Below are 57,671 nucleotides of genomic sequence, written 5' to 3'. Positions count from 1 at the left end.
GATGGCGCTGAAGCGCATAGTGGTGCTCATGCCTGAAGCCATGCCAGTGCGCTCCCGTGGCACGCAGGCCATGATGTTCTTTTGCGTATCGCCGTTGAGCAGCCCGGCACCGGCGCCGGTCACGGCAATCGCCAGGGCGAAAGGCAGGTAACCGCCGCTGCTGACCGCCCAGGCGCTGAGCAGATTGCCGCTGCCGACCAGGGTCAAACCGGCGGCCATCAATGTGGCGGGGGCAAACCGACTCGCCAGACGCACGCCGATGCGCGGGCAAATCAGCATGGTCATGGCAAACGGCAACATCCCCAGACCTGAAGCGATGGCCGAGAAGCCCAGGCCGTTTTGCAGGTAGAACGGCAGCAGGGTCATCATCACCTGGGCGCAACCGGCGTAGGCAAACATGCCCAATAGCGCGCCGATGAAACGCGGATGCTTGAACAGTTGCAGGTCAACCATCGGCCGCCGCTGCATCCGTTCAATCACCACGAACGACCCCAGCAACAAGGCGCCGCCGATCAGCCGGGCGTAGGTCAGCGGGTTGCTCCAGCCAATCCGGTTCGCCTCGATCAGGCCCCAGATCAGGCACAGCAAACTCGCACTGAACGCCAGGCTGCCCCAGGGATCGAGGCGTGCAGACTGAGTGTCGCGGGACTCCGGCACGGCGCGCCAGACCATCACCATCAGGAACAGTCCGACGGGCAGGTTAAGGTAGAAAATCCAGCGCCAGCCCATGTACTCGGTGATCAGCCCGCCGACCGTCGGCGCGGCAGTCATCGCCACCCCCATGCACGCGCCCCAGAACGCCCAGGCCTTGGCTCGTTCCACTTCATCGTGAAAGGTGTGGCCGATGGAGGCGAGGGCCGAGGTCAGCAGCAAGGCCGCGCCGACACCCTTGATCGCCCGGGCGATGTCGAGGAACAGCGCGTTGGGCGCGGCACCGCAACCGATGGACGCGAGGATGAAAACGGCCAGCCCGCAGAGCAGGGTTTTCTGCCGGCCGAAGCGGTCGGCGATGCTGCCAGCCGGTAACAAAAGGGCCGCGAAGGCCAGCATGTAGGCACTGACTACCCATTCGATGTCGGCAAAGTTAGCGCCCAGGTCGCGGGCGATCGTGGGCAGCGTCACGGCGACGATGTTGGTGTCGAGGACGATCAGCGAGCAAACGCCTGAGGCTGTGAGTAATGTCAGGCGCGGGCTCACCTTGGGTTTGACGTGCATGGCAACGTTTCTCTACTGTGAAAGTCAGTGCAGCTTATCGTCTGTTGGCGCTTCCCTTGTTAGGCGTGCCTTGTCACTTCATTACCTTTGAGCTAACGCACCCATGGACATACGGCATTTCCGCTATTTTCTGGCCGTTGCCCGGCAAGGCAACTTCACCCGCGCTGCCGAACAACTCGGTATCGCACCGCCGACCTTGACTCGACAGATCCAGGACATGGAGAACGAACTCGGCACGCGATTGTTCGTACGTCAGACACGTGAAGTCAGCCTGACCGAGGCCGGTGCCGCGTTGTTGATCGAGGCAGAGGCGACGGTGCGGCAATTCGAATACGCTCAGTACAACGCCCAGCGTGCCGGGCGCGGGGATATTGGCCATATCGAACTGGGTTACGTGGCTTCGGCGGTGTACTCGGGCTTGCTGCAGAAACAGGTGCAAGCCTTCAGCCGCGAGTGTCCTGACGTCAGCCTGAACGTACGGGAAAGTCCCATGGCGTCATTGCCGATGATGGTGGTCGAGGGGCGTTTCGATATTGGCTATGTCCGCTCACCCATGACCTTGCCCGAAGGCCTCGATGCCATTCGCCTGGACGCAGAAGGATTTGTGCTGGCGCTGTCGGCCGAGTCCTGGTTGTGTCGATTGCCAGAGATTGCCCCGCAACATTTGCAGAACGAGACGTTCATCCTGCCGGAGCAAATCAGCGGCACCTTGCAAGTCGCCGCCGAAGGCGGATTTGCGCCAAAATTGGGGGCGCAACCGGGTGGGTTGGTGGCGGTCATTGCGTTGGTGTCGTTGGGGCAGGGCGTTGCCGTCGTGCCAGAGTCGGTGGTCGGGCATGTGGGTTTGCCCGGCGTGTTGTACCGGGCAATCAAAGGGTGCGAAGCGAGTTCGTGGTTGTCGTTGATTTATCGGCGGTTCGAGAAGTCCGCGGCGGTAACCCGGTATATCGAACAGGTCAAAAATCGCTAAGCGCAAAAGCTTCGCGAGCAGGCTCGCTCCCACAATTGACCGAGTTACCCAAACAGACACGGTCACCTGTGGGAGTGAGCCTGCTCGCGAAAGCGATCTAACAGCAAACCCGCCGATTCAACTGCTGAGTTGCGCGACGCACAGTGCACATCCTTCGCAGGGTCTGGCGCAACCACGCCAGATCGCGAACTGGTTTACGCTTCACCGCTGCCGGTTTCACCTTGCCGATGTACCTGGCGAATTCTTCCTGCAGGGTTTGCTCAGTGCCGATTCCCTTGAGTTTCTTCAGCAGCTTCCCATCCTTGTAAAACAGCACGGTCGGGGTGCCGGTGACGTGCGGGTGGCGGGGGGATTCGGAGGTGTTCAACACATAGATGTTCGCGTGATGACGGTATCGCTCGGCAATCTGGCGAAAGACCGGTTCCGCCCAATCGCAGGCCGGGCAGTGTTCATTGCCGAAATACAGAATCACCGGGCGCCAGGTTTTCAGGGCCTTGCGGTAGACCGGGGCTAGCGCTGCAGGGGTGGTTGTCGAGCTCATTGAAATCTCCGTCTTCAATATGGGCACGTGTTGTAGCGGTGAAGGGGCTGGTAGCCAGATGGCTGGCTACCAGTTGGTCAGACTTCAACGTTGCTCGAGTCGCACATCATCAAAATACGATCCAAAAGTGTCGAACGGACCATCGTTTGCTTGCAGCTTGATCGACACTTTGTTGGTGCCGGCAGGTACAGTGAAGTTTACGAAGTGCGCGCTCCAAGGGGTGCCACCGCCGATATCGAGGCGTCGCATCTCCCATGATGGATGCAACAAAACTTGTGCTGTGCAGGCGGAGCCTCGCTCTGTTTTCATTTTCACGGAAAACCGGAACTCGCCCTCGCTGGCGATCGTCACGTCCTGAGTGATTAGGCCTGGTGCCTGCAAGACACAATAACCGTCTTCATAGCGGGCTTTCTCCGATGTATCAGTCGTCCAGTACTGGCCTTCCTGTGTGAATTCACCATTGCGCAGCAAATTGGCGGTTGAGGATTGTTGAGACATGTGAGAACTCCTGTAAGTGGTTTGTCAAAAAACCGCGACCCCGGCCAATCGCATGGGGGGAAGGTTTGCGCGGTTGTACGGATTGAGCGCTCATAACCTGCGGTCCACAACTGTCAGATCTGACAGGTCAACCCTGAAAACCGATGAACGGTCATAAACTGATAGCCTGGCGCATTAGTGCGAACGGGCAGGCATGCGCCGTGTTTTTATGGTGCGCCACGCACCTTTTGTGGCCTTGCTACTCATGGGTGTAGCCCGCGGTAGCAGCCTCGCCGCGGTCGATGGTGCGCAGTATTCAGGTCAGTTTTTTCTATCCTATTGAATTAATAGCCTTTCCGGATCCACGAAGATTTTCCGTCAATCCTGTGGCACACTTTCTGCTGTCTATTCCGTTGTTACATACCATCTTCCGGTATAGCGGAATAAACATCACTCTGGAGTGCTTGCCATGCATCGCCGACCTTCCTTGTTTAAAGCGTGTGTTTTTGTTCTCGCGGCTTCGGCTGCTGTCATGGGTGTGGCCCAGGCGGCGGACAGTAAGCTCGATAGCGTGCTGGCCCGCGGGAAACTGATTGTGGGCACGGGCAGTACCAATGCGCCGTGGCACTTCCAGGGAGCGGATGGCAAGTTGCAGGGTTTTGATATCGATATCGCGCGGATGGTGGCGAAAGGGTTGTTCAACGATCCGAGCAAAGTCGAGTTCGTGGTGCAGTCGTCCGATGCGCGGATTCCTAACCTGCTGACCGACAAGGTCGACATGAGCTGTCAGTTCATTACCGTCACCGCCAGCCGTGCCCAGCAAGTGGCATTCACACTGCCGTATTACCGCGAAGGTGTGGGCCTGCTGTTGCCGGCCAACAGCAAGTACAAGGAAATCGAAGACCTCAAAGCCGCCGGCGACAGCGTGACCGTGGCGGTGCTGCAGAACGTGTACGCCGAAGAACTGGTGCATCAGGCGTTGCCCAAGGCCAAGGTCGATCAGTACGACAGCGTGGACCTGATGTATCAGGCGGTGAACTCTGGCCGTGCCGACGCCGCGGCCACTGATCAGTCGTCGGTGAAATACCTGATGGTGCAGAACCAGGGGCGCTATCGCAGCCCGGCTTATGCCTGGAGCCCGCAAACCTACGCCTGCGCGGTCAAGCGCGGCGATCAGGACTGGCTGAACTTCGTCAACACCACATTGCATGAAGCCATGACCGGCGTTGAATTCCCGACCTACGCGGCCTCCTTCAAGCAGTGGTTCGGTGTCGATCTGCCGTCGCCAGCCATCGGTTTCCCCGTCGAATTCAAATGATCCCGTGAGAGCGGGGCGGTCATGAATCGCCCCGTTCAAGGTACCGCTGACCATGAACTATCAGTTGAATTTTGCCGCCGTGTGGCGCGATTTCGACACCTTGCTGGCGGGGCTCGGTCTGGGCCTTGAACTGGCGCTGGTGTCGATCGCCATCGGCTGCGTGATCGGCCTGATGATGGCGTTTGCTTTGCTGTCAAAGCACCGCGCTTTGCGGGTGCTGGCGTCGGTGTATGTGACGGTGATCCGTAACACGCCGATTCTGGTGTTGATTCTGTTGATCTACTTCGCCTTGCCCAGTCTGGGCATTCGTCTGGACAAGATCCCGTCGTTCATCATCACCCTGTCGCTGTATGCCGGGGCCTATCTGACCGAGGTGTTCCGCGGCGGGCTGTTGAGCATTCCCAAGGGGCAACGTGAAGCGGGGTTGGCGATTGGTTTGGGCGAGTGGCAGGTCAAGGCGTACGTCACCGTGCCGGTGATGCTGCGCAATGTGCTGCCGGCCCTGTCGAACAACTTCATTTCGCTGTTCAAGGACACTTCGCTGGCCGCGGCGATTGCCGTGCCGGAGCTGACCTATTACGCGCGCAAGATCAATGTCGAGAGCTACCGGGTGATTGAAACCTGGCTGGTGACCACAGCGCTCTATGTGGCGGCCTGTTACCTCATTGCGATGATGCTGCGTTACCTCGAGCAACGTCTGGCGATTCGCCGATAGGAGGCCACATGTACGAATCCCCCAGTTGGTTGCATGAGTTGTGGGTTGCCCGTGAAGTGTTGTGGCAAGGCTTTCTGACGAGTGTGCAGGTCTCGGCCCTGGCGATTTTGTTGGGCACGATGGTCGGCATCGTCGCGGGTCTGGTGCTGACGTACGGCAAGTTCTGGATGCGCGCGCCGTTTCGGTTTTACGTCGACCTGATTCGTGGCACGCCGGTGTTTGTGTTGGTGCTGGCCTGCTTCTATATCGCGCCGGCGCTGGGCTGGCAGATCAGTGCCTTTCAGGCCGGTGCGTTGGGGCTGACGCTGTTTTGCGGCTCCCACGTCGCCGAGATCGTGCGCGGTGCGTTGCAAGCGTTGCCCAGCGGCCAGATGGAAGCGAGCAAGGCCATTGGCCTGACGTTCTATCAATCCCTCGGTTACGTGTTGTTGCCTCAGGCGTTGCGGCAGATCTTGCCGACCTGGGTCAACTCGTCCACCGAGATCGTCAAGGCTTCGACGCTGCTGTCGGTGATCGGCGTGGCTGAGTTGCTGCTCAGCACGCAGCAGATCATCGCCAGGACTTTCATGACCCTCGAGTTTTACCTGTTCGCCGGATTTCTGTTTTTCGTCATCAACTACGCCATCGAATTACTCGGCCGGCACATTGAAAAGCGGGTGGCCTTGCCATGACTCAATCTTCGCTCTCTATCCTAAAAGAAACTCAAAACGGTCAGCCCCTGCTGGACATTCGCGGGTTGCACAAAAAGTACGGCCAGCTCGAAGTGCTCAAGGGCGTCGACCTGACCATGCAGCGCGGCAACGTCGTGACGCTGATCGGTTCCAGCGGCTCGGGCAAGACCACACTGCTGCGTTGCGTGAACATGCTCGAAGAGTTTCAGGGCGGGCAGATCATGCTCGATGGTGAGTCCATCGGTTATGACGAGGTCAACGGCAAGCGCGTGCGTCACCCGGAAAAAGTCATCGCTCGGCATCGGGCCATGACCGGCATGGCGTTCCAGCAGTTCAACCTGTTTCCGCACCTCACAGCGTTGCAGAACGTCACCCTCGGTTTGCTCAAAGTAAAAAAGCTGCACAAGGACGAAGCCGTGGCGCTGGCGGAAAAATGGCTGGAGCGGGTTGGCCTGCTGGAACGGCGCGATCACTTCCCCGGTCAGTTGTCTGGCGGTCAGCAGCAGCGCGTGGCGATTGCCAGGGCGATTGCGATGAACCCGAGCCTGATGCTGTTCGACGAAGTGACCTCGGCCCTCGACCCGGAACTGGTCGGCGAAGTGCTGACCGTGATCAAGGGCCTGGCCGATGAGGGCATGACCATGCTGCTGGTGACCCACGAGATGCGTTTTGCCTTCGAGGTATCGGACAAGATCGTTTTCATGAACCAGGGGCGGATCGAAGAGCAGGGGCCTCCCAAGGAACTTTTTGAACGCCCGCAATCACCGCGTCTGGCTGAATTTCTCAAGAACACGCGGTTTTAAACATCCATTTTCAATCAGGAGAAACACTCATGAGCATTACTCGATACGGCACCGGCAGCACTGCCGCTGGCGGTCAGCCTCGCCCTTTCGCCCGCGCCGTTGAAGCCGAGGGCTGGCTGCACGTTTCCGGGCAGGTGCCGGCGAAGGATGGCGAAATCATTACCGGTGGCATCGTCGAGCAGACCCACCAGACCATGAGGAACCTGATCGCGATTCTCGAAGAGGCCGGTTACGGTCTGGAAGATGTGGTGCGTGCTGGTGTGTGGCTGGAGGACCCAAGGGATTTCACGAGTTTCAACAAGGTATTCTCCGAATACTTCAAACCCGAGCACGCCCCGGCCCGGGCCTGTGTGCAGGCGAACATGATGGTCGATTGCAAGGTCGAGATCGACTGCATCGCGTACAAGAAAAAGGCTTGATCCGAGTCGCGAAGGCGGCCTAACGATTGCCGCTGCACTCTGGTTAAACTCCCGGCACTTTGTATGGGAACCAATGACATGACCGAAGACACCATCAAGCGCCGGGCCCGCGGTCTGGACCGGGCGTTCGATATCCTCGATTTCCTCAAGGAAGTCGGCAAGCCCCTGCGCCCGAACGAAATCGCCAGCGGCATCGGCAGCCCGAAATCCACGGTCTACGAATTGGTTGCCTCCCTGCTGGAGCGACGAATTCTGGAGGCCGTGGGCAAGGACGGTCACGTCTACCTCGGCCGTCAGCTGTACTTCCTCGGGCAGGCGCATTTGCGCCATTTCGACCTGACCCGCGAGGCCGATCACGCCTTGCAGGAGATCGTCAGCCAGACCCGCGAAACCGCGCAGATGTGCCTGCTCAACGGACGCAAATACACCGTGGCCTTGATGAAAGAGGGCGAGCGGCATTTCCGCATTTCCTCGGACATCGGCGAGAACGCGCCGATTCCCTGGACCGCTTCCGGGCGCCTGCTGCTGGCGCACTTGAGCGACCAGGAAATCGTCGACCTGATTGACCACGACGACTTCATCCTGCCCAACGGCGAACGCCTGCCGCTGGAGCAATTTCTCGGTGAAATCCGTCAGGCCGATATTGATGGCTTCTTCTCTTTCGATAGCGTCGCGGACACCTTTACTCACTGCTTTGCCGCCCCGGTGAAAGACCCGAACGGCGTGGCTATTGCGACCCTGTGCATCGTCGCCCCGCGGGCCGATGCCAAGAACAATTACAACGACTACCGCCGGGTGCTGATCGACAGCGCCAACAGCCTGGCCCGTCGCATCAACGAATAACAGCGGCTGCCTGCGGCCGCGAATGTGAGGAGTTCGACCATGTTTTCTGCCAAAAATACCGCCACCGTGGAAAAGGGCTTTGCCCACACAGGTGCCAATCTGGTGCGCGACGTCAGCCTGCCTGCGCTGGTGCTGCACCGCGAAGCGCTGGAACACAACATTCGCTGGATGCAGACCTTTGTCAGCAACAGCGGTGCCGAACTCGCCCCCCACGGCAAAACCAGCATGACCCCGGCGCTGTTTCGCCGCCAACTGGACGCCGGCGCCTGGGGCATCACTCTGGCCAGCGCCACGCAAACCCGTGCGGCTTACGCCCATGGCGTGCATCGGGTGCTGATGGCCAACCAATTGGTCGGTACGCCGAACATGGCGTTGATCGCCGATCTGCTGGCGGACCCGACCTTCGAATTCCATTGCATGGTCGATCACCCGGACAACGTTGCTGACCTCGGAGCGTATTTTGCCTCCCGCGGTGTGCGCTTGAACGTGATGATCGAGTACGGCGTGGTCGGCGGTCGTTGCGGTTGCCGCACGGAAGACGAAGTGGTCACGCTGGCCAAAGCCATTGCTGCACAACCGGCATTGGCGCTGACGGGGATCGAAGGTTACGAAGGGGTGATTCACGGCGATCACGCGGTGAGCGGCATCCGTGCGTTCGCAGATTCTTTGGTGCGCCTGGCCGTGCAGTTGCAGGACAGCGGCGCGTTCGCCATTGCCAAGCCGATCATCACTGCGTCGGGTTCGGCCTGGTATGACCTGATCGCTGAATCCTTCGAAGCGCAGAACGCCGGCGGGCGTTTCCTCAGCGTGCTGCGTCCCGGCAGCTACGTGGCGCACGATCACGGCATCTACAAAGAAGCGCAATGTTGCGTGCTAGACCGCCGCAGCGACCTGCACGAAGGCCTGCGCCCGGCGCTGGAAGTCTGGGCTCACGTGCAGTCGTTGCCGGAGCCGGGTTTCGCGGTGATCGCCCTGGGTAAACGCGACGTGGCCTACGATGCGGGGTTGCCGGTGCCGCTGTTGCGTTACAAGGCGGGCATGGTGCCGGCGACGGGCGATGATGTCAGCGCCTGCAAGGTGACGGCAGTGATGGACCAGCATGCGTTCATGACCGTGGCGCCGGGGGTTGAGTTGCGGGTGGGGGACATTATTTCCTTTGGTACTTCGCACCCGTGCCTCACGTTCGACAAGTGGCGTATCGGGTGTCTGGTCGATGAGCAACTGAACGTCATTGAAACCATGGAAACCTGTTTCTAAGGCTCCAGACCGAGGCGCGGCCATCGCGAGCAAGCTCGCTCCCACAGGGATTGTGTGAACACTGAATATCCCATGTGGGAGCGGGCTTGCTCGCGAAAACGGCCTCCCAGACAACACAGAAACACCAGAGACTACAAAAACAATGAACACCATCAGCACCCTCGGCCCCAACACCCCGCGCATCGCCCTGATCGGCGAATGCATGATCGAGTTGCAGCAACGCGCCGACGGCAGCCTGCAACAGAGTTTCGGCGGCGATACCTTGAACACGGCGGTCTACCTGTCCCGGGAGTTGGGCGAGGGCGGCACGGTGGATTACGTCACTGCCCTGGGCGACGACAGTTTCAGCGATGCGATGTGCCAGAGCTGGGCCGACGAAAACATCGGGCTGGGCATGGTCCAGCGTTTGCCCGGCCGATTGCCTGGCTTGTATTGCATCCAGACTGATGCTGCCGGCGAACGGCGTTTTCTCTACTGGCGCAATGAAGCGGCAGTCCGCGATTGTTTCACCACCCCCGCCGCCGCGCCGATCCTCGCGGCACTGCCGGATTACGATGTGCTGTATTTCAGTGGCATCACCCTGGCGGTGCTCGGCGTGCAAGGACGGGAGATGTTGCTGGAAACCCTGATCGAAGCCCGGCAGCGGGATGCGCGGATCGTGTTCGACAACAATTACCGGCCACGGTTGTGGGCGTCGATCGAGGACGCACGGGCGGCTTATCGCAGCGTTCTGCCCTATGTCGACCTGGCGTTGCTGACCGTTGATGACGAGCAGGCGCTTTTTCATTTTTCCGATTGCGAGGCGGTGTTTGCGGCTTACGAGCAGATTGGCACGCCTGAAGTGGTACTCAAGCGTGGCGCCGAGGCGTGTCTGATTCGGTGTGATGGAGAGTCGTTTGAAGTGCCGGCGCAGGTGGTCGAGCGGGTGGTGGACACCACGGCGGCGGGGGATTCGTTCAGTGCGGCGTATTTGGCCAGTCGCCTGAAAGGAGGCAGCCCGGTTGAGGCTGCTGAAGCGGGCCATCGCTTGGCGAGTCGGGTGATTCAGGTGCCCGGTGCGCTGATCCCCAAAGATTGAAACGCAATCCCCTGTAGGAGCTGCCGAAGGCTGCGATCTTTTGATCTTGCTCCTTTCGGGACAGCTGAAAATCAAGAGCAAAAGATCGCAGCCTTCGGCAGCTCATAGGGCCTTTAAAGCCCCTCAATCCCGGTAAAACACCTGCACCAGGTGATAGCCAAACTTGCTCTTGATCGGCCCATGCACAACCCGCAATGGTTTTTTGAAGATCACGGCATCGATAACACCGACCATCTGCCCGGGCCGCACTTCACCCAAGTCGCCGCCGCGCTTGCCGGACGGGCAGGTGGAATACTTCTTGGCCAGCACATCGAAGGCTTCGCCCTTGGCGATGCGTTGTTTGAGCTGTTCGGCTTCTTCCGAGGTTTTCACCAGAATATGGCGGGCTTGAGCTTTCATGGGCAGTACCTTGCAACGGTGGTGGCTATGTTGGTGCCAGCGGGGGGCGCGATTATGCCTCAACTCAGTCCGGTTGACCGATCATCGCGCGAATCTTGTTGGCCAACAGGTCAATGGAAAAGGGCTTGGCCACCATGTCCATGCCTTCCTCCAGGAAGCCCTGGCGCTCGGCGGCTTTTTCCGCATACCCGGTCATGAACAGCACTTTGAGTTTGGGGCGGTGCTGGCGGGCAATCTCCGCCAGTTGTCGACCGTTCATTCCTGGTAGCCCGACATCGGTGACCAGCAAATCGACCCGCAGGTCGGATTCCAGCAGGGGCAGGGCGGTCTTCGCGTCTTGGGCTTCATGGGCGTGGTAACCCAGCTCGTTGAGCAGGTCGAGCACCAGCATGCGCACCGCCGGATCGTCCTCCACCAACACCACTGTTTCACCGGCGATCGCGGCCGGCGCTTCGCTGGTGACCGGCTTCAGGATGTTTTCGGGCTCTGCGGCGTGCAGCCGCGGCAGGTACAGACGAACGCTGGTGCCCTGGCCTGGCAGGCTGAACAGGCTGACATGCCCACCCGACTGCTGGGCAAAACCATAAATCATCGACAGCCCAAGACCGGTGCCCTGGCCGATAGGTTTGGTGGTGAAGAATGGGTCGAAAGCCTTGGCCAGCACCGACGGTGTCATGCCGGTGCCGTTGTCGCTGACGGCAATCATCAGATAATCCCCGGCCTTGACCGGTTCCAGGGTGTTGATGTCACTGCTGTCGAGGTAAACGTTGGCGGTTTCAATCCGCAACTCGCCGCCATCGGGCATGGCGTCCCGGGCGTTGATCACCAGATTGAGCAGGGCGTTTTCCAGCTGGCTGACGTCGGTGCTGACCGGCCAGACGTCATCGGCCAGTTGCAGTTTGAGGTCGATGTGGTCGCCCTTGGTCCGGCTCAGCAGATCTTCCAGGGAATGGATCAGATCATTGGCGTTCAGTGGCTTGCGGTCCAGGGACTGACGTCGAGAAAACGCCAGCAGGCGATGGGTCAGGGCGGCGGCGCGATTGGCCGAGGACACTGCAGCCTCGGTGAAACGGCTAACCTCGGCGGCGCGCCCGTCGGCGATGTAGCGCTGCATCAAATCGAGGCTGCCGATGATCCCGGTGAGCATGTTGTTGAAGTCATGGGCGATGCCGCCGGTGAGCTGGCCGAGCGCTTCCATCTTCTGCGCATGGCGCAACGCCTCCTCGGCGCGCTCACGTTCGAACATCTCGTTTTGCAGTCGCTGGTTGGCTTCGGCTAATTGCTGGGTGCGGGCGGCGACCCGTTCCTCAAGGGTTTCGTTGAGGTTGCGCAGGGCTTCTTCGGTCTGTTTGCGCTCGGTTTCGTCAATCACAAAGATATAGAAACCATTGACCGCACCATCCGCGCCGTGGCGCGGCAAGTAGTTCATCAGGGCATGGCGGATGCTGCCGTCACGGTGCGGGGTGCTGATGCTGAAACAACAAGGCTTGCCGGACAGGGCCTGGGCGATGTGTTCGGCGCGCAAGGCATAGGCGTCTTCACCCAGTACTTCACGGATGGTTTTGCCAAAGAGCTCCTGAGGCGTCAGCCCGTACCAGTCGAGGTAGGCCGCATTGTTCAGGCGAAAGCGTTCCTCGCTGTCCACGTAGCTGATCAGAATCGGCATGGCGTTGATGATCAGTTGCAGCTCGGTCTGACTTTGGCGCAAGGCTTGTTCTGTGTGTTTACGTTCGGTCAGGTCCAGGGCCGCGCCGAGGAAGCGAATCGGCCGGCCATGGTGGTCCTTGTAGCAACGACCCCGGGCAAACACCCAGCGTAGCTGCCCGTCGGGTTGCAGCAGGCGATACTCTTCGGCGTATTCGGTGCCTTGGGAGATGGAGTGCTTGATGCTGCGGGCGACCATGGCGCGGTCTTCCGGGTGCACGCCCTGGAGGTAGGCGCTGATGGGCAACTGGCTGGCGAGCAGCGGGTCGATACCGTGTAATTGGGCGAAGTGGGTGTCGGCAATGAAGCGGTCCTCGCCGATGTCCCAGTCCCAGGTGCCGACGGCGTCGGTGGCCGCGAGGGCTAGTTGCAGGCGCTCCTCGGTTTCGTGCTGGGCCTTGAGGCTGGCGGCCGAACGCTGCTCGAGTTCGAGGGCGATGCGCCGGCGTTCGTTGGTTTCGATGGCGGTGACCAGAATCCCGGCGACCTGGGCGCTTTCATCGCGGATCGGGCTGTAGGTCAGGTCCAGCCAGAAGTCGGAATCATGGCCATCGCGCTGTAAGGTGAAGCGCTGTTCGCAGTAGGTCCGCACCTGTCCTTGTAGGACGGCGCTGTAAATGGGGTCGGTAAAGTCTTTTAGCTCTGGCCAGATCAGGTGTGTCGGCTGTCCGAATGCGTGTGGATGCTTGCTGCCGGCCAGCAGGGCGAAGCCGTCGTTGTAGATCTGCGTGAGTTGCGGGCCCCACAGCAACAGCATCGGCATCGGCGAATGAATCACGATATCCACGGCGGTTCGCAGGCTTTGCGGCCAGGTACTGGCAGCGCCCAGCGGGCTGCGCCTCCAGTCCAGTCGGGCAATCAAGGCCTGGGCGTCGCTGCCGGTCGGTGATGCGTTCATCAAGATGTCCTGCATTTAAGTCGGTGTAGCGGTGTCGACTATCCTTGTACCGCAGTAGACGCTGGATGACCCAATTTGGGTCATTTTTATTCATTGAATGCTTCGCGGGTGCTTTTTGCCATGGAAATCGATGCACTGTTAAGGCTCCTGGCCAGCCAGAATGGCTCCGATCTTTATCTGTCTACCGGTGCGCCACCCAGCGCACGGTTCGAGGGTGTGCTTAAACCCTTGGCCGATCAGACGTTCAAGCCGGGAGAAGTCGCGGCCATTGCCGCGTCCATCATGGACGCCGAACAGCGTCTGGAGTTCGACCGGGAGCTGGAGATGAACCTGGCGATCTCTTTGACCGGTATCGGGCGCTTTCGGGTCAATATCTTCAAACAACGCAACGATGTGTCGATCGTGGCGCGCAATATCAAACTCGACATTCCGCGTTTCGAAGACCTCAAACTGCCGCTGGTGCTGCTCGAAACGGTGATGCTCAAACAAGGACTGATGCTGTTCGTCGGCGCCACCGACTCGGGCAAGTCGACCTCGCTGGCCGCATTGATCGACTACCGCAATCGCCACAGCAGTGGCCACATCATCACCATCGAAGACCCGGTCGAGTACATCCATCGGCACAAGCTGTCGATCATCAACCAGCGTGAGGTCGGCGTCGATACCCGCAGTTTTCACGCCGCATTGAAAAACACCCTGCGTCAGGCGCCCGACGTGGTGCTGATCGGCGAAATCCGTGACCGCGAGACGATGGAGCACGCGCTGGCGTTTGCCGATACCGGTCATCTGGTTATTTCCACGCTGCATGCCCACAACGCCCATCAGGCGCTGGACCGGATCATCAATTTCTTCCCTGAAGAGCGCCGGCCGCAACTCCTGCATGACCTGGGCAACAACCTCAAGGCGTTCGTGTCTCAACGGTTGGTGCATGCCCGCGACGGTCAGCGACGGGCGGCGGTGGAAGTGATGATCGGCACGCCGACCATCGGCGATCTGATTCGGCGCAATGAGTTTTCAGAACTGAAGGGGATCATGGAGAAGTCTTCAGAGGCGGGGATGCAGACCTTCGATGGGGCGCTGTTCGAGCTGTTTGCCGAGGGTGCGATCGATGAGGCAGAGGCGTTGAAACATGCGGATTCATTGAACAACCTGCGCCTGCGGCTGAAAATGCACGCCGAGGCCACGCCCGGCCCCCATACACCACCGGGTGAATGGGGGCTGGTGGACTGACACCAAAGGAGCTGCCTTCGGCAGCTCCTGTAATAAGTTGGTTGTCGCAGGTGATGTCGGTGAGAAGAATTGCAGCATGCTGATTGTTGACTAATAACCTGAAGTTACATCTGACACATCAGGGAAGTGCCACTTCTGTAAGTTACTTGATTTTCTGGGTGCGGGACTTGATGGGCTGATTTTTGGCTGGCTAGTTGTACTGTGGTTGGTCTGTCGGAAATGTTACTTAATAGATTGGCGCTGGATTGCTCGGCCTGAGTAAGTAAGATCTACCTGGGCTGAATAAGTCAGTCAGTTAATTTATTAAGGGTTGGGCTATGCATTTTGAATTAAGGGATAAGTTCTATAAGTCTCTGGGTAATTTCGGCAGAGAGGAGTCGTTGCGTCAAGACGCGGATGCAGCTGAGCGGAAATTGATTTTGGACAAACTGAAGGATTGTTTGGCAAATTACAGTGGCGACGAAACAATAGACTGGTTTGACTACGAGATGGAGTTGCAGAAGGGCTCATCTTTGTATGATGTCTATGTGCCGGGAAGCGTACTGTTGAACGAACTACTCAGTACGGTTGCAATAAGAAGCGCACTAACCCAAGAAAATTTGAGTGATGCCGAACTTATTCGTGTTACCGATTCTGGCAAGCTGGAAGTGTATGACGGCCATGGTTGGAGAGATCTCGTCGCACTGGGATATTTTGCCCACCGTGAGGCTGTCCGAGCTTCAATGGAGGTCTTGGCGGATATTGCCAAAGAGGCCGGAGGTTGTCTGTGGGCGGACAACATTGTAATTATCGATCAGTGGCTTCAATTTTATGGCTTTGATGTGCCAAAGTCCGTTGCGCAGCTCAGAAACCTGATCGGCTACTTCGAGTTTGACTTTCCTGAAGTTGATAATTTTGGCAGTTATTGGGGGCAGGTCATCACCGATGATCAATCGTTGATCGTATTGTCTGCCGAGCAACTTAATGATATTCGTCAGGCCACTGCAAAACTTATAGCTCCAGACGAAAAGCTGCTGGATAAACTGTACCGCGAAACGGGTGGCACTATTGCAACGCACGATAACGCCGCCGAACGTATCGTTCAGTTGGTCAAGCATCCGGCGGCCCAAGCCTGCGCCAGGAAACTCCTGAAGGAACTGGACTGGTTCGGTGCAAAATCCGGGCAAGACGTCTCTGCACAGGATCTTGGGCAACTATTGATAACGGCTATTTTGCTGGAGCTGTATCCGCACATTGGTAACGCTCAAGCCAGAAAGAGCATCGGCGGGCTCGATTTGTATGCACCGACCAATGTCGAACGATCTTCGTCGGTCGTGCGCAAGGAGCTGGAAACCTTTCTACACAGCAAAGGCTGGGTGAATCCTGTCGTGGCGCCATTGGCATCAAACCTGCTGCTGGCGGAAATCGCGCCAGAATTTCTGGTCAAGGGTGTCCCGTCGTCGCTGATGATGGGTTCGGTTGGCTGGGTGTCCTTCTGCCTTGGAGTTGCCTTGGTGGAAGCGGTCACCAAGGGAGCTTCGCGGGTTTTGACGTATACGCAGATTATGGCGTATGCCGAACTGGAGCCAGTCAGTGATCCACTGGCACGTCTGCGGGGTTTGACAATGATCGATCCAATCGTTGACTGGGCCCTGATTAATGGCGTGGTGACGACAACGGAACTTAAGCAAGCGGAAAAGGAAACGACTGAGCGGGCAATGACAGTGTTCGAGGAGTACGTGGACGGCACGCACCTTGCCCGCGCCTATACCAGCTCCATTCCAAGCAGAGAAGACATCGCACGGGCAGCTGTGACGAAAGCCGCGCCAACTTGTGATTTCCTGGAAGATAAAATTATCTATCAGCAACCCGGCCTATATGCCTCACCTACCGCCATGTCCATGGTCGACCTGCATATGTCCGGTGACCTGGTGGGTGGCCTCTGGGATCTGCGTGCGGTTTTCCCCAACCCCTACTCTAACGCACCCAATTTGCATGGAAATATTACCAATCATAAAAATAACAGTTTCTATGATCCATCCGTACTCAGCATTCACGATCGTTATCCGAGGCTGCGGCGGCTGGCGCCCAATAATGATGAGTATCACCGCCAACTGCGGATTTACCTCGGCAATTTGAATAATGCGGTGGTCAGGAATGTGAAGATGGCCCTTTCACACATGCCTCCCTTCGATCTGGAAACCTTTCTGAAAGGCAAGATCACCTTCTTTACCCTTCGCAGCCCGGCGATAGAGACATCCTCCAACCGTTTTGGGGGGCCGTTGATACTTGAAACAGACTATGAAACTCAACAAGGCAAAGATGCTGTCACGGGGCGTTTTGGTATTGTCATGTGCGCTTCTCTTGGAAACACTGTTACGTGCTATGAACTGTTTACCTTGCGTGGTGAACTACGTAGAAACAACACGCTTGGTGCGCTGATCGCCAACACAGGAAAATTGCAGGGCACGGCCAGAGTAGATTTTAAAGGTGATCTGAAAGCGCAACAGGTGCCGACGAATCCAGAACGATTACCGATTATCCTTAGTGAATACACCCATGGTCTTCTAGAGGCCAGTTCGGCCAGCAGTAGCGTGGCGATAATTGACAAGTTGGGTGAGCTTGCCGCGCCCGCTACGCCGTCGGAGCGGAAGCAGAGCGTTTATCAAAATTTTGATAATTCGCAGATTGTTCGAATTGCTAGGTTCATCGTCAACAATCGTCCGATGATGACGTTTGACGAACTTGAAGCAGTCACCACTGTGCCAACAGTGCTTGAAAGCCAGCGCAAAAAAGGCGAAGAAAACGCGACGTATATTGTCGATCTGGTCGTTCCCTTTAAAAAGTGCATCGAGGATCTATCTTCCGGGGAACACAATAAGATGGTCGATGGGATGTATGGCTGCGTTATGGATGTCATCGCAGTGGGTGGAGCGTTTGTGGGGGCTGGTGCCAAAGCACTGAGCATCTCGGCGAAGGCTATCTCCACGGCTTCCAAAGCCGCCCGCCTGACCAAGCTCGCTTTCGTCACATCTGTTTCCCTCTTCAATCCCGTGGATGGCGTACCTACGGCATTGTTCGGAGTCGGGAAACTTGTCCATAAGGGGGCGCTGCGATTTACCAGGCAGGCTCACGAGATGCTCGGACTGGCGCGATCCCAGTTGCACAAACTCAATGGCCGTCATAAAACCTACGACCTGATTTGCGCAGCCAAAAGCGTCGATGCCACCGGACAGGGTACCTGGCGACCCCGTGGTGCAACCGGTGACACGCTAACGGTGGTGGCAGAGCGTAGCGCCCAACAATGGTATGCCCTTGATCGACTGGGCAAACCCTGGGGACCAAAACTGAACAACTTCACCTTTCAGGCACCTATCAGGTTGCCGCGATTCAGTAAGACATTGCCCGTCAGCTATACCCGACAGTTCATTGAGCAAAGCTTGCCGCTGGCGCGTACAAAAATCGAAAACGCGATCAACGTCTTTACCCGTCTTGACTTAACGAAGGAACGCAACGCAATCATCAAGGTACTGATGGGAAGCAACTCGAGCGATGCATTCGAACGGTTGTTGAACTATCTGAGATTGGTCAGGGCAGACTTTGCAGGTCTTTCCATGAGTAACATCTTTCTCGATCCGCTCAAGAACACTAACAATATTGCTGCTTTCAACATGGACGCTTACAAGCGATGGAAAGATGCAAAAGACCAATCTGACACGAAATTCATCGAAATCTATACGCCCAATCTCAACAAGCACTTCATCGGTCTGGGCTTCAACCATGACGTCGTGGCAGACGACTTGATTCATGAGGTGTTCCACGGTGTTTCACAGACCGAAGATGTCAGCTATGCGCGCGATGCAGGGCGCACCGGCGAAAGAGGGCAATTGCTGGATGTGGCTTCGCTGCTGAACTTGGCGTCGGGACGTCTGCCGGTTACGGATGAAGGCCGTGCCTGTCATGCCAGTTCCAAAACCTTTGAAAATGCTGACTCACTGGCTGTGACCACCTCGCTACTGAGCCAGCTGTATACGGACAAGAATAGTTATGAACTCAATATGTCCACCCTGCGCAGCGCGCTTGAAGCAAACCCCGGTAGCGCGATTGACGAGCCGGTTCTGATCACTCTGAACAACTCTATTGCGCCGAATCCTGTCAGTGGAAGGCGCCCACCTGGTTCGCACATGGATTAACACACATCCGCATGATCGTTTAAGTTCCGAGTTCCGGCCGACCCCGAAACTGCTCAAGTGCTTCGGGATTGGCCAGGGCGTCGGTGTTCTTGACCTTCTGGCCATGCACCACATTCCTCACCGCCAGTTCAACGACCTTGCCGCTGATGGTTCGCGGTATATCGGTCACCGCAACAATCTTCGCCGGCACATGCCGCGGTGTGGTGTTGGCGCGGATGACCTGGCGGATCTGCTGTTCCAGCCCCTCGTCCAGTTCAACTCCGTCACGCAAGCGTACGAACAGCACCACCCGAACGTCATCCTGCCATTGCTGACCAATGGCCACACTGTCCAGCACCTGTGGGACTTTCTCCACCTGACGGTAGATTTCCGCGGTGCCGATGCGCACGCCGCCGGGGTTGAGCACAGCGTCGGAGCGTCCGTGGATCATCATCGCTCCATGGGCCAATTGTTCCGCGTAATCGCCTTGGGCCCAGACACCGGGGAATTGACTGAAATACGAAGCGCGGAGCTTTTCCTGCTGAGGGTCATTCCAGAACCCGATGGGGATCGCCGGGAAGTGTCGGGTGCACACCAGCTCACCTTTTTCGCCGATCACAGGCTGGCCGTCGTCGTTCCAGACTTCCACTGCCATGCCCAGGCTTTTGCCTTGTATCTCGCCACGGCGTACCGGTTGCAGCGGATTGCTGTTCACAAAGCACGAAACGATGTCAGTGCCGCCGGACATCGAGGCCAGGCACAGGTCAGTCTTGAGGTCACGGTAGACGTAGTCGTAACTCTGCGGCGACAACGCGGAACCGGTGCACAGCAGGGTTTTGAGGCTGCTCAGGTCATGGCTTTCGCGAGGTTTGATGCCGCTGCTTTCCAGGGTCGCGAGGTACTTGGGGCTGGTGCCGAAGACACTGATGCGTTCGTCGTCGATCAGGTCGATCAGACGCTCGGGGGCGGGATGAAATGGCGAACCGTCGTACAACACCACCGCGCTGTCCACGGCCAGCGCCGAGACCAGCCAGTTCCACATCATCCAGCCGCACGTGGTGTAGTAGAACAAGCGGTCGCCGGGACCGAGATCGCAATGCAATCCATGTTCCTTGACGTGTTGCAGCAACACGCCGCCGGTGCTGTGAATGATGCATTTCGGCACGCCGGTGGTGCCGCTGGAATAGAGGATGTAAAGCGGATGAGCGAAGGGCACGGGGACGAAATCCGGCTCACCGCCAGCGTCGTAGAAATCATCCCAGAGCGTCACGTTGGCCCGGGTGTGGAAGTGTTCGATGTGCGCTTGCGGTCGGGCGTAAGGCACAACTATCAACTGCTGCAAGGACGGCAATCGTTCGAGGATTTCATTGACCTTGGCGGTCTGGTCGATGTCCTTGCCGGCATAGCGGTAACCGGCGCAGGTGATCAGCACCGTCGGCTCGATCTGGCCGAAGCGATCAATGACCCCTTGGGTGCCAAAGTCCGGCGAAGAGCAGGACCAGATCGCTCCCAGGCTGGTGGTGGCGAGCATGCCTACCAGGGTTTGCCAGGTGTTCGGCATGCACGCGGCGACTCGGTCACCAACGACGACACCGGCGGCGATCAAGCTGTGTTGGAAGCCGGCGACATGCTCCGCCAGTTCGGCCCAGGTCAACTGTTCGCGCTGACCGTTTTCACCGATGGCCACAACCGCCACGGCATCGTCGCGGCGGCGCATCAGGTGTTCGGCGAAGTTCAGGGTGGCGCCGGGAAACCATTGGGCGCTGGGCATTTGCGCGCCCTCAACCAGTACAGCGTCCGGTTGATCGTGGAAACGGATGTCGAAGAAATCGACGATGGCCTGCCAGAACGCTTCACGCTGATCGATGGACCATTGGTGCAGGGCAGGGTAGTCGTCGACGTGGAGGTTGTGTCGCTGATTGATGAAGCGCCGAAAGGCCTCCATGCGGGTCTTGTCGATGCGCTCGGCACTGGGTTGCCAGAGGATGTCGGACATGGCTTGCCTCTTCTTATTAATGCATTCAGTCGGCCTTTTGTGGCGAGGAGATTTATCCCCGTTGGGTGGCGAAGCCGCCCCAAACCCGGCACCTTAGGTATGACTGACATACCGAGAGCGCAGGATTTACGACTGCTTCGCAGTCGAACGGGGCGGTGCGGCGGTCCGCTAAATCCCCTCGCCACAGGGTTACTGGTTGATTACTGTGCCAACCAACCACCATCAATATTCCACGCCGCGCCACGCACTTGGCTACCGGCTTCGCTGCACAAAAACAGCACCAGTTCGCCCAGTTGTGGCGGCGTCACAAACTCCAGCGAAGGTTGCTTCTCAGCCAGCAAATCATGCTGCGCCTGTTGCGGGTCGATCCCTTTGGCGATGCGGTCATCAATCTGTTTCTGCACCAGTGGCGTCAGCACCCAACCGGGGCAGATGGCGTTGCAGGTGACGTTGGTGGTGGCGGTTTCCAGCCCGACCACCTTGGTCAAGCCGATGACGCCATGCTTGGCCGCCACGTAAGCCGCCTTGCCCACCGACCCGACCTGGCCATGCACCGAAGCGATGTTGATAATCCGTCCCCAGCCCTTGGCGCGCATGCCCGGCAGGCTCAGGCGAGTGCTGTGAAATACCGACGACAGGTTGATCGCAATGATCGAATCCCAGCGCTCCACCGGGAACTCTTCCACCGGCGCCACATGCTGGATGCCGGCGTTGTTGACCAGGATGTCGATGCCGCCGAACTCACGTTCGGCGTAGGCAATCATGTCGGCGATCTGTGCCGGGTCGCTGACGTCGGCCGGGTGATGGCCAACCTTGCCACCGCTTTTGTTATTGAGCAGCTCAACCTCGGCAATCACCTTGGACGCATCACCGAAACCGTTGAGGATCAGGTTGGCGCCAGCCTTGGCCAGGCTGAGGGCGATGCCCAGGCCGATGCCGCTGGTGGAACCGGTGACCAGTGCAGTCTTGCCCGAAAGAGTCGTCATGAATACCTCACACAATGCCAGTGGCGTAGAAAGTACCGATCACCACAAAAACCGCCAGGGTCTTGATCAGCGTAATACAGAAAATATCTTTGTAGGCTTCGCGGTGGGTCAGGCCGGTGACCGCCAGCAAGGTAATCACTGCGCCGTTGTGCGGCAGGGTGTCCATGCCGCCACTGGCCATCGCGGCCACCCGGTGCAGCACTTCCAGCGGGATGTTGGCGGCGTGGGCCGCTGCGATGAAGTCATTGGCCATGGCCGCCAGCGCAATGCTCATACCGCCCGACGCCGAACCGGTGATGCCGGCCAGCAGCGTCACGGTAATCGCTTCGTTGACCAGCGGATTGGGGATGCTCTTGAGCCAGTCAGCCAATACCAGGAAGCCCGGCAACGAGGCGATCACCGCACCAAAGCCGTACTCCGATGCGGTGTTCATCGCCGCCAGCAACGAACCGCTGACCGCGCTTCTGCTGCCTTCGGCCAACTTGCCGCGAATCGCCTGGAAGCCGAACACCAGCACCATGATGATGCCGACCAGCAAGGCTGCCTGAACGGCCCAGATCGCCGTGAGTTTGGCGATGTCGGTGGTCACCGGCGCGGCCATGCCCGGCAGCGCGAGGCTGTGAGTCTTGCCGTACCACTGCGGAATCCACTGGGTAAACAGCAGGTTCATGATGCCCACCGCCAGCAGCGGCGACAGTGCAATCCACGGGTTTGGCAGTTTGATGTCGGCAGCGGTTTCCGGTTCGTTGCGCAGTTCGGTGCCATAACCTTCACCGGCGCGCTGAGCCTTGTTGCGCTGGCGCTGCAGAAACAACATGCCGGTGCAGACCACGAAGATCGCGCCGATCAAGCCCAGCCAAGGCGCGGCCCAGGCGGTGGTGTTGAAGAAGGTGCTCGGGATGATGTTCTGGATTTGCGGAGTGCCGGGCAGGGCGTCCATGGTGAACGAGAATGCGCCGAGGGCGATGGTCGCCGGGATGAGACGCTTGGGAATATTGCTCTGGCGGAACATTTCAGCAGCAAACGGGTAGACCGCGAACACCACCACGAACAGCGACACGCCGCCGTAAGTCAGCAGGGCGCAGACCAGCACGATCACCAGCATCGCCTGACTCGTGCCGAGGAGGCGAATCGCCGCGGCGACAATGGAGCGCGAGAAACCCGACAGCTCGATCAGCTTGCCGAACACGGCACCGAGCAGGAACACCGGAAAATACAGTTTGATGAAGCCGACCATTTTCTCCATGAACACCCCGGTGAAGGCGGGGGCGACGGCGGAAGGGTCGGTGAGCAGAACGGCGCCGAGGGCGGCAATCGGGGCAAAGAGGATAACGCTGTAGCCACGGTAGGCCGCGAGCATTAGCAGCGTGAGAGCTGCCAAGGCAATGATCACACTCATGGTGTGTCTCCTGGATTGTTATTTTTGTAGGTGGATCTGTTGTGGGAGAGGGCTTTAGCGAGTTTCGTGCCAGACCCACAAGCTATTGAAATATAAGGATATATGTAGATTGTTTGAGTTGAGTTTCAGTTGGATGTCTCTAGTTTGAGACTTATATCGGTAATGCCGGCCTCATCGCGAGCAAGCTCGCTCCCACATTTGACCGCATTCTTCTGCGCGGTGGGGTAAACCTGTGGGAGCGAGCTTGCTCGCGATGATCTGTCTACAAGTGGAGATTAATATCTCCTTATAGAGACTCCGCAATTCCCAGAGCCACCATTTTCTTGTACAACGTCGACCGCCCCAGCCCCAACCGCGCCGCCGTTTCAACAACCTTCCCGCCGCATTGTGCGAGGGCAGCTTCAATCAACTGCCGATCAAACCGCTCCCGAGCCGCACTGAACGTCTCTTGCGCAACCGGCTCAATCGTTACAGGCACCACGCGTTCTACCGGTGTGAACGTCCCAATCGCCGCGTGGATATCTGCGGCATTCAGCATCAAGTCATCACTGAGCAGCGCCGCCCGCTCCAGCACGTTGCGCAGCTCGCGAATGTTCCCCGGCCAGGCATGTTGACCCAGCAGTTCCAGGGCTTCGCGGTTCAATTCGTGCTGACTGCGCAGCTCCTCCAGAATCGCTTCACTGAGGGCTGGCAGGTCATCGAGTCGATCACGCAGCGGCGGGACCTGGATCGGCAGCACGTTGAGGCGGTAATACAGGTCTGCGCGAAATTCGCCGCGCTTGATCGCGGCTTCCAGATCCGTGGAGGTCGCGGCAATCACCCGCACATCGCTCTGGATCACTTCGTTGGAACCCACCGGCTCGAATTCTTTCTCCTGCAATACCCGCAGCAGTTTGCTTTGCAGTGGCAACGGCATGTCGCCGATTTCATCGAGAAACAGGGTGCCGCCCTGGGCGATCTTCAACTTGCCCGCACGGCCCTTGCGATCAGCACCGGTAAATGCGCCGGGCGCAGTGCCGAAGAATTCCGCTTCCAGCAACGATTCGGGAATCGCCGCGCTGTTGATGCTGACAAAGGCTTTGTGCGCGCGCGGCGAAGCGCCGTGGATCGCCTGAGCCAGCAGCTCTTTGCCGGTGCCGGTTTCACCGAGCAGCAACACCGGGGATTCCGCGCTGGCACTGCGTCGGGCACGGCGTTTGACTTCGAGGCTGGCGGCGCTGGTGCCGATGAAGTGCGCGAAGTTGTATTTGGTTTGCCGCGCTCGCAGCAGCGAGCGGGTGGATGCCAGTTCTTCCTGCATGCTCATGTAGCGTTTGAGCATCGGCGAGAGGCTGCGTAATTCATCGAACAGCGCAAACCCGATGGCGCCGATCACCACGCCGGCGTCGTCATGAATCGGCAGGCGCATCACCACCAGTGGTTCTTTGGGGGTGTCCTGCATGTCGAGCAAAATCGGCCGACCGGTGCGCACCACATCGCGCAACAGACTGCCGGGGATCACACTTTCGCAGGCCTTGCCGATTGCCACTTCCGCCGATTCCAGGCCGAAGCGCCGGGCATAGCGCTCGTTCATCCAGACGATATTGGCGTCGCGGTCGACAATCACCGTGCCTTCACTCGACTGCTCGATGATCTCGAACAATGAACGGATCGCCAGCAGGCGAACGCGCTGGTAGTCCTTGAGGCTTTCGGTGGTGTTCATCGAACGGCTCCAGGATGTGCCGCCGCCAACAGCTCTTTGGTATACGGATGCTGCGGCGAATCGAACACGACATGACTGGCGCCGCTTTCCACCACTTTGCCGTCCTTGATCACGATCATGTCGTGGGCCAGGGCGCGCACCACCGCCAGGTCGTGGCTGATGAACAGGTAGGTCAGGCCATGTTTTTCCTGAAGTTGGCGGAGCAGGGCGACCACTTGTTTTTGCACCGTGCGATCCAGCGCCGAGGTTGGTTCGTCCAGCAGGATCAGCGCCGGTTTCAGCACCAGCGCCCGGGCGATGGCGATGCGTTGGCGTTGGCCACCGGAAAACTCGTGCGGGTAGCGATGACGGCTTTGCGGGTCGAGGCCGACTTCCACCAATGCCCGAATCACTTCGGCTTTGCATTCTTCAGCCGTCAACTGGCTATGCACCTCAAGGCCTTCACTGATGATCTGCGCCACGGACATCCGCGGGCTGAGGCTGCCGAACGGGTCCTGGAACACCACCTGCATTTTCTTGCGCCACGGTCGCAGCTGTTTCTGCGTCAGGCCGTCCAGCGCTTCACCTTGAAAGCGAATGCTGCCTTCGGAGTCGAGCAAGCGCAGGATCGCCTGACCCAGCGTCGACTTGCCGGAACCGGATTCGCCCACAATGCCCAGCGTCTTGCCGCGTTGAATGTTGAGGCTGATGCCGTCCACGGCCTTCAGGTAGGTCTTGCGCTGAAACAGCCCGCCGCTCAGGGCGAACTGCACCCGCAAATCATCTACCTCAAGCACGTTCTCGCGCTCGTCCCGGGGCAGTGCTTCACCTTCCGGTTCGGCGTTCAGCAGCACGCAGCTGTAAGGATGTTTCGGTTCGGTAAACAGCGTTTCGCAAGGTGCCTGTTCGACGATTTCGCCGGCCTTCATCACGCAGACTCGTTGGGCAATACTGCGTACCAGATTGAGGTCATGGCTGATCAGCAGCAGCGACATACCGAGACGCTGTTGCAGGGATTTGAGCAGCAGCAGGATCTTGCGCTGCACTGTCATGTCCAGCGCAGTGGTCGGCTCGTCGGCGATCAGCAGCTCCGGTTCGCAGGCAAGGGCCATGGCGATCATCACCCGTTGCCGCTGACCGCCGGACAATTGATGGGGATAGGCCTTGAGCCGCTCTTTGGGTTTCTGAATGCCGACCAGATGCAGCAACTCGAGTATCCGCGCTTGCGCCGCTTTACCGGCCAGGCCCTTGTGCAGCAGCAGGGTTTCGCCGATCTGCTTTTCGATGCTGTGCAATGGGTTGAGCGAGGTCATGGGCTCCTGGAAGATCATCGCGATGCGGTTACCCCGCAGTTCTCGCAAGACCTTGGCCGGAGCGCCGACCAGCTCCTGGCCACGGTAGCGAATACTGCCCGTGGTTTCGGTGCCGGTCTCGGGCAGCAATTGCAGGATCGAGTGAGCGGTTACCGACTTGCCGGAACCCGATTCGCCGACCAGCGCCAGGCATTCGCCAGGGCGGATGTCCAGGCACAGATTGCGCACCACGGTCTGGCCGCTGAAGGCCACGCTGAGGTCACGGATTTCGATCAGGTTGTTACTCATATCAACAGTCCGCGTCACGATCGTGGGTCAAAGGCATCTCGCAATGCCTCCCCGATAAACACCAGTAAAGAAAGAATCAGCGCCAGGGTAAAAAATGCCGTTAATCCCAGCCACGGCGCTTGCAGGTTCTGCTTGCCCTGACCGATCAACTCGCCCAGCGATGCGCTGCCGGCGGGCATGCCGAAACCGAGGAAGTCCAGCGCTGTGAGGGTCGAGATCGCCCCGGTCAGAATGAACGGCAGATAACTCAGCGTCGCGTTCATTGCGTTGGGCAGGATGTGCCGGACGATAACCTTGCGGTCGGTCAGACCCAGCGCCCGGGCGGCTTTGACGTATTCCAGGTTGCGCCCGCGCAGGAACTCGGCGCGCACCACGTCCACCAGGGCCAGCCAGGAAAACAGCGCCATGATCCCCAGCAGCCACCAGAAATTGGGCTCGACGAAACCCGACAGGATGATCAGCAGGTACAGCACCGGCAGCCCCGACCAAACCTCCAGCAAGCGTTGACCGATCAGGTCGACCCAGCCGCCGTAATAGCCTTGCAGGGCACCGGCAGCGATGCCGATCAGTGCGCTGACAAAGGTCAGCATCAAGGCAAACAGGATTGACACCCTCGCACCGAAAATCACTCTGGCCAACACGTCCCGCGCCTGATCGTCGGTGCCCAGCCAGTTGACCTTCGTCGGAGGGCTGGGCGCCGGTTGATTGAGGTCATAGTTCGGCGTGTCATCGCTGAAGGGGATTGGCGGGAACAGCATCCAGCCACCGTCCTGGTGAATCAGCGTCTGCACATAGTCGCTGCGGTAGTCCGCCTGGAACGGCAGCTGCCCGCCAAATTCCTGCTCGGTATGACGCCTCAGGGCCGGGAAGTAGAGTGAGCCCTGATAGCTGACGATCAGCGGTTTGTCGTTGGCGATCAGTTCGCCACCGAGGGTCAAGAGGAACAGGCTGACAAACAACCACAAGGACCACCAGCCGCGACGGTTTTTCTTGAAGCGCTCGAAACGACGACGACCTAACGGCGAGAGCTTGAACATCAGGCGTTCCTCGCAGCGAAGTCGATGCGCGGGTCGACGAGGGTGTAGCAGAGGTCGCCGACCAGTTTTATCAAGAGACCGAACAGCGTGAAGATGAACAGCGAACCGAATACCACCGGATAGTCCCGGGAAACCGCGGCTTCGTAGCTCATGCGACCCAGGCCGTCGAGGGAGAAAATCACTTCGATCAGCAGCGAGCCGGCGAAAAATACGCTGATGAACGCCTGGGGAATCCCCGAGACCACCAGCAGCATGGCATTGCGAAACACGTGACCGTAGAGCACTCGGCGTTCGCTCAGGCCCTTGGCACGGGCGGTGACTACGTACTGGCGCGTGATTTCATTGAGGAAGGAGTTCTTGGTCAGAATGGTCAGCGTGGCGAACCCGCCGATCACCAGCGCCGTCACTGGTAGCACCAAGTGCCAAAAGTAATCGGCGATTTTGCCCACGGTCGACAGCGATTCGAAATTGTCCGAGACCAGACCGCGCACCGGGAACCAGTTCAGCGAGGTACCGCCGGCGAAGACCACGATCAGGAACATCGCGAACAGGAACGCCGGCATGGCGTAGCCGATGACGATCGCGGTGCTGCTCCAGATATCGAAGTGGCTGCCGTGGTGCACGGCCTTGCGGATGCCCAAGGGAATCGACACCAGGTAGGTGATCAGCGTCGCCCAGAGCCCAAGGGAAATGGTCACCGGCATTTTTTCCAGGATCAGGTCGGTGACGGTCGCACCACGGAAAAAGCTCTTGCCGAAGTCCAGGCGCGCGTAACTGGTGAGCATCAGCCACAGGCGTTCGTGCGCCGGCTTATCGAAGCCGTATTGCTTTTCGATGTCCTTGATCAGTTGCGGGTCGAGGCCGCGACTGGATCGGGAGGTGCCGGACATGCGTTCACCGGAACCGCCACCGACACTCGCGCCACCGATGCCTTGCAAGTGCGCGATGGCCTGTTCCACCGGGCCGCCCGGCGCGGCCTGGACAATGATGAAGTTGACCAGAAGAATGATCACCAGCGTCGGAATGATCAGCAGCAGCCGCCGCAGTATGTAAGCCCACATCAGTGCGGCCCTCCGGGTTTGCCACGGCTGATTTTCTCAGCGGTCATCTGTTGGTTGGTCAACGGCGTGGTGCTTATTTCCCACCAGCTCTCGATGGCTTCGTCATTGCTCGCTTGCTCGTTGGGCCTGCCGAAACGATTCCACCACACGGTGGAGCTGCCCGGCGGGTAATAGTTGGGAATCCAGTAGTAGTTCCATTGCAGCACCCGGTCCAGGGCGTGGGCGTAGTGCAGCATTTCGGGTTGGGTGGTGGCTCGAATCAGTCCGGCGATCAGGGTGTCGACCGCCGGATTTTTCAACACCATGTAGTTATTGGCGCCGGGGTCGTTGGCCGAGACCGAGCCGAAGTAATTGATCAGTTCACCCCCTGGCGACGTCGTGACCGGGTAGCCGGTGACGATCATGTCGTAGTCGCGGCTCATCAGGCGATTCACGTATTGGGACGAGTCGATGCGGCGGATGTTCATGTCGATGCCGATCTGTTTCAAGGTGCGCTTGTAAGGCAGCAGCAATCGGTCCATGCCGTTCTGGCTGACCAGGAAAGTGAAACTCAGCGGCTTGCCATCGGCGTTGACCAGTTGATCACCCTTGGGTTTCCAGCCGGCCTGTTCGAGCAAATCGAGTGCCTGCAACTGTTTGTCGCGTATCACGCCACTGCCATCGGTTTTCGGTGCTTCGAATACCTGGGTGAAAACCTCGTCAGGGACCTGCCCGCGCAACGGTTCGAGAATCGCCAGCTCGCCAGCGTCCGGCAGTTGTCGGGCGGCGAGATCGGTGTTGGAAAAGAAGCTCTGCTGACGGATGTACATATCGCGCATCATCTGCCGGTTGCTCCATTCGAAATCCCAGAGCATGGCCAGCGCCTGACGCACTCGACGGTCCTGGAACAGCGGGTTTTGCAGGTTGAACACAAAGCCCTGGGCCGTTTGAGGCGCTTGTGTTGCCAGGTGCGCCTTTTGCAGGCGCCCGTCACTCAGGGCCGGACTGTCGTAGCCGATGGAGTAACCGGTGGCGGAGAATTCCCGGTTGTAGTCGTAGGCTCCGCCGCGCAGGACCTGGCGGGCGACGTCGGTATCGCCGAAATACTCGATGCTGAAATGATCGAAGTTGTAGAGGCCGCGGCTGACCGGTAAATCCTTGCCCCACCAATTGGCATTGCGCTTGAAGGTGATGCTGCGACCGGAGTCGACCTTGCTCACTCGGTAGGGGCCGCTGCCCAAAGGTGGCTCGTAACCGCCGCCATTGGCGAAGTCGCGAGTCTTCCACCAATGCTCGGGAAACACCGGCAGGGTCGCGATATCGAGGGGCAGGGTCCGGTTCTCATTGCTTTTCAAGTCGAACCGAACTGTCAGAGGTGATTCCACTTCGACGCCTTTGACGTCGGCAAATTGGGTGCGATAACGCAGGCTACCCTGGGTCATCAACAGGTCGAAGGTGTAGCGCACGTCTTCGGCCGTGATCGGTTTGCCGTCCGCGAAACGGGCCTTGGGGTTCAGGTAGAAGCGCAGGAACAAACCGTCGTCCGAGCGCTCCATCATCGAAGCCACCAGACCGTACACGGTGTAAGGCTCGTCCAGCGAACGCTGGGCGAGGGGCGAGTAAAGCAGGCCGTCGATCTGTGTGACGCCAATGCCTTTATCGATGTAGGGCAACATATGGTCGAAATGACCGATTTCGACGGCCGAGCGGCGCATCGTGCCACCCTTGGGGGCTTGCGGGTTTGTGTAGGCAAAATGACTAAAGCCGGCAGGATACTTCGCCGGTTCACCGTACACGGTCAACGCATGTTGCGGTGCTGCATTCACACCGGTGACGCCCAGCAGCAGGGTCACGGCAGTGAGCAATAAAGTAGGGAAAGCCAGTCGCATTGTCAGCCTTAGAGCCGGGTGGTCAATAAGCACAATTTGTACGCTAGCGGCGCGTCCCTCGCCACCCGTATCACATATCCCAAACACAACGGCCCACCAAAAGGCGGGCCGTTGTGCGGAAAACTAAGGGTTGATCAGTCCTGACGGCTGGTCACTTCCAGCAGGTGGTAACCGAACTGGGTCTTCACCGGGCCTTGCACCACGTTGATCGGTGCGCTGAAGACCACGGCGTCGAATTCCTTGACCATCTGGCCTGGACCGAACGAACCCAGATCACCGCCCTGGCGGCTGGAAGGGCAAGTGGAGTTGGCTTTGGCGACTTCGGCGAAATCAGCGCCGCCTTCGATTTGGGCTTTCAATTCGTTGCACTTGGCTTCGCTGGCAACGAGGATGTGACGGGCAGTGGCTTTGGCCATGGGAAAATTCTCCTTTCAATGTTCAGTAAAGTGCGGAGCCTACCGGATTCAGTGGCCTATTTCTCCTCAAAGTTCCGTCCAGACCCTGCAGGCCGGTATGGCATTCCTTTATAGACCGGCATTTCTCAGACGCTCTGCATGCTGCACATACAGGGCAATCGGGTCGATGCCCTTGCGCAACGGACCGGCGGTCTGGCTGAGGCTGTCCAGATGATCCAACGGATAGTCGGAGCGGATGACTTTTCCCAAATGGGAGCTGTAGCGGCCAACCAGGCCGTCGTTCTGCTCGGGTTCGGTGGTGAAGTAGTGGGAGAAGGCGCGGAGGAACCCGTGCAGCGGATTCAGAGCATCAAGCCCTTTGTCGAGGATGTCACCCTGAAGCGTGCCGCTCCAGGAGTAATAACGTACGCCGTCGACCAGTTCGCGACCCTTGCCACCCCAGGTTTTCGGCAAACCCTGGGGGTATTTGTCGTTGAACGCGCCTACGCCTTCGGTGGTCAGGGCATTGAGAGCGGCGATGGCGTTCTGCGGCAGGTGACGGTGGCCGCTGAGCAACGATAGAAAGTCTGCAAACAACGTTGCAACCGTCGCAGCGACTTGTTCCGGCAGGCGCCCGGGCGTCAGCGCCTTGCGCAAGAAGTCGGCCAGTTCCGAGCCGTGATTCGGTCCGCTGACGGACGTCACCGAAGCGATAACCTGCGGCGCTGTCGCTGCCGCATAACGTGCAGCGAGTGCGCCTTGGCTGTGGCCGATCAGGTTGACTTTGTTTGCACCGGTTCCTTCCAGTACCCGTTCGATCTGCGCCAGAAGTTGGTCGCCTCGAACTTCATTGCTATGGGTAGCCGACAAGTGCGGGATAAACACTCTTGCGCCTGCACTCCTGAGGGCCTGCTTGACGTCATGAAAGAGTTCGATCTTGCCGATGCGGTCGAAGCCGAAGAGCCCGTGGATCAACAGGATCGGATACTGAGTAGTTGCATTCCGTAGCATGTTCTTTCCTTTTTCGCAGTCGTTCATAGGTGTGTTGATGGGCTCACTCTAAAGCACACCAGCTATTCGACGTTGTATGAAAAAGCCGCTGTAACCTGATGAAAACGGAATAGAAAATGTACGAAATGTCGAAAGTAGATGAGGTCTTGGTCGGAATATTTGGACATCTTTTTATCTGTAACAGAGCGTTTTCCTGCGATGGCCTACTCCGGGAACACCCTTTGCCTGTTAATCGTGTCTCGATTCCGACGTCCAGTCCTCGATGGGAGGGCTGGACGTTGGGTGGGGCTCACGCCGATTGTTGATCCCTGCTCTGCGCTCTGAGCCGATCGGCTGCCCGGCGCAAAAGTAATTCCGTCCCGTTCCAGCCAAGGCAGCCGTCCGTGACTGACACGCCGTAACGCATTGACGGGCCCAGCGGTTGGCAGCCTTCGAACAGGTGACTCTCGATCATCATGCCGATCAGTGATCGATCACCATGCAGGCGCTGTTCAAGCACATCGTTAAACACCGCTGGCTGACGCAACGGGTCTTTGCCGCTGTTGGCATGGCTGCAGTCGACCATGATCCGGGCCGGGATCTTCAGTTTGGTCAAGTCGCTGTTCACCCGGGCGACGCTGTCGCGGTCGTAGTTCGGCCCACGGTGTCCGCCACGCAGCACCAGGTGGGTGTCTGGATTGCCCGGCGTTTGAATGATTGCTGGATGCCCCTGGCTGTCGACACCGAAATGACGATGCGGATGGGCGGCAGAGCGCATGGCGTCACTGGCCACACCGACACCACCATCGGTACCGTTCTTGAAGCCGACCGGCATGCTCAGGCCGCTGGCCATTTCCCGATGGATCTGCGATTCGGTAGTGCGAGCGCCAATAGCGACCCAGCTCAGCAGATCGTCGAAGTAGCCGGCAGCCATCGGTTGCAGCAGTTCGGTGGCAATCGGCAGTCCCAGGCGGAGCATTTCGCGCATCAACTCGCGGGACAGGGTCAAGCCGCCAGCCATGTCGTCGCTGCCGTCCAGATGCGGGTCGTAGGCCAGGCCTTTCCAGCCGATGGTGGTGCGGGGTTTTTCGACGTAGGCGCGCATCACCAGCAGCATTTCATCGCTGACGTCGGCGGCGAGGCGGGCGAGGTTGCTGGCGTACTCGAGGGCGGACTGAGGATCGTGAATTGAGCAGGGGCCGACGATGACCAGCAGACGCGAGTCTTCACCGTTGAGGATCGCGCGAACCGCCTGGCGGTGGGCGGCGACTTGCTGGGTCAGGGCGTTGCTGAGTGGCAGTTGCTGTTTGAGTTGCAATGAGCTGGGCAGACGCAGGGTCAGGGCTTCATTGGCAGAGCTCAAGGTGGACAGCGGCAGAGCAGAGACGGACGAGTTCATATTCGGGCTTCCTGGGCTGGCAGCGGGTTCGTTCCCGCGCGCTCGGCCCTACTGGGGTGTTCGACAATTGGCCGGATTGGCCGCGTGTGCGTGCTTGCCACCTGTGGGTGACCGATCGGAGGCGGCAGGCTGTCCCGAGCGGAGGCTGCTAAATCGCCAGGCGGTAAAACTGTCGTAACGGTAATAAGTGGCGTAGTTCATTTTTGAATCCTCTGGTTGTCTGGTGTGTCGCTAAAAGTGTGCGGGGCTGAAAAAACAAAACCCCCGGTCGGGAAGCCGACCGGGGGTTGAGAATTCTCTGGTGGCGACCCGTTTAAAGTGGGCGCCGTGTGGGTATCAGGCGCGCCAGTGGCTAAACCAATACCCAAAATAAAAGCTGACCGGAGCACAAACGTCATTCACCCGGGCAGCCGCCACCGCGCGCAGGGCGCTGACGGTACGAAGCTGTGAGAGGGCGTTGAACATGATTTGTCTCCGATGAGTGCGCCGAGCTTACTCGAGGCCGGTGCGTGGATTCAATCAGAAAATGCTATCGATCACCGGCGGCATTTTCTATCGCTTGAGTGCGTTGCCGGTTGTGACACACTTTGTGTTCCGCTTACGTACAACGTCACAGGGACGAACCATGACGCCACTGATCATCGCAGCCGCTCAATCGATCTCGATCGCCGGTGACCTTGCCGCAAACAGGGTGCGGCATCAGCGCTTCATGCAAGTTGCCGCTGAGCAGGGCGTGCAATTGCTGGTGTTCCCGGAGTTGTCGCTGACCGGGTACGAGCGTGGACTTGCGGCTGAATTGGCCATTGCGCCAGACGCCGAGGTTCTGCAACCGCTAAGGGATTTCGCGCGGGAAGTCGGTGTGACGACTGTCGTCGGGATGCCGATTCGCCTGTCGGGGGATTCGCCCGTATTGATTGGGGCGCTGGTGTTGGGCGCTGATGGATCGCTCGGGATCTACAGCAAGCAACATTTGCATCCAGGCGAGGAAGTGGCATTTGCACCGGGAACCGGCGGTTCGACCCTGACCATAGGTGCCGATACGGTCGCGTTGGCGGTGTGTGCGGATTTCTCTCACGCCAGTCATGCGGCGGCAGCGACGCAGGAAGGAGCTGATCTCTATGCGGCGGGCGTACTGATCACCGAAAACGGCTACGCCCCGGATACCGCGTTGTTGCAAGGCTACGCCCGCACGCATTCGATGGCGGTCCTGATGGCCAACCATGGTGGTGCAACGGGTGGCTGGGAGGCGGCGGGACGCAGCGCGATCTGGGCGTCGGACGGCTCGCTGGTTGCAGCCGCACCGGGAACAGGCAACCTGATGGTCGTGGCTCGCCGCGATGCTGATGGCTGGAAGGGGCAAATAGTGGCTGTCGCGGAGGTTTGATGGCATTTGAATTACGCCCGGCAGCGCTCGGGGATCTCGACTTCGCTCGTGAACTGACCCGCAAAAACATGCTGCGCTATTACATTCGGCACGATCTGTTGTGGCAGGACGAAGGTTTCGATGTGGGCTGGGCAGGGCGCGAGAACTGGTTGATTGTGCGCGGTGAGGCATTGGTGGGCTACGTCAGTCTGAGTCGTGATGCCAAAGCCCTGTACATTCGCGAGTTGCACGTCATCGAAGCGTTTCGAGGGCAGGGCGCCGGTTCCTGGACGATTGATCAAGTATTCGCCATGGCGTGCAAGGAACGGCGTCCGGCATTGCGTTTGACGGTTTTTGATAATAATCCCGCGCAAGCGTTGTATGAGAGAAAGGGGCTGAAGGTGGTCGGCACGGACGAGTGTTTCCTGAGAATGCAGCGCGATATCGTTGCCTCGCCAGGCTGGAACATGCATACGACAGGCCTTTGAAGACGAATTGAAACTTTTTATATGACGCTTGCCGCTAGGTCTGCCAGTCGCTTTTTGCTAAGGTGTCGGCAACCCAATAAGACCATATCGCGAGGTGTCTGCTTGATTAGGGTGCTAGTAGTCGATGATCATGATCTCGTTCGTACAGGCATTACACGAATGCTGGCTGACATCGATGGCCTGCAAGTAGTCGGCCAGGCTGAGTCAGGCGAAGAATCCCTGCTCAAGGCGCGTGAGTTGAAACCCGATGTGGTGCTGATGGACGTCAAGATGCCCGGCATCGGCGGTCTTGAAGCCACACGCAAATTATTGCGCAGTCATCCGGATATCAAAGTCGTCGCGGTCACCGTGTGCGAAGAAGATCCGTTTCCGACTCGGTTGTTGCAGGCCGGTGCCGCGGGTTATCTGACCAAGGGTGCCGGGCTGCCTGAAATGGTCCAGGCTATCCGCCTGGTGTTTGCCGGGCAGCGCTACATCAGCCCGCAAATTGCACAGCAACTGGCGATCAAATCCTTCCAGCCGACCAATGATTCGCCTTTCGACGCCTTGTCGGAGCGAGAAATCCAGATCGCGCTGATGATTGTCGGCTGTCAGAAGGTCCAGATCATTTCCGACAAACTGTGTCTGTCGCCAAAAACCGTGAACACTTACCGTTACCGCATTTTCGAAAAGCTTTCGATCAGCAGCGATGTCGAGTTGACGCTGTTGGCGGTTCGTCACGGCATGGTCGATGCCAGCCTCTGAAAATGACTGAAGTCTTCGATCCAAGCGCCTTTCTGTCGACGGTCAGTGGGCGTCCCGGTGTGTATCGCATGTTCGACAGCGAGGCACGCCTGCTCTATGTCGGCAAGGCCAAGAACCTCAAGAATCGTCTGTCGAGTTACTTCCGCAAATCCGGTCTTGCGCCCAAGACCGCGGCGCTGGTCGCGCGTATCGCTCAGGTCGAAACGACGATTACGGCCAATGAAACCGAAGCCTTGTTGCTTGAACAGACGCTGATCAAGGAGTGGCGGCCGCCCTACAACATCCTGCTGCGCGACGATAAATCCTACCCCTACGTCTTTCTCTCGGATGGTCAGTTTCCACGCTTGAGCATCCATCGCGGTGCCAAAAAGGCCAAGGGCAAATATTTCGGCCCTTATCCCAGCGCCGGCGCCATTCGCGAAAGCCTGAGCCTGCTGCAGAAGACGTTTTTTGTTCGTCAGTGCGAAGACAGCTATTACAAGAACCGCACCCGTCCTTGCCTGCAATACCAGATCAAACGCTGCAAGGCGCCCTGTGTCGGGCTGGTGGAACCCGAGGTATACGCTGAAGACGTACGACACTCGGTGATGTTCCTTGAGGGGCGCAGCAATGCGTTGACGGACGAGTTGTCTGCAGGAATGGAAGAGGCGGCGATCAACCTCGAATTCGAGCGTGCGGCCGAGTTGCGTGATCAGATCTCATTACTGCGCCGGGTCCAGGACCAGCAAAGCATGGAAGGCGGGACGGGCGATGTCGACGTGATCGCAGCGTTTGTCAATCCGGGTGGTGCCTGCGTTCATTTGATCAGTGTTCGTGGCGGCCGGGTGCTGGGGAGCAAGAACTTCTTTCCTCAGGTGGGTATTGAAGAGGACGTTTCCGAAGTCATGGCGGCGTTTCTCGGCCAGTACTTCATCAGCAGTCCCGAGCGCGACTTGCCGAGCGAACTGATCGTCAACGTGGTTCACGAAGACTTCCCGACCCTGATCGCGGCCATCGATGAGCTACGCGGTCGCGAATTGACCATCAGTCATAGGGTTCGTGGTACGCGAGCACGCTGGCAACAGTTGGCGGTCACCAATGCCGAGCAGGCCCTGGGAGCGCGACTGGCCAACCGTCAACACGTTGCTGCACGTTTCGATGCGCTGGCAGAAGTGCTGAACCTGGACGAACCGCCACAGCGCCTGGAGTGTTACGACATCAGTCACTCCAGTGGCGAAGCAACCGTGGCATCCTGTGTGGTGTTCGGCCCCGAAGGTCCGATCAAGTCCGACTATCGTCGCTACAACATTGAAGGCGTCACCCCGGGCGATGACTACGCCGCGATGCATCAGGCCCTGACCCGACGCTTCAGCAAACTGAAGGACGGGGAGGGCAAGCTACCGGACATTTTGCTGGTGGACGGTGGCAAGGGGCAGCTGTCCATGGCCCGTGACGTGCTCAATGAATTGGCCGTACCTGATCTGATTCTGTTGGGCGTAGCCAAGGGCGCCACGCGCAAGGCCGGTTTCGAAACCCTGTACCTGAACGATGCTGCCCACGAATTCACCTTGCGCGGTGATTCTCCCGCGCTGCATTTGATCCAGCAGATACGCGACGAGGCTCACCGTTTCGCGATTACCGGGCACCGCGCCCGTCGTGGGAAAACTCGCCGCACGTCTACACTGGAGGGCGTCGCCGGTGTCGGACCGACCCGTCGCCGCGATTTGTTGAAACATTTTGGTGGATTGCAGGAGCTGTCTCGTGCCAGCATCGAAGAGATCGCCAAAGCACCCGGGATCAGTAAAAAGCTCGCAGAGTTGATTTATGCCAATCTGCACAGCGAGTAGAATGCCCCCTCACCTCGTAGCCAGTTGTGCCGATGAATATCCCTAATCTGATTACCGTACTACGCGTCCTGCTCATTCCGATCTTCATTTTACTGTTCTACCTGCCGTATCAATGGAGCTACCTGGCGTCCGCCTCGGTGTTCGCATTTGCCGCCGCCACAGACTGGCTGGATGGGTATCTGGCCCGCCGACTGGAACAAAGCACACCGTTCGGGGCTTTCCTCGATCCCGTGGCTGACAAGCTGATGGTCGCCGTTGCACTGGTATTGCTGGTGCAAGAACATGGCAACCTTTGGCTCACGCTGCCGGCTGCCGTGATCATTGGTCGCGAGATTGTCGTCTCGGCACTTCGCGAATGGATGGCCGAACTCGGCGCCCGTGCTCACGTCGCCGTGTCGAACCTGGGCAAATGGAAGACCGCCGCGCAAATGCTGGCGCTGGTGATCCTGCTGGCCAATCCGTCGGATTTCACGTTCTGGGTGTTGCTGGGTTACGCCTTGCTGCTGATATCCGCGGGCCTGACGTTGTGGTCCATGGTCCAATATTTGCGGGCTGCCTGGCCGCATCTGAAGACCGACGTGGAAAAGAAATAAACTTTTTTGAATCAAGGGGTTGACGCGGCATCTGGATTCTATAGAATGCGCCTCACCAAGACGCGGGAATAGCTCAGTTGGTAGAGCACGACCTTGCCAAGGTCGGGGTCGCGAGTTCGAGTCTCGTTTCCCGCTCCAAGCATTAAAAAATGGATCTCTGAAAAGAGGTCCATTTTTTTCGTCCAAAGAAAAGTCTTTCTTTGACTTTTGCTGCGCCCCCCCCTGAAAACACTCATATCCAGCCTCAATAAGTACATTTTCCAGTACATCAATCTGGCGCTCGGCAGATCGGTTTTTTCGTGGTGCCAGTCTCACCGCAAACCGTACAAATCTCCTCCATTCATACGAGACGGAGATTGTGCGATGGCTCTCACCAAGACCGCGGTCCGACACGCCAAGCCCGGTGCCAAGGACTACACCCTTCCTGACTACAATGGCCTCGCCCTTTTCGTGAATACGAAAGGCGCCAAGTGCTGGCACTTCCGCTTTTCCTGGTCGGATAAGCAACCCCGTATGTCTCTCGGTACCTGTCCTGAAGTTAGCTTACGATATGCTCGCACTCTGCGTGATGTTGCCAGGGCGCTGGTCGCCACGGGCATCGATCCGCGGGCCCAGCGGCGGCAGGCGTGTAATACCGGGCAGATGACCACTTCTTTGTGATGGAGAGAAAGTCTGGTACGCCAAATTGACCAGCAAAGCTCGACCTGACAGGCAACCAGAGGCCCGGTAACTCTCAGATCGAGTCTGAGCTTTTGCACTTTCAGTAGCGAGCAGCAGTATTACTCTCAATTGCCTCTGCAGCTGCCAGCGTATTTCTCATCAAACAAGCAACGGTCATAGGACCTACGCCACCTGGAACTGGAGTAATGGCTGCTGCAACGACCTTGGCAGAGTTGAGATCGACATCACCCACCAGAACCGACAGTCCATTTCTTTCAACTCTGTTGATACCAACGTCAATGACCACTGCGCCCGGCTTGATTGCTCTTGCGTCGATGAATTCATCCCAGCCAATCGCTACGATCAGGATGTCTGCCTGAAGACATTCCGCGATGAGATCTCGCGTACGGGAGGGCACAATCGTGCCGGTGCAGTTTTCTTGAAGAAGCAAATTCGCCATGGGCTTGCCGACGATGTTTGACCTGCCGACGATCACGTTTTTTTTGCCGCTGAGGTCGCCGATATGATCCTTTAGCATCATCAAGCAGCCCAGAGGGGTGCAAGGAATCAGTTTGGCTTTCCCCTGGCCGAGCAGACCCACATTGATCGGATGGAAGCCGTCGACATCTTTGGTGGGTTTATGGCTGCAATAACCTTCGATTCATCGATGTGGGCGGGCAGCGGAAGCTGAACCAGAATTCCATGTACATAACGGTCGTTATTGAGCTTGTCGATCAAGTTCAGCAACTCAGTCTCGGACGTATCGCTTTCGAGCAGATGAGGGAAAGAGTCAATCCCGGACTCAAGCGCCTTCTTCATTTTGGTTTTCACGTAAACCTGGCTGGCAGGATCGCTCCCGACTAGTACGACAGCCAGCCCGGGTGCTCTGCCGCGCGTCTCCCTGAAGGCCCTTGCACCGACAGCAACATTCTTGCGCAAGATTTCGGCAAACGCCTTCCCATCAATTATGGAGGCCTCTGCACTGGGCGCGTTATCCAAAGGTTTTGTAGCGGTCATTTCATCCTACCCATTAGTGGTCTGCACGGCGCGCAACTATCGCTAGAAGTAATAGTGACCATTACGAAACGCAAGTTCTGCTTTGTCGGTAGTAGGCGGAAAATCACCTCCATCGAACACGCAGCTCAAAAAATTTGCGTGATGAAGGCATTGACCCGAATGGCGGCGCCTCGTGACGCAGTTCCGTTGCTTGATGAACCGAACCTTTTATTTTCAGGATGAGACCGATGCGCCCTTTTTTCGTGCCTGCCATGGCATTTGCCTCTTTGCTGCTCGCCGGTTGCGCCTCCGCGCCGAACGATCCGACCCTGACCTTGCAGACCAGCAAGACCCCGGCCCAATATGCCGACTGCGTCATACCGAAATTGCAGGGCAGTGCGTTGACCCCGACTGTCACGCAGACCCAGCGCAGCTACCGGATCGTGGTGCCGAGCAAAGTCTCGGCGGACAACGTGCTGGAAGCCTACAAGGCCGGGAACGGCGGCAAAGTGTTTATCTACGAGCGGCATTTGCTGGCTTCGAACTTCCTGCCTTCGAGTTTTGAACGCGCCGCACAGGATTGCATCTGACCCTGGCCCGTAAACGCTTTTCACAGCGCTCCTTTGGTTGGCCGCAACCAACCAATTTTTGCCCCGCACCGCATTCGGTGGCGGGGCTCTTTTTCGTCGGCGAATGAAACAAGTAGCGAATAATTCGTTGTTCGTCCCGTAGTTGGCACTAAGCGAATAAAACTATTGAAAAAAACTCCCATAAGCTTTAAACGGGAAGCTCGATAGCAAATTGCTAGCAATCAGTTAGTGAGTATCGCCGGTTTTTGGCTCAGGGAGCGCTGATGAGTGTTCGTCCATTGACTGACTCCCCGTGGCAATCGAACGATTGCGACGGGGTCGTCTCTCAACTTAAAGGGATCTCAGATACTGTCGGCATGGCGTGCGCCGGCACCCAGGACACGATTGAGCATTTGCTGAACTCGGCGCGCAACTGGGCCCATACCACCGCGTGGGTGGTTTACCGCGCCGGTGAACAACTGCATTTGGTCGGACAGGGCGCCCCCCTGGAGCAGTGGCCGTCAATCGTTGCCAATGAAGAGTTTGAAGCCTTTTGCCTGACCCGGCGCTTGCACCGCTGGCCGACCGGTCGAGGCGAAAGTGTGCTGGGTTGGTTACTCGCGCCGGTCGACGATGCCGCGGACCCGACGCTCGCCGAGTTCGCCCAGCGCCTGGGCGTTGAGGTACAGGCCAATACCCTTGCCCGTGCGCAGATTACTCAACGAGTCCTGTATGAAATTACTTACCTGGCCAGTTCGACCCGCGACCGGTCAGTGTTTCTGGTGGGGGTTCATCGGCTGCTGGCTAGCCTGATCGACGCCGAGAACTTCTATCTCGCGCTGTATAACCCGCACACGGGCAAGATAGATTACCCATATTACGTCGACATCATTGATGTTGAAGCCCTGGAATCCGAGAACTACGAATACCTCGACCCTTCGCACTTGTCGTTGACCGCCCAGGTGTTGAGCACTGGCCAGCCGCTGCTGATCGACGCCGCCGGCATTCATGCGGCGGAGACCGAGGGGCGTTTCTACTGCGTGGGTGACTGTCCAGAGTTCTGGATGGGCGCACCGTTGAAAAACGCCTCGGATGACGTGTTTGGCATGCTGGCGATGCAGGTCTACGACGTGTCCCGTATCTACAGCGCTGAAGACCGCGCGCTGTTTTTGGTGGTGGCCCGCCACGTGGCCATGGCGCTCGACCGGATCCTGCACCGAGCGGACCTGGAAGAGACGGTGCTGCGTCGCACATTGGAACTGTCGGCACTCAACGACGCATTGAGGCAGGAAGTGGCAGACCGGGAACGTGCCGAACATCTGCAGAGTGCGCTGTTCCATATTGCCGAACTGTCGAGCCAGCCTGGCGACATGGCTGAGTTGTTTCAAACCTTGCATGGCATCGTCGGTGATCTGCTGTTCGCGCAGAACTTCTACATTGCGCTGTTCGACGACGGCACCAGTGAAGTGACCTTTCCCTATTATGTCGATGAACGGCAGACGGTCCGCCCGGTGGCACGGCGTGGGAGCCGGGGTCTGACCGAATACGTTATCCGTCAGCGTCGACCTTGTTTGATTGACGCCGACGAGGCTGAGCGATTGACGACGCACGGTGAAATAGAAGTCGCCGATGTGTATTTCCGCTCCTACTCCTGGCTGGGCATTCCATTGTTCGATGGCGATGTAGTGCGTGGCGTGCTGGCGGTGCAAAGCTATACCTCGCAGGTGCGCTATACCCTGCGTGACCAGGAATTGCTGACGTTCGTGTCGCGGCACATCGACACCGCGTTGTCACGACGCACCGCCGCCGAAGCGATCCATGCTGCCAACCTCATGCTGGAAGCCCGGGTGCAGAACCGCACTCGCGAACTCGATCACGCGAATGCCAAGTTGCAACACGAAAACTCCCATGATGCGCTGACCGGGCTACCGAATCGCACCTACCTGCAACAGCGCCTCAACCTGGCCTGGTCGCAGTTCAGCAGCGCAGGCGGGCACCTGGCGGTGTTGTTCATCGACCTCGACCGTTTCAAGATGGTCAACGACAGCCTTGGCCACCATTTTGGGGACCTGCTGTTGAGGCAGGCCGCCCACCGTTTGCGCGGCTGTTTGCGCGATACCGACATGTTGGCGCGCCTGGGGGGCGATGAGTTTTCGGTGCTCGCTCCCGAGGCACCGCTGGACGTGGTGATCGACATCGCCGAACGGATCCTGGTGGCGTTCGACCTGCCGTTTGTCATCAATGGCCATCAGGTTTTTTCGTCCTGCAGTATCGGCATTGTCAGCGCCGACAGTCAGTTCCATCACGAGCCAGCCGACTTGTTGCGCGATGCCGATGCGGCGATGTACCGGGTCAAAAGTGCCGGGCGCGACAGTTACGCGGTGTTCAACCAGGAAGTGCGCCGTGAAGTCTCGGACCAGGTTGAGCGTGAAGGTGCCTTGCGCAATGCGCTCAAACGCACTGACGAACTGCTGCCTTATTTCCAGCCGATTGTCAGCGTCGAAACCGGCGAATTGTTGGCCCTTGAAGCGCTGATCCGCTGGCATCAGCCGGGCGGTCGGGTCATCTCGCCGGGCGAGTTTTTGCCGGATGTCGAGGGCTTGCGCCTGATCGGTCGACTGGATCTGTACATGCTCACCAGCATTGCAGTGATCCTCGCCCAACCCCGGCACGCCAATTGGCCGCCGGTGCACGTCAATTGCTCCAGCTACAGCATGACGCGCCCGGACTTCGCCAGTGATGTGCTTGCCCTGTTGGCGCGGCACGGGGTCGCGCCGTCGCGGATCTGCCTGGAGTTGACCGAAGGTGCGCTGGTCGCCGAGCCGGCCATTGCCCGGCTGACCATGCAGCAATTGGCCGACCACGGCATGTCGGTGGTGCTCGATGATTTCGGTGCAGGGTTTTCATCCCTGAGCTATGTGCATCAATACCGTTTCAGCGGCTTGAAGATCGACAAGTCGTTCATCCTCGAACTGACCACCAGCCCCCGCAGTCGCGCGATCGTCCGGGCGATTGTTCGGATGGCCGAATCGCTGGACCTGAGTGTGGTGGCCGAAGGTGTCGAGGATGAAGCGACCCTGGATCTGCTGCGCGAAATCGGCGCAGGGCAGGCCCAGGGCTATTATTTTGCCAAGCCGATGGGGTTGGAGGCGTTGTTGGCGAGTTCACTGGTTCAAATACATGAGGACACTGAATAACCCCCCCGCCGTTTTTTTGTTAAATCACCGCTGTGCCGGGGTAGCTGAGATGATCGCTACCCAGCGAATCGCGTTGCATTGAGTGCAGGTTTTTTCGATGGTTTCGCAGAGGGCTTCCATCTGGATCTGGTGTTCGCTGTCGCGAAACGGGCTTTGCAGATCAGTGCCGCTGCGCGCGAACTCCCCGGAGGGAATAAACGCCTGTACTTCGAGCGGGCACGGCTGGCCCCTGAGATGCGCCGCCAGGCAATTTACGCACGCCACGTGGCGGCGCAGCAGGGTTGACTTCATCGTATTGACCTCTTTATCCGGGTCATCCAGCAACGTCAGTACTTGCCGCGCAAAGCTACGGGAATTATTGACCATCGCCCCCACAACGTGCGCGCTTCCCACCAGCGATTGTAGACACTTCTGTTGCGAAAGCTGATCAGCACCACCAACGCCGAGCCGAGCAAAGACAGAGGCATTAGCGGCAGATTGATCTTGCTGTTGAGAAACAGCATGAAGTCCACGGTGACGGCTATAGCTCGGACGGCGGTTGCGGGGTAAAGGTTCGGTGGGGGCTGCGATCAATGATCCGAGCGGTGTAACCTTGCCCGCTCGCTTACCAAGATAAGAAAAATAATCAGGAGTCATTGATGCAACCGATCCGTCTCGGTCTGGTGGGCTACGGCAAGATTGCTCAGGACCAACACGTCCCCGCTATTAACGCCAACCCCGCGTTCCAGTTGGTGTCTGTCGCCACGCAAGGGCAGCCGTGCGCCGGGGTAGAGAACTTTCAGTCCCTGAGCGAGCTGCTCGAAAACGGCCCGCAGGTCGATGCGATTGCGTTTTGCACACCACCGCAAGGACGATTCGCTCTGGTGCAACAAGCGCTGGCCGCTGGCAAACACGTGCTGGTAGAAAAACCGCCGTGCGCCACGTTGGGTGAAGCGATGGCGTTGGTGAATCAGGCTGGGGAGCAAGGCGTCAGCGGTTTGTTCGCCTGGCATTCACGCTACGCGCCCGGCATCGAAGCTGCCCGGGACTGGCTGGCCAGCCGCACCTTGCAAAGCGTACAGATCGACTGGAAAGAAGACGTGCGCAAGTGGCACCCCGGCCAGGCATGGATTTGGCAACCCGGAGGCCTGGGCGTCTTCGATCCCGGCATCAATGCCTTGTCGATAGTCACCTATCTGCTGGCGCTGCCGCTGTTTGTCGAGTCTGCCGAACTGCGAGTCCCCAGCAACTGCCAGTCGCCGATTGCCGCGTCCATCAAGATGTCTGACGCGCGCCACCTCGATGTCCGCGCGGAGTTCGATTTCGATCACGGTCATGAGGAACTCTGGAGCATCGAGATTCGTTGCACTGAAGGCATCCTGCGACTAGACAACGGTGGCGCACTGTTGAGTATTGACGGCGTGCGCCAATCCGTATCGGAGGAGGGCGAGTACGCGGCGGTGTATCGGCATTTTCAACAGCTGATTGGCGACAGGGCCAGTGACCTGGACCTCCAGCCGCTGCGACTGGTCGCCGACAGCTTTTTTGTCGGCAGTCGGGCGTCGGTTGAGCCGTTCTACAATTAGCGGCTACGGCTCGAGCCAATGCCGCGCTAATGACGACAGGTGCTGGAAAAACCCCGTTCGGCGAATAACCGGGCGGGGGTTTCTGCTGGTACGCATGAAAATACCGCTTAGGATCGAGGCGTTATCCCTTATCCGCCTTGCCGGCGGCCGCCGCAAATTTCGCCAGACGCACATCCAGTCGACGAGGAGGTCGGTTGTGGTCTTCTGCATGCTCCTTGCGGCGAATGGCATTGCGCACCATCAATGAACCCAGGTAGCGGACCGGCTCCGGTGGGAAATGGCCAAGCGGACCTTGCAGCAGCGGCGAGCGTGTCCAAGGATTATCCAGACCCAGTACCAGCGACGACAGGATCTGTCCACCCATATGGCACGGACCGACGCCGCTGCCGGAATACCCGAAACCATAGAAGATATTGCCGCTTGCGCCCATGCGGCCGAAGAAAGGCAGCCCGGTGACTGAGCGATCGGAAGGGCCATTCCAGGTGGCGGCGATACCGACATCGGCAAAGTCCGGAAAGAACTCCGTCAACGTGTTGCGCAGCAGCCCTGCGTAGGGTGATGGCTGGTCGAATACCGGCAAGATGCGCCCGCCATAGGCGAAGGTGTTGCCCCCTTTGCCGAGCATGATTCGGCCGTCCGGAGTGTTGTGGTAGTAGTGCACGAATATCCGCGAGTCGAGTACGGTGACTCCGCTGGTCAAGCCGATCCGCTTGAGCAGATCAGGTCGCGGCTCGGTGATGATCATGTCGCTGGAGACGATGGCCACCGAACGCGAGAACTGTGGAAAGGCACGGGCCATCCAGGCGTTCATCGCCAGCACGACCCGGTTGCAGGTCACTTTCCCTTTTGGCGTATTGACGATGGCCGGCATTCCCTCTTCCAGACCGGTCATCGGCGTGCCCTCGAAAATACGCACGCCCAGTTCCAGTGCGACCCGGCGCAGCCCACGGACCAGCTTGCCCGGTTGCACACTGGCCGCCGCAGGCGAGAACCAGCCCTCGATGTGCCGCGTTGAGCCGGCCATGCGTTGCACGTCAGGCAGCGCACATTTGGAGAAAGAGTTAATGCCATGGCGCTCCAGTGCCGCGATCACCCCGTCGGTCGAGCCGACCTGGGCGCGGTTGGTCGCCGTGTAGAGCGTGCCGTCGAGACGGTAGTCGGCATCCACAGCATACTTTTCGCAGAAGGTACCGATGGCGTAGATGCTCTGCTCCGACTCCTTGACCAGGCGTATCGCCTCTTGGACACCGAACAAGCGCTCAAGGGTGAAGTACTTGGCCGACCAGGAAAGCGCGCAGCCACCATTGCGTCCACTGGCACCGGCACCGCAGATGTCGGATTCGACGATGACCACGTCCAGCTCGGGATTCTGTTCCTTGAGCATGATGGCGGTCCATAAACCGGTATAGCCACCGCCGACGATGCAGACGTCGGCGCGGGTGTTCTGTTGCAGCGGAGGGCAGGGCGTAGCGGGTTGATCTTTCAGGGCCTGGTCCAGCCAGTAGGGGCGCATAGGGTCATCTCCGTTGGATCGGTTAGAGGCAGGGTTCAGGACACAATCAGCCGCACGCGGCGACCACGATCATTTCCACGCGCCAACCGGGGTCGATCAACTGAGCCAGCGTGCAAGCGCGTGTGGGAGCATGGCCTTCAGGGAAAAACTCATCCCAGACCTTGTTCAGCCCTTCATAGTCCTCGCGATGGGCGAGCAGGATGCGCACCGAAAGCACCCGCTCGCGGCTGCTGCCGGCACTGAGCAAAAGCTGCTCGATACCGGCGAGCACTTCGCGGGTCTGCGCCCCGATATCACCACTGAGGTCCGAGGCGACCTGGCCACCGACGTAGAGATGGTTGTCGTACCGGACCATGTCCGAACGGCGTTTTGCCACAGCGAAACGTTCAATTTCCATAAAGCATTCCTGATGGGTACGAGGGGCGGCACTTGTGAAAATCATGCTTGCAGTTCATCGTTCATAAATAAAATCGATTTATCGTATGGAAAGATAAGTTGAACCTATAGCAAGGTGCGCCGATGACGATTTCCCATACCCAACTCAAGGCGTTTCACGCCGTTGCAATGAATGGCAGCTTCACCCGGGCGGCCGAGCAACTCTGCCTGTCACAACCCGCGGTATCCGACCAGGTGCGCAAGCTCGAGGATTATTACGGGGTGATGGTGTTTTACCGCGACAAGCGCCTGGTGCGGCTGACGGAAGTGGGCGAGCGGTTGTTCGGCCTGACCCAGCGCCTGTTCGATATCAGTATCGATGCCCACGACATGCTGACGGACTACCGCACCCTGTCGACGGGAACCCTGAACCTTGCCGTGGATGCGCCGGTGCACGTCTTGCCCTATGTCTCACGCTTCTGCAGCCGTTACCCCGGCGTTGAGGTGAAGATCGAAACCGCCAATACCGACGAGGTCCTGCAGCGGTTGTTCAGCCACCAGGCCGACATCGCCCTGCTGGGGCGCAACATCGAAGACGATCGCCTGATGACGCTGCACCTGCGCAGCGATCCAATGCTCGCCTTCGTCGCCCATGACCATCCCTGGGCGCAACGAGAGTCCATCTGCCTTGCCGACCTGGACAACATACCTATGGTCTTGCGCGAGCAAGGTTCGGTCACACGGTTATCGCTGGAGGAGGAGATGGCTGCGGCGGGTTTGCACATTCGCAAGGCAATCGAAGTGGAAGGGCGTGAAGCGGCACGCGAGGCCGTGGCGATTGGCATGGGCGTCGGGGTCGTCTCGGTAGCCGAACTGGGCTCGGACTCCCGGGTTCGCGGCTTGCCGATCGTTGACTGTCAGCGGCACTTCACCGAGACATTGGTATGTCTGCGGGCACAGAGTTCGCGACGTATCCTGACGACCTTTTTTGACATGGTTCGAGAAGGGCTGGGCGAGTGAGATTCATCGTTCAATCGTGGCCGATAACTGCCTGTCAGGAAGGGCAGATATCGGCCGATTCTGTTGAAAAAGCAGCTCAGGCCTGGTCAAAGGCCGTTGTTAGATTAGTGAGCAGTCAATCCTTGTAAATCAAACGAAATCTTCAACGGAAAATTCCCCACTGCTTAAAAAAACAACGGGAATACCCAGAAAAGCCCCTCTGAAAAATTCAGCGCTCGACGTGATCGCATACCTGGCCTGCTGCGAAAATATCTGAACCTGAATGCTCTTGTGGCTGGCAGAGTCCCAGATAGTGGCCCACGGGGTGACTTCGCTTCCAGTACCCGCCGTGGTCGGGGCTGCAATCAGTAACTTGCTGCGCGCCGGGACGAAGGGTTTACCGGTTGCCAGCAACGCGAGCAACTCATCGAAGCAACCCGATTCGGTCCCCACAATCAACGCCTTGGCGGTGTCGATGGCGCTGCCACCGCCTACGGCAACGACCGTATGGCAGTCGCCGGCTTCCTGCCAAAAACGCTCATTAGTATCGCGTAACTGGGCCACGTCCGGATTGGGCTGGACATCCTCGATGATGTATACCAATCGGTCGCCCAGCAGGTCCTGAATGCGATCGACCAATCCCAGCCCGCGAGCTTCAGGAAAGGTCACAAGAGCGACTTTCTGGTTTTCGGTGATTTCGGCAAGTTCGAGAAGGCTGCTCCAGCCGAAGCGGGTATCCACTGGATTGTGAAAGCGGGCAGTCATGGTGGGGCCTTTATTTTTGTTGTTGAAGGTGGCCCATGATCGAGGACCCTCAACAACAGCTCAAATCGATAAATCGCAGGCTTTGATCGGCTGAACCGATACCAGATCCTGGGGGGCGATGGGTGCGCGTGAATTATTTAGAAGTTGGTCCCGCGCTGGATGGCGTTGCGCAATGCACAGGACACCGCACCGGCGACGATCAGCGTGATACCGATTCACCGCTCCCACTCGTTGAACCATAATTGCTTATGATCAGACCGGCTCGAATGACTGCTTTTGGCGTCCGATAAGCACAAAAGGAGGTGGCGCATGAACCTCAAAGGCTGGAGTTACATGCTTATGGCTCTTTTTCTATCAGGCTGCGCGTCTTCTGGAGGCTACGTTATCAGGCCAGTAACACCTTCAGCCTGTGCGATAGGGCGATGCTAAGGAGCGTGGCCGAAGCGTTTTCGGAAGTCGTCTTCGAGCATTCGGCAGGCGCCAGTTATGATGCCACGGGCTTCTGCCGACCCCATGAATTCCGACTCACGATCATGGCATAGGTCGATAGCGGCTCTGTCTTTTGCCTTAGCCTTTCCCTCTGGCATGCTGCCTACATAGGCGTCAAAACCTAGGAACGACACGACCAGCACGACAGCTGTAACTGAAAGCTTGGTCAGGACTCCCATACTCTTCGGTTTATCGACGAAGCGGGGCGGCAGTACGATCTTCTGGCTCAGATCGGCTTGGCAGTGCTTGCAGCGGATAGCCTCGAACTTGATGTTCTCGGCGCAGTAGGGGCATTGCTTTTCTGATGGCTCCAACTCAGAGATCTCCATATCTAAGAGGCGCCATCATACCATTGCGGCCTAGCGCCATCACCAGGCAGCAAAAAGCCCGCGCATGGCGGGCCTTCTGTATGGGGTCAAATCCTTTTGTCCGTTCAATCTGAACTCCATTCTGTGAGCGTTTCGTGAAAAACATGTCGCCGCAATGAGAAAGCCCGACGCTGGGCCGGGCTCTTTGTGCGATCACAAGTCGGTCAACGAGAAACTGGCCCACGAGATCGCGTTGCTCAAACGCGTCCAGTTTGCCAAGCGCAGCGAGCAGTTTAGCCCGGATCAAGCCAGCCTGCTCGACGACTTGATCGATACGGATATCGCCGCTATCGAAGCCGAACTTGAGGCGCTGCAACCGGCACCTGTCGAAGCCAAAGTGCGCCAGCAACCCAAGCGCGCACCGCTGCCACCGCAGTTTCCTCGCACGCTGATCCATCACGAACCGGACAGCAGCCACTGCCAGTGCGGCTGCGCCCTCAAGCGCATCGGCGAAGATGCCAGCGAAAAGCTCGACTACACGCCCGGCGTGTTCACCGTCGAGCGCCACATCCGTGGAAAGTGGGCCTGCGAACAGTGAGAAACGCTGATTCAGGCGCCGGTACCGGCGCATGTCGATGCACTGCGCGAAGCCGTGCTGACGCATGGCGTCGTCCACGCCGACGAGACCCCGGTACAAATGCTGGCGCCTGGCGCGAAGAAAACTCATCGCGCTTACGTCTGGGCTTATGCCACCAGTCAGTTCTCCGATCTGGCTGCGGTCGTTTACGACTTCAGCCCGAGTCGCGCAGGCGAACATGCCCGAGCCTTCCTCGGCAAATGTAACGGCAAGCTGGTCTGCGATGACTTCGCGGGCTACAAGGCAGGCTTCGAACTGGGCGTTACGGAGAACGGCTGCATGGCTCATGCGCGCCGCAAGTTCTTCGATTTGCACGCGACCAACAAGAGCCTGATCGCCGATAAAGCGCGGCACTACATCGCGGCGTTGTACGAAGTCGAACGCGAAGTTAGGGAACTGGTGCCAGGTGACCGGCAGCGAATACGACGAGAAAAAGCAGTGCCAATCATCAACGCACTTCATACCTGGATGACGGCCCAAAGGCAGCTCGTTCCCGAGGGCTCGGCCATCGCAAAGGCCCTGGATTACAGCCTCAAACGCTGGATAGCGCTGACGCGCTATCTCGATGACAGCGCTGTGCCCATTGACAATAATTGGTGCGAGAACCAAATCCGACCGCGGGCACGTGGGCGCTCAAAGTGGCTGTTTGCAGGTTCGTTACGCAGCGGTAAACGCGCAGCTGCGATCATGAGTTTGATCCAGTCGACACGGCTCAACGGGCATGATCCGTATGCTTACCTAAAGGATGTTCTAGCGCCTGCCGACGCAGCGGGCGAGTGAGATTACCGAGCTGCTGCCGCATAACTGGAGTCCCGCCGAATAACGTAAGCTGGGATATATGGATGCTCACGTTGAAACTCCACATGGAAGACTTGGAATGACTCGAATTATTGAAATCCTGATGTACACCTTAAAGCCAGGATCGGGATTGGATTTTCATCGAATAATGCAGAATGTAAGTGTTCCGCTTCACATAGAAGCTGGCATAGATGTCGTTTCTTATGGCGGCTCATTACATGATTGTGACAGCTATCACCTGATTCGCTCTTATGAAAGCGAGAGCCATCGCCTAGCATCTCAAGATATTTTTTACGCAAGCGCTGCCTGGAAACTGGGCCCGCGAGCAGACATTGTCAGTCGGATTGAAGTCAGTACAACGACAGTTATGGCGCTCACTCAAGACGTAATTGATGCAATCAGAGCTTCCGTAGATCTATCTAAAGCCGATGCTCAATCAGCGTAGCCATCGGCAAAGACAGACCCCGTAGTCTTAAACGCTGGGATCAGGAAGGTGTGTTAGCCGGACGCTTGCGAACCAGCAGCGGATTTCAGCTTTCTGGAATGGGTCAGCTGATAAGCAATTGCCAACCAAATGAACCACCCAGGCTTGATCAATAAGGCAATACGAGTGTCAGGTCTTAATGCCAGCAGGCAGAGAACAAACCCCAGGAACGCCAGGGAGAACCAGGCCATCGGCACGCCGCCAGGCATCTTGTAGGCCGATTTCGCATGCAGCTAGCGCTGACTTTGTCCGGGGTGGGGGGCAGTTACATGCCTAAGGCCTGTCTATCCCACTTGATCGACCGAGGTGCGTTGCGGGCATTGGTCACGACTCCAGGATTACCACGGATTCGTTATGCCGCGCTTCATTGTACAGACCGCCAGTTTGGACTGAATCAGAACGTGGCGCAGTTGGCACTGCACCGTATAACAGGCATGCGAAATCACCATTGATTTGGTGCAGAGCTTGCCTCTCTTAAGCCCGGGTAATCATCAAGGGCAAGATTAGGTTTGTCGTCTACAACCGCGTCGGATTCCGGTTTACGAATCACTCCGGCTTCAGCATCCGCACGCATCTGCTGGAGTTCCTTGTGCAATGCCTTGTCCTGAACCGTTGGCTTGCTGGTGTATGGCTTTCGTTCGGGTTCAGGCTTCGCTGCATAAGTCGTTACCGCGTCAGGGTCATGCTGTAGCTTTTCTTGTACTTGCGATTCGAGCATCGCACGAAGCGCGTTTTTGTCGGGACGGGTCAGCAATTTGTTACTCCTATTAGGAAACCAGGCACCCAGTAATCGACTGGGTCAGTGGCCGGTTGGGAAACATCCAATCGATCGTGTCGAAAATTTGGGCTGCAGGTACTCAGCAAATTGCTGTAGTCGAGTTCGGTCTATAGCTAGTCCAGCAGGTAGTAGGCATACATTATGTATGGCCGCTTGGTGTACGTAAGGATATGCTGCCCCCCGACTTCATATATGCCAATAAAAACCAACCACAGTGACGTTATGAGCCAATCAGAGACGCGTGCGACTGCCCTAGCGCTGTATCCAGAGGACTCCCGCGAGGCGGCGGCTCTGCTGAAGCAGGCCGTACCAATGATGGTGCGTCACAACATTCCACCAAATCCCGTGCACTATGCTCTCTGGTACACCTACAGCAAAGGTCAGGAGCCAGAGCTTAATCGCCATCTGGACAGGGTGGTCAAAGACTTCGACTGTTTCCCTCCAGAATCCGCTTCGAAGCTTTTTCGCGACTACATCATTCGTGACGAATTGGAGGAGGCGCGCGCAGGGCAACAGCAAGCGATCAACCTGGTTGACGACATGGAGCGTGATGTCTCGCGTTGCGTGAATGGCAGTGCCAACTTTCAAGCCAGTCTTGGGCATTGCATGGAAATGCTCGCGGAGCCGGTCGACCATAGGTTGCCAGCCATTCTGAGCGAGCTGCAACAGAGCACCCAGGTCATGCAGGATCAGCAAGAGCTTTTCCTCTCCCAGCTGCACTCAGCGCAAAATGAAATTATGAGTCTGAGAGACAAGCTCGAGCGAGCCCAACTGGCTGCATCTTTGGATGGTCTGACCAAGGTGTTGAACCGAGCTACCTTCACTCGCTTGCTGGAGCATGCGTTGATCAACGCGCCTCATGGGGTGGCATTAGTCATGTTGGATATCGATCATTTCAAGCAGTTCAATGACCGGTATGGCCATCCTTTGGGCGACCGCGTACTTGAGCATGTTGGTCAGGTGTTACGGAACTCAATCCCGCCTCAGGCTCTGGCGGCACGCTATGGTGGTGAAGAGTTCTGTGTAGTCCTGCAAACGTGTTCTGATCTCACCAGTGCTCATACTTTTGCTGAGCAGCTGCGCCTGAAAATTCAGGCGCTGCGGATCAAGGTTCGTGGCACGGATGAGGTGCTAGACACTGTAACTGCGTCCTTTGGTGTCGCCCTCGCCAAAGCGGGTGACGATGTGGAAAGCCTGCTGACTCGTGCCGATGATGCCCTCTATCAAGCCAAGCGTAGCGGGCGCAACCGAGTGAACTGAAACTGGTGTTCGGGCTCTAGCTGCGTTCACATAGCCCCACAGGATAGGGTGATTCGATTCGCGTTCATTCGTAACCGTCCGCCCAACACATCTTCCCGACCCCAGCACTTAGGGCAATGATGCCAAATCAATCCAAAGCGGACACCTGAAATGCCCATACCGGCGCAGTCGAATTAGTTTTGGCCAAGGTCAGTTATCCCACCACGCGTTGCGAGGCGTGTTTGCCTGCGATAAAAGGCGTGAATAGCCCACACCACCCCTACGAATAGCAACCCTGTCCCAAGCGCTTCCATAGGAGAGGGCCAGCGTTGGTTGATGAGCAGGCCCATCGTAGTTGCATAAATGGTTCCGCTGGCGATCAATTGCCCGCTTAGAGCCAGAGGTAGACGCCGAGTTGCGATTGACCATGCCCAGGCACCTGCAAGGGTGGCCCCTAACCCCTGAATTAACCCACAGACTATTAGCGCCTGAGTACCTGCTAACCCACTCGGATGGCTGGCGAAGTGGGACAGTTTCAAGTACAGACCAACGGGGATGAAGGCCAGCATTTCGACGCTGCACATAAAGATCAGCATGGCTGACCACAACATGGGGGACATGCTTGGGCGTCGAGCCAAAGCACTTTCATTTAATAGGCCAAAACCAGTCCAAAATCCGATTGCAAACAACGATGCGAGCAGCCCAAGCAGTATCGAAGCTGTCGGGAGCACTGAAGTCGCACGGCTAAAATCAAACACGCTCAGATTGACCAAACCTATGCCCAAGGCCGCCACCACCAGCGGCCCGGCAATGGCGCGCCAGGGCACGCTGGAGCTTCGCATGTTGCCGGCAATCGCGAGCACGATCGGTACTGACCCCATCATCACCGGAGGGATCACCGGCCCAGCTGCCAAGACCGCAGTGGTAATCAGAAAGAAGTAACCGATGTATCCCAAGAAGCCCAGCAGTGCGGCGCAGGCCCAGTCGCTCAGTCGCAATTGCCGCACTTCGCTACGGTAAACAAACAGCACTAGCAGGCTACCTAAACCGGCAAAGGCATAGCTCACCACAGCCAGATCAAAGAGGCTGTAATCGCCGACCAGCCCCGGAAAGATGTAGAGCAGCGACCAGGAAAAAGTGGCGGCAATGGCCGCTAATAAGCCTAGGGTCATACGCTCTGCTCCTGCTGGCCCTGCTTCCGGATCCAGCAATGAGCTACGTGCCGGGCAGTGTCGAATACCCGCACGTCCTGGCCCATGGCGCCGCTGACAAAACTGCCCTCCAGTAAGATAAACAGCCCCTCAGCAACTACGTAAGGATCGCTTATACCGGCGCTCATGGCCAATGCAGTAAGATTTTCGCGTATCCCTTGTTTATGCCGGCTCACTGCCAAATGCACAGGGTGGCTAAACTGGGGGAATTCAGCCGCACTGTTGACGAACAGACACCCGCGCCCGCTATCTTGCAATAGAAAGCGTTGATACAAATCGAAAAACGCGAGCATGCCACTGACCGGGTCAGGATGCCCTGCCAAGGTGCGCGCTACCTCTTCACGCCAGCGTCGGTCACGCTCCTCAAGGCAAGCCACTATCAGCGCATCCTTGGAGGGGAAATGGCTGTAGAGCGTCATCTTGGTAACACCCGCCATCGCGGCGATGGCCATCACACCAGTAATGTATATACCTTGTGACAGAAACAGCTTTAGCGCTGAGTCAATCAAGCGCTCACGGGTATTGTCCAATTTAAGGCACTCCGGCATCGGGACGGAGTTAACTATACTGACCGGTAAGATTGAGGTGCATCCAAATACGACCTGAATCATGGCCGTTACGACACAGACCGCAGCATGCCAAAGCAGCAGTAAATCGTAGGATTTGGCCAATCAGAAAGTTCGCTACGCTAGCTAAGCATCCCCTGCACCCGCGTGGTTAAACGGACGCCAACTTATGCGGCAGCAGCTCGGTAATTTCATTCTCCCGCTGCGTCGGCAGTCGCGTGAGAACATTCTTCAGGTAGACATATGGATCATGTCCATTTAGTCGCGCCGACTGAATCAAACTCATGATCGCAGCCGCGCGTTTTCCGCTGCGTAGCGATCCGGCAAACAACCAATTCGAACGCCCAAGTGCCCACGGCCGGACCTGGTTGTTGTCGATGGGCACAGCCCCATCGTCCAGGTAGCGCGTCAGCGCTATCCAGCGTTTAAGGCTGTAATCCAAGGCCTTGGCTGCATTCGAAGAACCGAGGAAGTTACGTGCATGCTCACCAGCACGGCTCGGGCTGAAGTCATAAACCACGGCCTTAAGTGCCGAGAACGGCGTGGTGCAGTAAGCCCAAACATAAGCGCGGTGAGTTTTCTTTTCTGTAAGCGTCCGGTCAACACACCTACCTGATCTCAATGCTTAGGGCGATGGTGTCCATTTAAGTGGATACCATTTATAGCCCCACAAGCGGATCGCCATGCGCCAACGAACCTATTATCCAAAAGTGGGCCAAAAGCAATGGACTTCTGCCCTGTCTAACAACCACAGGCAATGCAGTCTCCCGAGCGTTCATGGCGCAACTGGAAAATGCGCACCTCGCTTTACCCAATTTTAGGGGTACGCCCTTGGCGTATTTCACCATGAACCCGACAGGATAAATTGCCTTGTTTACTTCACTTGGTCGGTAGTTGTGGCATCGAATGGATAGATCCGGCGCCATTCGGCCGCCATGTCCACAACAGTCCAGCCACGGCTGTTTGCTTCGTCCAGCGCTTTATCCAGACGACCGATGTCGGACTGGCGGTCATAGGCCCACTCGCGTTTGGCGTCGGTGTGGTGCACCAGCCCCATGAATCGTTTACCCGGCCCTGCGGCAGTCCATTGCAACATTTGCAGGTCGCCATCGGAATTGCCGAACGCGAAGATCGGTCGCCTGCCGATGACCGCGTCGATGCTTTCCGGTTTGCCCGGGCCGTCATCGTTATGGGCTAGTTTCGGGCTGCGCACGATGGAAGCTTTGCCATCCTTATACTGGAATGCTGTGACAAACGTGGTGCCGATCACTTGTTCCGGCGGGATGCCGTAGACCTTCTCGGCGAAGGCACGCATGAACGCGGTATCGCCTCCTGAGACGATGTAGGTCTTGAAGTCCTGGCTGCGCAGGTAGTCGAGCACTTCCAGCATTGGCTGGAAGATCATTTCGGTGTAAGGCTTACCGGTCTTCGGATGCTTGGCCTGGCTCAGCCAGGTTTTTGCGTAGTCGTCGAAGGCTTCGGTGGTCATGCCGGTGTGGGTAGCGCCGAAGATTTTCATGAAGCCCTCCATGCCCGAAGCGGCCAGAGCTTTGTGATCGTTCTCCAGAACGGCCTGGAACGGCTGTGTGGTTTTCCATTCCGGGTGTTGCGGCGCGGTGCGCTTGACCTCCTCCAAGGCAAACAAAAATTCGAAGTACATCGGCTGCTCACTCCACAAGGTGCCGTCATTGTCGAAAACCGCGACGCGATCTTCGGGTTTGACGAAGTCCTTGCTGCTTTGATCTGTGACAGCCTGGACGAACTCAATGATGCTCTTTTTCGCCGAACCGTCGTTCCACGAGGGTAATGGCTCGGCCGCCAAGGCAAACAGCGGCAGGCAAAGGACGAGAGCCACAAGAAACTTCAGCCCGCGGCGTTGGTGGAGTGCTATCGGATATGTCATAGGACTTCCTTCTTGTGTGCAAAACTCAGGACATGATCTGGAGGTTGAGAGTCAAACCTTGCGTTCAGTATCGATGCTGCATTCAGTCAAGTATTGGGATCTAAAAGGGGTAGAACATCCGAGAAATCACAGACTTGATCGGTAGGGCGACTACGTTGCTCACCAGAAGAAATTCGCCGAACTATTTCTAGCCTCGGCGCGTTGATGGACGTTTGATGACCTGTCGCAGCACCAATAATGGAGCGAGTATAGGACGGGGTGATGCGGCTTTTAAGCAAATCAGGCCACATACGACTTAGCTTTTCTACAGTTAATGTCTTCTTATGTTTTAAGCGAATGTGATGCGTTTCAACCCCAACTATATGCTCGTCCCACGAGGACTCTGTCGACATTTCTCTCGCAATTCGAAATACCACCGCTACGAACTCTTCCCTACTTAGCATCATCGTGTAGTGGTCTAATGATTCCGGACACCCATTTAGGCGAGAATGCTCGCCAGACTG

47 protein-coding genes, 1 tRNA gene and 8 pseudogenes (1 of these 56 running past the window's edge) are annotated in these 57,671 nt (G+C 58.0%); 26 read left to right on the top strand and 30 right to left on the bottom strand.

Annotated features, from left to right (window positions below; translation table 11 throughout):
* A protein-coding gene (locus MO767_RS10050) for an MFS transporter (protein ID WP_282480345.1) crosses the window boundary here: on the bottom strand, positions 1-1,215 show its 5' portion. The gene continues 336 nt to the left of window position 1, outside the view; the window shows 1,215 of its 1,551 coding nt (coding positions 1-1,215); its start codon is at positions 1,213-1,215; its stop codon lies beyond the left edge, outside the window.
* 103 nt (positions 1,216-1,318) lie between these two features.
* On the opposite strand from MO767_RS10050, the gene MO767_RS10045 reads away from it, so the two are divergent.
* A complete protein-coding gene (locus MO767_RS10045; RefSeq protein WP_282480344.1) occupies positions 1,319-2,185 on the top strand; it encodes a LysR substrate-binding domain-containing protein in 867 nt (288 codons plus the stop codon).
* Between the two features lie 97 nt (positions 2,186-2,282).
* Here the strand turns inward: MO767_RS10045 and MO767_RS10040 are convergent, their stop codons facing one another.
* A complete protein-coding gene (locus MO767_RS10040) occupies positions 2,283-2,726 on the bottom strand; it encodes a thioredoxin family protein (protein ID WP_282480343.1) in 444 nt (147 codons plus the stop codon).
* A gap of 84 nt (positions 2,727-2,810) precedes the next feature.
* On the bottom strand, positions 2,811-3,224 hold the full coding sequence (locus MO767_RS10035) for a hypothetical protein (RefSeq protein ID WP_282480342.1): 414 nt from the start codon (positions 3,222-3,224) through the stop codon (positions 2,811-2,813).
* A 448-nt stretch (positions 3,225-3,672) separates the two neighbouring features.
* Between MO767_RS10035 and MO767_RS10030 the strand changes: the two genes are divergently transcribed.
* The 8 genes from MO767_RS10030 to MO767_RS09995 all read left to right on the top strand — a co-directional run bounded on the left by MO767_RS10030 (position 3,673) and on the right by MO767_RS09995 (position 10,307).
* A complete protein-coding gene (locus MO767_RS10030; RefSeq protein WP_282480341.1) occupies positions 3,673-4,521 on the top strand; it encodes a transporter substrate-binding domain-containing protein in 849 nt (282 codons plus the stop codon).
* A gap of 52 nt (positions 4,522-4,573) precedes the next feature.
* Positions 4,574-5,236 carry an amino acid ABC transporter permease gene (locus MO767_RS10025; RefSeq protein WP_008015908.1) on the top strand — a complete coding sequence of 221 codons (663 nt, stop codon included), beginning with the start codon at positions 4,574-4,576 and terminating at the stop codon, positions 5,234-5,236.
* An 8-nt stretch (positions 5,237-5,244) separates the two neighbouring features.
* The gene (locus MO767_RS10020) at positions 5,245-5,907 is read left to right on the top strand and encodes an amino acid ABC transporter permease (protein ID WP_282480340.1); all 663 of its coding nucleotides are present in this window, start codon (positions 5,245-5,247) and stop codon (positions 5,905-5,907) included.
* Positions 5,904-6,710 (top strand): amino acid ABC transporter ATP-binding protein, encoded by an 807-nt coding sequence (locus MO767_RS10015; RefSeq protein ID WP_282480339.1) that lies wholly within the window; start codon positions 5,904-5,906, stop codon positions 6,708-6,710. Before MO767_RS10020 ends, MO767_RS10015 begins: the two co-directional genes overlap by 4 nt.
* Before the next feature lie 29 nt (positions 6,711-6,739).
* On the top strand, positions 6,740-7,129 hold the full coding sequence (locus MO767_RS10010; RefSeq protein WP_282480338.1) for a RidA family protein: 390 nt from the start codon (positions 6,740-6,742) through the stop codon (positions 7,127-7,129).
* A 78-nt stretch (positions 7,130-7,207) separates the two neighbouring features.
* The gene (locus MO767_RS10005) at positions 7,208-7,972 is read left to right on the top strand and encodes an IclR family transcriptional regulator (RefSeq protein ID WP_150655657.1); all 765 of its coding nucleotides are present in this window, start codon (positions 7,208-7,210) and stop codon (positions 7,970-7,972) included.
* 39 nt (positions 7,973-8,011) lie between these two features.
* Positions 8,012-9,229: an amino acid deaminase gene (locus tag MO767_RS10000; protein WP_282480337.1), complete on the top strand. Its 1,218-nt coding sequence runs from the start codon at positions 8,012-8,014 to the stop codon at positions 9,227-9,229.
* Positions 9,230-9,371: 142 nt separating this feature from the next.
* A complete protein-coding gene (locus MO767_RS09995) occupies positions 9,372-10,307 on the top strand; it encodes a sugar kinase (protein WP_282480336.1) in 936 nt (311 codons plus the stop codon).
* 123 nt (positions 10,308-10,430) lie between these two features.
* Here the strand turns inward: MO767_RS09995 and MO767_RS09990 are convergent, their stop codons facing one another.
* Together MO767_RS09990 and MO767_RS09985 are read right to left on the bottom strand one after the other, a co-directional pair.
* Positions 10,431-10,706 carry a peptidylprolyl isomerase gene (locus tag MO767_RS09990; RefSeq protein ID WP_007898282.1) on the bottom strand — a complete coding sequence of 92 codons (276 nt, stop codon included), beginning with the start codon at positions 10,704-10,706 and terminating at the stop codon, positions 10,431-10,433.
* Positions 10,707-10,770: 64 nt separating this feature from the next.
* Positions 10,771-13,308, bottom strand: a complete 2,538-nt coding sequence (locus tag MO767_RS09985; protein ID WP_282480335.1) for a PAS domain S-box protein — start codon at positions 13,306-13,308, stop codon at positions 10,771-10,773.
* 120 nt (positions 13,309-13,428) lie between these two features.
* Here MO767_RS09985 and MO767_RS09980 point away from each other — a divergent pair, with 120 nt between their 5' ends.
* Both MO767_RS09980 and MO767_RS09975 read left to right on the top strand, forming a co-directional pair.
* Positions 13,429-14,538, top strand: a complete 1,110-nt coding sequence (locus tag MO767_RS09980; protein ID WP_282480334.1) for a PilT/PilU family type 4a pilus ATPase — start codon at positions 13,429-13,431, stop codon at positions 14,536-14,538.
* A 317-nt stretch (positions 14,539-14,855) separates the two neighbouring features.
* Complete coding sequence (locus MO767_RS09975) at positions 14,856-18,710, top strand: hypothetical protein (RefSeq protein WP_282480333.1); 3,855 nt, start codon at positions 14,856-14,858, stop codon at positions 18,708-18,710.
* A 19-nt stretch (positions 18,711-18,729) separates the two neighbouring features.
* Here MO767_RS09975 and MO767_RS09970 read toward each other — a convergent pair whose 3' ends face one another.
* The 12 genes from MO767_RS09970 to MO767_RS09915 form a co-directional block, all read right to left on the bottom strand.
* Entirely contained in the window at positions 18,730-20,685 is a 1,956-nt protein-coding gene (locus MO767_RS09970) for an acetoacetate--CoA ligase (RefSeq protein WP_282480332.1), read from the bottom strand.
* Between the two features lie 200 nt (positions 20,686-20,885).
* Positions 20,886-21,671 carry a 3-hydroxybutyrate dehydrogenase gene (locus tag MO767_RS09965; protein WP_282480331.1) on the bottom strand — a complete coding sequence of 262 codons (786 nt, stop codon included), beginning with the start codon at positions 21,669-21,671 and terminating at the stop codon, positions 20,886-20,888.
* A gap of 7 nt (positions 21,672-21,678) precedes the next feature.
* Positions 21,679-23,070 carry a GntP family permease gene (locus MO767_RS09960; RefSeq protein ID WP_123368171.1) on the bottom strand — a complete coding sequence of 464 codons (1,392 nt, stop codon included), beginning with the start codon at positions 23,068-23,070 and terminating at the stop codon, positions 21,679-21,681.
* A 286-nt stretch (positions 23,071-23,356) separates the two neighbouring features.
* On the bottom strand, positions 23,357-24,772 hold the full coding sequence (locus MO767_RS09955; RefSeq protein WP_282480330.1) for a sigma 54-interacting transcriptional regulator: 1,416 nt from the start codon (positions 24,770-24,772) through the stop codon (positions 23,357-23,359).
* Positions 24,769-26,352 (bottom strand): ABC transporter ATP-binding protein, encoded by a 1,584-nt coding sequence (locus tag MO767_RS09950; protein WP_282480329.1) that lies wholly within the window; start codon positions 26,350-26,352, stop codon positions 24,769-24,771. The genes MO767_RS09955 and MO767_RS09950 overlap by 4 nt, the downstream gene beginning before the upstream one ends.
* Positions 26,353-26,366: 14 nt before the next feature.
* A complete protein-coding gene (locus tag MO767_RS09945) occupies positions 26,367-27,389 on the bottom strand; it encodes an ABC transporter permease (protein WP_282480328.1) in 1,023 nt (340 codons plus the stop codon).
* Entirely contained in the window at positions 27,389-28,450 is a 1,062-nt protein-coding gene (locus MO767_RS09940) for a microcin C ABC transporter permease YejB (protein WP_123368175.1), read from the bottom strand. Before MO767_RS09940 ends, MO767_RS09945 begins: the two co-directional genes overlap by 1 nt.
* The gene (locus MO767_RS09935; RefSeq protein WP_282480327.1) at positions 28,450-30,318 is read right to left on the bottom strand and encodes an extracellular solute-binding protein; all 1,869 of its coding nucleotides are present in this window, start codon (positions 30,316-30,318) and stop codon (positions 28,450-28,452) included. Before MO767_RS09935 ends, MO767_RS09940 begins: the two co-directional genes overlap by 1 nt.
* A gap of 134 nt (positions 30,319-30,452) precedes the next feature.
* A complete protein-coding gene (locus tag MO767_RS09930) occupies positions 30,453-30,734 on the bottom strand; it encodes a peptidylprolyl isomerase (protein ID WP_046048458.1) in 282 nt (93 codons plus the stop codon).
* A gap of 108 nt (positions 30,735-30,842) precedes the next feature.
* Positions 30,843-31,724, bottom strand: coding sequence for a triacylglycerol lipase (locus MO767_RS09925; RefSeq protein ID WP_282480326.1), 882 nt, complete (start codon positions 31,722-31,724; stop codon positions 30,843-30,845).
* A 289-nt stretch (positions 31,725-32,013) separates the two neighbouring features.
* On the bottom strand, positions 32,014-33,102 hold the full coding sequence (locus MO767_RS09920) for a 3-deoxy-7-phosphoheptulonate synthase (protein WP_282480325.1): 1,089 nt from the start codon (positions 33,100-33,102) through the stop codon (positions 32,014-32,016).
* Between the two features lie 336 nt (positions 33,103-33,438).
* Positions 33,439-33,567 carry a hypothetical protein gene (locus MO767_RS09915; RefSeq protein ID WP_282480324.1) on the bottom strand — a complete coding sequence of 43 codons (129 nt, stop codon included), beginning with the start codon at positions 33,565-33,567 and terminating at the stop codon, positions 33,439-33,441.
* Between the two features lie 160 nt (positions 33,568-33,727).
* On the opposite strand from MO767_RS09915, the gene MO767_RS09910 reads away from it, so the two are divergent.
* The 7 genes and pseudogenes from MO767_RS09910 to MO767_RS09880 form a co-directional block, all read left to right on the top strand.
* Positions 33,728-34,486, top strand: coding sequence for a carbon-nitrogen hydrolase family protein (locus MO767_RS09910; RefSeq protein ID WP_282480323.1), 759 nt, complete (start codon positions 33,728-33,730; stop codon positions 34,484-34,486).
* Entirely contained in the window at positions 34,486-34,953 is a 468-nt protein-coding gene (locus tag MO767_RS09905; protein ID WP_282480322.1) for a GNAT family N-acetyltransferase, read from the top strand. Before MO767_RS09910 ends, MO767_RS09905 begins: the two co-directional genes overlap by 1 nt.
* Positions 34,954-35,055: 102 nt before the next feature.
* Entirely contained in the window at positions 35,056-35,697 is a 642-nt protein-coding gene (gene uvrY / locus MO767_RS09900) for a UvrY/SirA/GacA family response regulator transcription factor (protein ID WP_008015884.1), read from the top strand.
* A 2-nt stretch (positions 35,698-35,699) separates the two neighbouring features.
* Positions 35,700-37,523: an excinuclease ABC subunit UvrC gene (gene uvrC / locus MO767_RS09895; protein WP_056741535.1), complete on the top strand. Its 1,824-nt coding sequence runs from the start codon at positions 35,700-35,702 to the stop codon at positions 37,521-37,523.
* A 32-nt stretch (positions 37,524-37,555) separates the two neighbouring features.
* A complete protein-coding gene (gene pgsA, locus MO767_RS09890; protein ID WP_008150904.1) occupies positions 37,556-38,116 on the top strand; it encodes a CDP-diacylglycerol--glycerol-3-phosphate 3-phosphatidyltransferase in 561 nt (186 codons plus the stop codon).
* Between the two features lie 62 nt (positions 38,117-38,178).
* A tRNA-Gly gene (locus MO767_RS09885) sits at positions 38,179-38,254 on the top strand.
* Between the two features lie 225 nt (positions 38,255-38,479).
* Positions 38,480-38,737 (top strand): annotated as a pseudogene (locus MO767_RS09880) (Arm DNA-binding domain-containing protein); the annotation flags it as partial.
* A 139-nt stretch (positions 38,738-38,876) separates the two neighbouring features.
* Here MO767_RS09880 and folD read toward each other — a convergent pair.
* Positions 38,877-39,793, bottom strand: a pseudogene (folD, locus tag MO767_RS09875) (bifunctional methylenetetrahydrofolate dehydrogenase/methenyltetrahydrofolate cyclohydrolase FolD).
* Positions 39,794-40,020: 227 nt separating this feature from the next.
* Between folD and MO767_RS09870 the strand changes: the two are divergent.
* Complete coding sequence (locus tag MO767_RS09870; protein WP_282480321.1) at positions 40,021-40,362, top strand: hypothetical protein; 342 nt, start codon at positions 40,021-40,023, stop codon at positions 40,360-40,362.
* Positions 40,363-40,625: 263 nt separating this feature from the next.
* Positions 40,626-43,538, top strand: coding sequence for an EAL domain-containing protein (locus tag MO767_RS09865; protein WP_282480320.1), 2,913 nt, complete (start codon positions 40,626-40,628; stop codon positions 43,536-43,538).
* A 19-nt stretch (positions 43,539-43,557) separates the two neighbouring features.
* Here MO767_RS09865 and MO767_RS09860 read toward each other — a convergent pair.
* A pseudogene (locus MO767_RS09860) lies at positions 43,558-44,062 on the bottom strand (bestrophin family ion channel); the annotation flags it as partial.
* 114 nt (positions 44,063-44,176) lie between these two features.
* On the opposite strand from MO767_RS09860, the gene MO767_RS09855 reads away from it, so the two are divergent.
* Positions 44,177-45,103 (top strand): Gfo/Idh/MocA family oxidoreductase, encoded by a 927-nt coding sequence (locus MO767_RS09855; protein ID WP_282480319.1) that lies wholly within the window; start codon positions 44,177-44,179, stop codon positions 45,101-45,103.
* A 121-nt stretch (positions 45,104-45,224) separates the two neighbouring features.
* Here the strand turns inward: MO767_RS09855 and MO767_RS09850 are convergent, their stop codons facing one another.
* Together MO767_RS09850 and MO767_RS09845 are read right to left on the bottom strand one after the other, a co-directional pair.
* Positions 45,225-46,616 carry an FAD-dependent oxidoreductase gene (locus MO767_RS09850; RefSeq protein ID WP_282480318.1) on the bottom strand — a complete coding sequence of 464 codons (1,392 nt, stop codon included), beginning with the start codon at positions 46,614-46,616 and terminating at the stop codon, positions 45,225-45,227.
* A gap of 46 nt (positions 46,617-46,662) precedes the next feature.
* Positions 46,663-47,013 carry a RidA family protein gene (locus tag MO767_RS09845; RefSeq protein WP_282480317.1) on the bottom strand — a complete coding sequence of 117 codons (351 nt, stop codon included), beginning with the start codon at positions 47,011-47,013 and terminating at the stop codon, positions 46,663-46,665.
* A gap of 122 nt (positions 47,014-47,135) precedes the next feature.
* Between MO767_RS09845 and MO767_RS09840 the strand changes: the two genes are divergently transcribed.
* Positions 47,136-48,011 (top strand): LysR substrate-binding domain-containing protein, encoded by an 876-nt coding sequence (locus MO767_RS09840; protein ID WP_282480316.1) that lies wholly within the window; start codon positions 47,136-47,138, stop codon positions 48,009-48,011.
* Between the two features lie 156 nt (positions 48,012-48,167).
* On the opposite strand, the pseudogene MO767_RS09835 reads toward MO767_RS09840, so the two are convergent.
* Together MO767_RS09835 and MO767_RS09830 are read right to left on the bottom strand one after the other, a co-directional pair.
* Positions 48,168-48,755: pseudogene (locus MO767_RS09835) on the bottom strand (iron-containing alcohol dehydrogenase); the annotation flags it as partial.
* 425 nt (positions 48,756-49,180) lie between these two features.
* Positions 49,181-49,573 (bottom strand): hypothetical protein, encoded by a 393-nt coding sequence (locus MO767_RS09830; RefSeq protein WP_282480315.1) that lies wholly within the window; start codon positions 49,571-49,573, stop codon positions 49,181-49,183.
* A gap of 196 nt (positions 49,574-49,769) precedes the next feature.
* Between MO767_RS09830 and MO767_RS09825 the strand changes: the two are divergent.
* Together MO767_RS09825 and MO767_RS09820 are read left to right on the top strand one after the other, a co-directional pair.
* Positions 49,770-51,012, top strand: a pseudogene (locus tag MO767_RS09825) (IS66 family transposase); the annotation flags it as partial.
* Positions 51,013-51,066: 54 nt separating this feature from the next.
* Positions 51,067-51,432, top strand: a complete 366-nt coding sequence (locus MO767_RS09820) for an NIPSNAP family protein (protein WP_282480314.1) — start codon at positions 51,067-51,069, stop codon at positions 51,430-51,432.
* Positions 51,433-51,485: 53 nt separating this feature from the next.
* Here the strand turns inward: MO767_RS09820 and MO767_RS09815 are convergent.
* Positions 51,486-51,704 (bottom strand): annotated as a pseudogene (locus MO767_RS09815) (amino acid transporter); the annotation flags it as partial.
* Here MO767_RS09815 and MO767_RS30840 point away from each other — a divergent pair.
* Positions 51,699-51,923: pseudogene (locus tag MO767_RS30840) on the top strand (hypothetical protein); the annotation flags it as partial. The pseudogenes MO767_RS09815 and MO767_RS30840 sit on opposite strands and share 6 nt — an antisense overlap.
* Here the strand turns inward: MO767_RS30840 and MO767_RS09810 are convergent.
* The gene (locus MO767_RS09810; RefSeq protein WP_282480313.1) at positions 51,914-52,225 is read right to left on the bottom strand and encodes a hypothetical protein; all 312 of its coding nucleotides are present in this window, start codon (positions 52,223-52,225) and stop codon (positions 51,914-51,916) included. The pseudogene MO767_RS30840 and the gene MO767_RS09810 sit on opposite strands and share 10 nt — an antisense overlap.
* Positions 52,226-52,471: 246 nt before the next feature.
* Here MO767_RS09810 and MO767_RS09805 point away from each other — a divergent pair, with 246 nt between their 5' ends.
* On the top strand, positions 52,472-53,509 hold the full coding sequence (locus tag MO767_RS09805) for a GGDEF domain-containing protein (RefSeq protein ID WP_282480312.1): 1,038 nt from the start codon (positions 52,472-52,474) through the stop codon (positions 53,507-53,509).
* A 173-nt stretch (positions 53,510-53,682) separates the two neighbouring features.
* On the opposite strand, the gene MO767_RS09800 is transcribed toward MO767_RS09805, so the two are convergent.
* The 5 genes and pseudogenes from MO767_RS09800 to MO767_RS09780 all read right to left on the bottom strand — a co-directional run.
* Positions 53,683-54,660 (bottom strand): DMT family transporter, encoded by a 978-nt coding sequence (locus tag MO767_RS09800; RefSeq protein WP_282480311.1) that lies wholly within the window; start codon positions 54,658-54,660, stop codon positions 53,683-53,685.
* The gene (locus MO767_RS09795; RefSeq protein WP_282480310.1) at positions 54,657-55,229 is read right to left on the bottom strand and encodes a TetR/AcrR family transcriptional regulator; all 573 of its coding nucleotides are present in this window, start codon (positions 55,227-55,229) and stop codon (positions 54,657-54,659) included. The genes MO767_RS09800 and MO767_RS09795 overlap by 4 nt, the downstream gene beginning before the upstream one ends.
* 187 nt (positions 55,230-55,416) lie before the next feature.
* Positions 55,417-55,851, bottom strand: a pseudogene (locus tag MO767_RS09790) (transposase); the annotation flags it as partial.
* A 288-nt stretch (positions 55,852-56,139) separates the two neighbouring features.
* On the bottom strand, positions 56,140-57,168 hold the full coding sequence (locus MO767_RS09785) for an HAD family hydrolase (RefSeq protein ID WP_282480309.1): 1,029 nt from the start codon (positions 57,166-57,168) through the stop codon (positions 56,140-56,142).
* Positions 57,169-57,254: 86 nt separating this feature from the next.
* Positions 57,255-57,671 (bottom strand): hypothetical protein (locus MO767_RS09780; protein WP_282480308.1); only part of this gene is annotated, 417 nt, incomplete at its 5' end.

This window comes from Pseudomonas sp. UYIF39 (assembly GCF_029963765.1).
Lineage (GTDB): Bacteria > Pseudomonadota > Gammaproteobacteria > Pseudomonadales > Pseudomonadaceae > Aquipseudomonas.
The sequence above is the reverse complement of the archived record's forward strand: the minus strand, read 5'-3'. Positions and strand labels throughout refer to the sequence as shown.

Bases quoted from the DNA above. Each gene is read 5' to 3' on its own strand.
- MO767_RS10045 (WP_282480344.1), top strand. From the start codon at position 1,319: ATGGACATACGGCATTTCCGCTATTTTCTGGCCGTTGCCCGGCAAGGC.
- MO767_RS10040 (WP_282480343.1), bottom strand. From the start codon at position 2,726: ATGAGCTCGACAACCACCCCTGCAGCGCTAGCCCCGGTCTACCGCAAG.
- MO767_RS10035 (WP_282480342.1), bottom strand. From the start codon at position 3,224: ATGTCTCAACAATCCTCAACCGCCAATTTGCTGCGCAATGGTGAATTC.
- MO767_RS10030 (WP_282480341.1), top strand. From the start codon at position 3,673: ATGCATCGCCGACCTTCCTTGTTTAAAGCGTGTGTTTTTGTTCTCGCG.
- MO767_RS10025 (WP_008015908.1), top strand. From the start codon at position 4,574: ATGAACTATCAGTTGAATTTTGCCGCCGTGTGGCGCGATTTCGACACC.
- MO767_RS10020 (WP_282480340.1), top strand. From the start codon at position 5,245: ATGTACGAATCCCCCAGTTGGTTGCATGAGTTGTGGGTTGCCCGTGAA.
- MO767_RS10015 (WP_282480339.1), top strand. From the start codon at position 5,904: ATGACTCAATCTTCGCTCTCTATCCTAAAAGAAACTCAAAACGGTCAG.
- MO767_RS10010 (WP_282480338.1), top strand. From the start codon at position 6,740: ATGAGCATTACTCGATACGGCACCGGCAGCACTGCCGCTGGCGGTCAG.
- MO767_RS10005 (WP_150655657.1), top strand. From the start codon at position 7,208: ATGACCGAAGACACCATCAAGCGCCGGGCCCGCGGTCTGGACCGGGCG.
- MO767_RS10000 (WP_282480337.1), top strand. From the start codon at position 8,012: ATGTTTTCTGCCAAAAATACCGCCACCGTGGAAAAGGGCTTTGCCCAC.
- MO767_RS09995 (WP_282480336.1), top strand. From the start codon at position 9,372: ATGAACACCATCAGCACCCTCGGCCCCAACACCCCGCGCATCGCCCTG.
- MO767_RS09990 (WP_007898282.1), bottom strand. From the start codon at position 10,706: ATGAAAGCTCAAGCCCGCCATATTCTGGTGAAAACCTCGGAAGAAGCC.
- MO767_RS09985 (WP_282480335.1), bottom strand. From the start codon at position 13,308: ATGAACGCATCACCGACCGGCAGCGACGCCCAGGCCTTGATTGCCCGA.
- MO767_RS09980 (WP_282480334.1), top strand. From the start codon at position 13,429: ATGGAAATCGATGCACTGTTAAGGCTCCTGGCCAGCCAGAATGGCTCC.
- MO767_RS09975 (WP_282480333.1), top strand. From the start codon at position 14,856: ATGCATTTTGAATTAAGGGATAAGTTCTATAAGTCTCTGGGTAATTTC.
- MO767_RS09970 (WP_282480332.1), bottom strand. From the start codon at position 20,685: ATGTCCGACATCCTCTGGCAACCCAGTGCCGAGCGCATCGACAAGACC.
- MO767_RS09965 (WP_282480331.1), bottom strand. From the start codon at position 21,671: ATGACGACTCTTTCGGGCAAGACTGCACTGGTCACCGGTTCCACCAGC.
- MO767_RS09960 (WP_123368171.1), bottom strand. From the start codon at position 23,070: ATGAGTGTGATCATTGCCTTGGCAGCTCTCACGCTGCTAATGCTCGCG.
- MO767_RS09955 (WP_282480330.1), bottom strand. From the start codon at position 24,772: ATGAACACCACCGAAAGCCTCAAGGACTACCAGCGCGTTCGCCTGCTG.
- MO767_RS09950 (WP_282480329.1), bottom strand. From the start codon at position 26,352: ATGAGTAACAACCTGATCGAAATCCGTGACCTCAGCGTGGCCTTCAGC.
- MO767_RS09945 (WP_282480328.1), bottom strand. From the start codon at position 27,389: ATGTTCAAGCTCTCGCCGTTAGGTCGTCGTCGTTTCGAGCGCTTCAAG.
- MO767_RS09940 (WP_123368175.1), bottom strand. From the start codon at position 28,450: ATGTGGGCTTACATACTGCGGCGGCTGCTGCTGATCATTCCGACGCTG.
- MO767_RS09935 (WP_282480327.1), bottom strand. From the start codon at position 30,318: ATGCGACTGGCTTTCCCTACTTTATTGCTCACTGCCGTGACCCTGCTG.
- MO767_RS09930 (WP_046048458.1), bottom strand. From the start codon at position 30,734: ATGGCCAAAGCCACTGCCCGTCACATCCTCGTTGCCAGCGAAGCCAAG.
- MO767_RS09925 (WP_282480326.1), bottom strand. From the start codon at position 31,724: ATGCTACGGAATGCAACTACTCAGTATCCGATCCTGTTGATCCACGGG.
- MO767_RS09920 (WP_282480325.1), bottom strand. From the start codon at position 33,102: ATGAACTCGTCCGTCTCTGCTCTGCCGCTGTCCACCTTGAGCTCTGCC.
- MO767_RS09915 (WP_282480324.1), bottom strand. From the start codon at position 33,567: ATGTTCAACGCCCTCTCACAGCTTCGTACCGTCAGCGCCCTGCGCGCG.
- MO767_RS09910 (WP_282480323.1), top strand. From the start codon at position 33,728: ATGACGCCACTGATCATCGCAGCCGCTCAATCGATCTCGATCGCCGGT.
- MO767_RS09905 (WP_282480322.1), top strand. From the start codon at position 34,486: ATGGCATTTGAATTACGCCCGGCAGCGCTCGGGGATCTCGACTTCGCT.
- uvrC (WP_056741535.1), top strand. From the start codon at position 35,700: ATGACTGAAGTCTTCGATCCAAGCGCCTTTCTGTCGACGGTCAGTGGG.
- pgsA (WP_008150904.1), top strand. From the start codon at position 37,556: ATGAATATCCCTAATCTGATTACCGTACTACGCGTCCTGCTCATTCCG.
- MO767_RS09870 (WP_282480321.1), top strand. From the start codon at position 40,021: ATGCGCCCTTTTTTCGTGCCTGCCATGGCATTTGCCTCTTTGCTGCTC.
- MO767_RS09865 (WP_282480320.1), top strand. From the start codon at position 40,626: ATGAGTGTTCGTCCATTGACTGACTCCCCGTGGCAATCGAACGATTGC.
- MO767_RS09855 (WP_282480319.1), top strand. From the start codon at position 44,177: ATGCAACCGATCCGTCTCGGTCTGGTGGGCTACGGCAAGATTGCTCAG.
- MO767_RS09850 (WP_282480318.1), bottom strand. From the start codon at position 46,616: ATGCGCCCCTACTGGCTGGACCAGGCCCTGAAAGATCAACCCGCTACG.
- MO767_RS09845 (WP_282480317.1), bottom strand. From the start codon at position 47,013: ATGGAAATTGAACGTTTCGCTGTGGCAAAACGCCGTTCGGACATGGTC.
- MO767_RS09840 (WP_282480316.1), top strand. From the start codon at position 47,136: ATGACGATTTCCCATACCCAACTCAAGGCGTTTCACGCCGTTGCAATG.
- MO767_RS09830 (WP_282480315.1), bottom strand. From the start codon at position 49,573: ATGGAGATCTCTGAGTTGGAGCCATCAGAAAAGCAATGCCCCTACTGC.
- MO767_RS09820 (WP_282480314.1), top strand. From the start codon at position 51,067: ATGACTCGAATTATTGAAATCCTGATGTACACCTTAAAGCCAGGATCG.
- MO767_RS09805 (WP_282480312.1), top strand. From the start codon at position 52,472: ATGAGCCAATCAGAGACGCGTGCGACTGCCCTAGCGCTGTATCCAGAG.
- MO767_RS09800 (WP_282480311.1), bottom strand. From the start codon at position 54,660: ATGACCCTAGGCTTATTAGCGGCCATTGCCGCCACTTTTTCCTGGTCG.
- MO767_RS09785 (WP_282480309.1), bottom strand. From the start codon at position 57,168: ATGACATATCCGATAGCACTCCACCAACGCCGCGGGCTGAAGTTTCTT.